The sequence below is a fragment of the Nonomuraea sp. NPDC050556 genome (assembly GCF_044457355.1).
In the GTDB taxonomy this organism is placed as follows: Bacteria; Actinomycetota; Actinomycetes; order Streptosporangiales; family Streptosporangiaceae; genus Nonomuraea.
The window spans coordinates 1,305,307-1,359,529 of sequence record NZ_JBITGU010000001.1 but is presented as its reverse complement, the minus strand read 5'-3'; the positions used below and the strand labels follow the sequence as shown (position 1 = coordinate 1,359,529).

General features: G+C 71.0%; 58 protein-coding genes and 2 pseudogenes (2 of these 60 running past the window's edge). 25 read left to right on the top strand and 35 right to left on the bottom strand.

Features of this window, described 5'->3' with window-relative positions; genetic code table 11:
- The 5 genes from ACIBG8_RS06770 to ACIBG8_RS06750 form a co-directional block, all read right to left on the bottom strand.
- On the bottom strand, positions 1-859 hold the 5' portion of the coding sequence (locus ACIBG8_RS06770; protein WP_397341579.1) for an aminotransferase class V-fold PLP-dependent enzyme. The gene continues 161 nt to the left of window position 1, outside the view; 859 of the gene's 1,020 nt are visible here — the first part of the coding sequence; its start codon is at positions 857-859; its stop codon lies off the left edge, out of view.
- On the bottom strand, positions 859-1,581 hold the full coding sequence (locus tag ACIBG8_RS06765; protein WP_397341578.1) for an arylamine N-acetyltransferase: 723 nt from the start codon (positions 1,579-1,581) through the stop codon (positions 859-861). The genes ACIBG8_RS06770 and ACIBG8_RS06765 overlap by 1 nt, the downstream gene beginning before the upstream one ends.
- Entirely contained in the window at positions 1,578-2,132 is a 555-nt protein-coding gene (locus ACIBG8_RS06760; RefSeq protein WP_397341577.1) for a GNAT family N-acetyltransferase, read from the bottom strand. The genes ACIBG8_RS06765 and ACIBG8_RS06760 overlap by 4 nt, the downstream gene beginning before the upstream one ends.
- A 10-nt stretch (positions 2,133-2,142) precedes the next feature.
- A complete protein-coding gene (locus ACIBG8_RS06755) occupies positions 2,143-2,634 on the bottom strand; it encodes a TetR/AcrR family transcriptional regulator (RefSeq protein WP_397341576.1) in 492 nt (163 codons plus the stop codon).
- 374 nt (positions 2,635-3,008) lie between these two features.
- Positions 3,009-3,335: a DMT family transporter gene (locus ACIBG8_RS06750; protein ID WP_397341575.1), complete on the bottom strand. Its 327-nt coding sequence runs from the start codon at positions 3,333-3,335 to the stop codon at positions 3,009-3,011.
- A gap of 65 nt (positions 3,336-3,400) precedes the next feature.
- On the opposite strand from ACIBG8_RS06750, the gene ACIBG8_RS06745 reads away from it, so the two are divergent.
- Entirely contained in the window at positions 3,401-4,363 is a 963-nt protein-coding gene (locus ACIBG8_RS06745) for a sigma-70 family RNA polymerase sigma factor (RefSeq protein WP_397341574.1), read from the top strand.
- A gap of 26 nt (positions 4,364-4,389) precedes the next feature.
- Positions 4,390-4,797, top strand: coding sequence for a nuclear transport factor 2 family protein (locus ACIBG8_RS06740; RefSeq protein WP_397341573.1), 408 nt, complete (start codon positions 4,390-4,392; stop codon positions 4,795-4,797).
- Between the two features lie 110 nt (positions 4,798-4,907).
- Here the strand turns inward: ACIBG8_RS06740 and ACIBG8_RS06735 are convergent, their stop codons facing one another.
- The gene (locus ACIBG8_RS06735) at positions 4,908-5,630 is read right to left on the bottom strand and encodes a VOC family protein (RefSeq protein ID WP_397341572.1); all 723 of its coding nucleotides are present in this window, start codon (positions 5,628-5,630) and stop codon (positions 4,908-4,910) included.
- Between the two features lie 78 nt (positions 5,631-5,708).
- Positions 5,709-6,203, bottom strand: a complete 495-nt coding sequence (locus ACIBG8_RS06730; RefSeq protein ID WP_397341571.1) for a pyridoxamine 5'-phosphate oxidase family protein — start codon at positions 6,201-6,203, stop codon at positions 5,709-5,711.
- Between the two features lie 91 nt (positions 6,204-6,294).
- Here ACIBG8_RS06730 and ACIBG8_RS06725 point away from each other — a divergent pair, with 91 nt between their 5' ends.
- Complete coding sequence (locus tag ACIBG8_RS06725; protein WP_397341570.1) at positions 6,295-7,245, top strand: radical SAM protein; 951 nt, start codon at positions 6,295-6,297, stop codon at positions 7,243-7,245.
- A 152-nt stretch (positions 7,246-7,397) separates the two neighbouring features.
- Here ACIBG8_RS06725 and ACIBG8_RS06720 read toward each other — a convergent pair whose 3' ends face one another.
- A complete protein-coding gene (locus ACIBG8_RS06720) occupies positions 7,398-8,033 on the bottom strand; it encodes a transcriptional regulator (protein WP_397341569.1) in 636 nt (211 codons plus the stop codon).
- Positions 8,030-8,425 carry a DNA-binding protein gene (locus ACIBG8_RS06715; protein ID WP_397341568.1) on the bottom strand — a complete coding sequence of 132 codons (396 nt, stop codon included), beginning with the start codon at positions 8,423-8,425 and terminating at the stop codon, positions 8,030-8,032. The genes ACIBG8_RS06720 and ACIBG8_RS06715 overlap by 4 nt, the downstream gene beginning before the upstream one ends.
- 59 nt (positions 8,426-8,484) lie before the next feature.
- Between ACIBG8_RS06715 and ACIBG8_RS06710 the strand changes: the two genes are divergently transcribed.
- Positions 8,485-9,741: a PEP/pyruvate-binding domain-containing protein gene (locus tag ACIBG8_RS06710; RefSeq protein WP_397341567.1), complete on the top strand. Its 1,257-nt coding sequence runs from the start codon at positions 8,485-8,487 to the stop codon at positions 9,739-9,741.
- On the top strand, positions 9,738-10,331 hold the full coding sequence (locus ACIBG8_RS06705) for a histidine phosphatase family protein (RefSeq protein ID WP_397341566.1): 594 nt from the start codon (positions 9,738-9,740) through the stop codon (positions 10,329-10,331). The genes ACIBG8_RS06710 and ACIBG8_RS06705 overlap by 4 nt, the downstream gene beginning before the upstream one ends.
- Positions 10,332-10,339: 8 nt before the next feature.
- Here ACIBG8_RS06705 and ACIBG8_RS06700 read toward each other — a convergent pair whose 3' ends face one another.
- A complete protein-coding gene (locus ACIBG8_RS06700; protein ID WP_397341565.1) occupies positions 10,340-11,074 on the bottom strand; it encodes an MBL fold metallo-hydrolase in 735 nt (244 codons plus the stop codon).
- A 23-nt stretch (positions 11,075-11,097) separates the two neighbouring features.
- Between ACIBG8_RS06700 and ACIBG8_RS06695 the strand changes: the two genes are divergently transcribed.
- Positions 11,098-11,601 carry a GNAT family N-acetyltransferase gene (locus ACIBG8_RS06695; protein WP_397341564.1) on the top strand — a complete coding sequence of 168 codons (504 nt, stop codon included), beginning with the start codon at positions 11,098-11,100 and terminating at the stop codon, positions 11,599-11,601.
- Here the strand turns inward: ACIBG8_RS06695 and ACIBG8_RS06690 are convergent.
- Positions 11,546-12,871 carry an amidase family protein gene (locus ACIBG8_RS06690; protein WP_397341563.1) on the bottom strand — a complete coding sequence of 442 codons (1,326 nt, stop codon included), beginning with the start codon at positions 12,869-12,871 and terminating at the stop codon, positions 11,546-11,548. The genes ACIBG8_RS06695 and ACIBG8_RS06690 overlap by 56 nt on opposite strands.
- 120 nt (positions 12,872-12,991) lie before the next feature.
- Between ACIBG8_RS06690 and ACIBG8_RS06685 the strand changes: the two genes are divergently transcribed.
- Positions 12,992-13,939, top strand: a complete 948-nt coding sequence (locus ACIBG8_RS06685; protein ID WP_397341562.1) for an alpha/beta hydrolase family protein — start codon at positions 12,992-12,994, stop codon at positions 13,937-13,939.
- On the opposite strand, the gene ACIBG8_RS06680 is transcribed toward ACIBG8_RS06685, so the two are convergent.
- The 8 genes from ACIBG8_RS06680 to ACIBG8_RS06645 form a co-directional block, all read right to left on the bottom strand.
- Positions 13,920-14,582: a response regulator gene (locus ACIBG8_RS06680; RefSeq protein WP_397341561.1), complete on the bottom strand. Its 663-nt coding sequence runs from the start codon at positions 14,580-14,582 to the stop codon at positions 13,920-13,922. The two genes, ACIBG8_RS06685 and ACIBG8_RS06680, sit on opposite strands and share 20 nt — an antisense overlap.
- Positions 14,579-15,694: a sensor histidine kinase gene (locus tag ACIBG8_RS06675; protein WP_397341560.1), complete on the bottom strand. Its 1,116-nt coding sequence runs from the start codon at positions 15,692-15,694 to the stop codon at positions 14,579-14,581. Before ACIBG8_RS06675 ends, ACIBG8_RS06680 begins: the two co-directional genes overlap by 4 nt.
- Before the next feature lie 58 nt (positions 15,695-15,752).
- Positions 15,753-17,096 carry a serine hydrolase domain-containing protein gene (locus ACIBG8_RS06670; protein ID WP_397341559.1) on the bottom strand — a complete coding sequence of 448 codons (1,344 nt, stop codon included), beginning with the start codon at positions 17,094-17,096 and terminating at the stop codon, positions 15,753-15,755.
- Between the two features lie 21 nt (positions 17,097-17,117).
- Positions 17,118-18,668, bottom strand: a complete 1,551-nt coding sequence (locus tag ACIBG8_RS06665; protein ID WP_397341558.1) for a hypothetical protein — start codon at positions 18,666-18,668, stop codon at positions 17,118-17,120.
- 96 nt (positions 18,669-18,764) lie between these two features.
- On the bottom strand, positions 18,765-19,157 hold the full coding sequence (locus ACIBG8_RS06660; RefSeq protein ID WP_397341557.1) for a MerR family transcriptional regulator: 393 nt from the start codon (positions 19,155-19,157) through the stop codon (positions 18,765-18,767).
- Positions 19,158-19,246: 89 nt separating this feature from the next.
- Positions 19,247-20,095 carry an SMP-30/gluconolactonase/LRE family protein gene (locus ACIBG8_RS06655; protein ID WP_397341556.1) on the bottom strand — a complete coding sequence of 283 codons (849 nt, stop codon included), beginning with the start codon at positions 20,093-20,095 and terminating at the stop codon, positions 19,247-19,249.
- Positions 20,073-23,165 carry a BTAD domain-containing putative transcriptional regulator gene (locus ACIBG8_RS06650; protein ID WP_397341555.1) on the bottom strand — a complete coding sequence of 1,031 codons (3,093 nt, stop codon included), beginning with the start codon at positions 23,163-23,165 and terminating at the stop codon, positions 20,073-20,075. Before ACIBG8_RS06650 ends, ACIBG8_RS06655 begins: the two co-directional genes overlap by 23 nt.
- Before the next feature lie 20 nt (positions 23,166-23,185).
- Entirely contained in the window at positions 23,186-24,370 is a 1,185-nt protein-coding gene (locus ACIBG8_RS06645; protein WP_397341554.1) for an Ig-like domain-containing protein, read from the bottom strand.
- 148 nt (positions 24,371-24,518) lie between these two features.
- On the opposite strand from ACIBG8_RS06645, the gene ACIBG8_RS06640 reads away from it, so the two are divergent.
- Entirely contained in the window at positions 24,519-25,706 is a 1,188-nt protein-coding gene (locus ACIBG8_RS06640; protein WP_397341553.1) for an acyltransferase family protein, read from the top strand.
- On the opposite strand, the gene ACIBG8_RS06635 is transcribed toward ACIBG8_RS06640, so the two are convergent.
- A complete protein-coding gene (locus ACIBG8_RS06635; RefSeq protein WP_397341552.1) occupies positions 25,645-27,888 on the bottom strand; it encodes an ATP-dependent RecD-like DNA helicase in 2,244 nt (747 codons plus the stop codon). The genes ACIBG8_RS06640 and ACIBG8_RS06635 overlap by 62 nt on opposite strands.
- Positions 27,889-28,086: 198 nt before the next feature.
- Positions 28,087-28,284, bottom strand: coding sequence for a hypothetical protein (locus tag ACIBG8_RS06630; RefSeq protein ID WP_397341551.1), 198 nt, complete (start codon positions 28,282-28,284; stop codon positions 28,087-28,089).
- A 51-nt stretch (positions 28,285-28,335) separates the two neighbouring features.
- Between ACIBG8_RS06630 and ACIBG8_RS06625 the strand changes: the two genes are divergently transcribed.
- The gene (locus tag ACIBG8_RS06625; RefSeq protein ID WP_397341550.1) at positions 28,336-28,548 is read left to right on the top strand and encodes a hypothetical protein; all 213 of its coding nucleotides are present in this window, start codon (positions 28,336-28,338) and stop codon (positions 28,546-28,548) included.
- A gap of 147 nt (positions 28,549-28,695) precedes the next feature.
- Here the strand turns inward: ACIBG8_RS06625 and ACIBG8_RS06620 are convergent, their stop codons facing one another.
- The 6 genes from ACIBG8_RS06620 to ACIBG8_RS06595 all read right to left on the bottom strand — a co-directional run bounded on the left by ACIBG8_RS06620 (position 28,696) and on the right by ACIBG8_RS06595 (position 33,370).
- Positions 28,696-29,448 carry a MauE/DoxX family redox-associated membrane protein gene (locus ACIBG8_RS06620; RefSeq protein ID WP_397341549.1) on the bottom strand — a complete coding sequence of 251 codons (753 nt, stop codon included), beginning with the start codon at positions 29,446-29,448 and terminating at the stop codon, positions 28,696-28,698.
- Between the two features lie 9 nt (positions 29,449-29,457).
- Positions 29,458-30,051 carry a cell wall protein gene (locus ACIBG8_RS06615; RefSeq protein WP_397341548.1) on the bottom strand — a complete coding sequence of 198 codons (594 nt, stop codon included), beginning with the start codon at positions 30,049-30,051 and terminating at the stop codon, positions 29,458-29,460.
- 10 nt (positions 30,052-30,061) lie between these two features.
- Positions 30,062-30,514, bottom strand: a complete 453-nt coding sequence (locus ACIBG8_RS06610; RefSeq protein ID WP_397341546.1) for a hypothetical protein — start codon at positions 30,512-30,514, stop codon at positions 30,062-30,064.
- Positions 30,515-30,731: 217 nt separating this feature from the next.
- Complete coding sequence (locus tag ACIBG8_RS06605; RefSeq protein WP_397341545.1) at positions 30,732-31,541, bottom strand: ABC transporter permease; 810 nt, start codon at positions 31,539-31,541, stop codon at positions 30,732-30,734.
- Positions 31,538-32,488, bottom strand: a complete 951-nt coding sequence (locus tag ACIBG8_RS06600; protein WP_397341544.1) for an ATP-binding cassette domain-containing protein — start codon at positions 32,486-32,488, stop codon at positions 31,538-31,540. The genes ACIBG8_RS06605 and ACIBG8_RS06600 overlap by 4 nt, the downstream gene beginning before the upstream one ends.
- 48 nt (positions 32,489-32,536) lie before the next feature.
- Complete coding sequence (locus tag ACIBG8_RS06595) at positions 32,537-33,370, bottom strand: LysR family transcriptional regulator (protein ID WP_397341543.1); 834 nt, start codon at positions 33,368-33,370, stop codon at positions 32,537-32,539.
- Between the two features lie 70 nt (positions 33,371-33,440).
- On the opposite strand from ACIBG8_RS06595, the gene ACIBG8_RS06590 reads away from it, so the two are divergent.
- Positions 33,441-34,427, top strand: coding sequence for a hypothetical protein (locus tag ACIBG8_RS06590; protein WP_397341542.1), 987 nt, complete (start codon positions 33,441-33,443; stop codon positions 34,425-34,427).
- On the opposite strand, the gene ACIBG8_RS06585 is transcribed toward ACIBG8_RS06590, so the two are convergent.
- On the bottom strand, positions 34,384-35,634 hold the full coding sequence (locus tag ACIBG8_RS06585; RefSeq protein ID WP_397341541.1) for a YncE family protein: 1,251 nt from the start codon (positions 35,632-35,634) through the stop codon (positions 34,384-34,386). The two genes, ACIBG8_RS06590 and ACIBG8_RS06585, sit on opposite strands and share 44 nt — an antisense overlap.
- Before the next feature lie 404 nt (positions 35,635-36,038).
- On the opposite strand from ACIBG8_RS06585, the gene ACIBG8_RS06580 reads away from it, so the two are divergent.
- The 3 genes from ACIBG8_RS06580 to ACIBG8_RS06570 all read left to right on the top strand — a co-directional run bounded on the left by ACIBG8_RS06580 (position 36,039) and on the right by ACIBG8_RS06570 (position 38,646).
- Positions 36,039-36,686, top strand: a complete 648-nt coding sequence (locus tag ACIBG8_RS06580) for an HAD family hydrolase (protein ID WP_397343903.1) — start codon at positions 36,039-36,041, stop codon at positions 36,684-36,686.
- A 307-nt stretch (positions 36,687-36,993) separates the two neighbouring features.
- Positions 36,994-38,208: a DUF418 domain-containing protein gene (locus ACIBG8_RS06575; protein ID WP_397341539.1), complete on the top strand. Its 1,215-nt coding sequence runs from the start codon at positions 36,994-36,996 to the stop codon at positions 38,206-38,208.
- 51 nt (positions 38,209-38,259) lie between these two features.
- A complete protein-coding gene (locus ACIBG8_RS06570) occupies positions 38,260-38,646 on the top strand; it encodes a Tn3 family transposase (protein ID WP_397341537.1) in 387 nt (128 codons plus the stop codon).
- 112 nt (positions 38,647-38,758) lie between these two features.
- Here ACIBG8_RS06570 and ACIBG8_RS06565 read toward each other — a convergent pair whose 3' ends face one another.
- The 6 genes and pseudogenes from ACIBG8_RS06565 to ACIBG8_RS06540 form a co-directional block, all read right to left on the bottom strand.
- Complete coding sequence (locus tag ACIBG8_RS06565; protein ID WP_397341536.1) at positions 38,759-39,265, bottom strand: hypothetical protein; 507 nt, start codon at positions 39,263-39,265, stop codon at positions 38,759-38,761.
- A gap of 21 nt (positions 39,266-39,286) precedes the next feature.
- A complete protein-coding gene (locus ACIBG8_RS06560) occupies positions 39,287-40,294 on the bottom strand; it encodes a bifunctional 3-(3-hydroxy-phenyl)propionate/3-hydroxycinnamic acid hydroxylase (RefSeq protein WP_397341535.1) in 1,008 nt (335 codons plus the stop codon).
- A complete protein-coding gene (locus tag ACIBG8_RS06555; RefSeq protein WP_397341534.1) occupies positions 40,291-40,656 on the bottom strand; it encodes a pyridoxamine 5'-phosphate oxidase family protein in 366 nt (121 codons plus the stop codon). Before ACIBG8_RS06555 ends, ACIBG8_RS06560 begins: the two co-directional genes overlap by 4 nt.
- A gap of 158 nt (positions 40,657-40,814) precedes the next feature.
- Positions 40,815-42,488: pseudogene (locus ACIBG8_RS06550) on the bottom strand (AMP-binding protein); the annotation flags it as partial.
- On the bottom strand, positions 42,485-43,423 hold the full coding sequence (locus ACIBG8_RS06545) for a fumarylacetoacetate hydrolase family protein (protein ID WP_397341533.1): 939 nt from the start codon (positions 43,421-43,423) through the stop codon (positions 42,485-42,487). The pseudogene ACIBG8_RS06550 and the gene ACIBG8_RS06545, both read right to left, overlap by 4 nt.
- The gene (locus ACIBG8_RS06540) at positions 43,420-44,553 is read right to left on the bottom strand and encodes a VOC family protein (protein ID WP_397341532.1); all 1,134 of its coding nucleotides are present in this window, start codon (positions 44,551-44,553) and stop codon (positions 43,420-43,422) included. The genes ACIBG8_RS06545 and ACIBG8_RS06540 overlap by 4 nt, the downstream gene beginning before the upstream one ends.
- A 140-nt stretch (positions 44,554-44,693) precedes the next feature.
- Here ACIBG8_RS06540 and ACIBG8_RS06535 point away from each other — a divergent pair, with 140 nt between their 5' ends.
- From ACIBG8_RS06535 to ACIBG8_RS06500, 8 genes are all read left to right on the top strand, one after another.
- A complete protein-coding gene (locus tag ACIBG8_RS06535; RefSeq protein WP_397341531.1) occupies positions 44,694-45,356 on the top strand; it encodes a TetR/AcrR family transcriptional regulator in 663 nt (220 codons plus the stop codon).
- Positions 45,357-45,694: 338 nt separating this feature from the next.
- Positions 45,695-46,165, top strand: coding sequence for a hypothetical protein (locus ACIBG8_RS06530; protein WP_397341530.1), 471 nt, complete (start codon positions 45,695-45,697; stop codon positions 46,163-46,165).
- Positions 46,162-46,299 carry a hypothetical protein gene (locus ACIBG8_RS06525; RefSeq protein ID WP_397341529.1) on the top strand — a complete coding sequence of 46 codons (138 nt, stop codon included), beginning with the start codon at positions 46,162-46,164 and terminating at the stop codon, positions 46,297-46,299. Before ACIBG8_RS06530 ends, ACIBG8_RS06525 begins: the two co-directional genes overlap by 4 nt.
- A 3-nt stretch (positions 46,300-46,302) precedes the next feature.
- Positions 46,303-47,646, top strand: a complete 1,344-nt coding sequence (locus tag ACIBG8_RS06520; RefSeq protein WP_397341528.1) for a Dyp-type peroxidase — start codon at positions 46,303-46,305, stop codon at positions 47,644-47,646.
- Complete coding sequence (locus ACIBG8_RS06515) at positions 47,643-48,080, top strand: hypothetical protein (RefSeq protein ID WP_397341527.1); 438 nt, start codon at positions 47,643-47,645, stop codon at positions 48,078-48,080. The genes ACIBG8_RS06520 and ACIBG8_RS06515 overlap by 4 nt, the downstream gene beginning before the upstream one ends.
- Positions 48,081-48,170: 90 nt before the next feature.
- Complete coding sequence (locus tag ACIBG8_RS06510) at positions 48,171-48,731, top strand: hypothetical protein (RefSeq protein WP_397341526.1); 561 nt, start codon at positions 48,171-48,173, stop codon at positions 48,729-48,731.
- A gap of 252 nt (positions 48,732-48,983) precedes the next feature.
- Positions 48,984-49,949: a tyrosine-type recombinase/integrase gene (locus tag ACIBG8_RS06505; RefSeq protein ID WP_397341525.1), complete on the top strand. Its 966-nt coding sequence runs from the start codon at positions 48,984-48,986 to the stop codon at positions 49,947-49,949.
- Between the two features lie 374 nt (positions 49,950-50,323).
- Positions 50,324-51,517, top strand: a complete 1,194-nt coding sequence (locus tag ACIBG8_RS06500; RefSeq protein WP_397341524.1) for an acyltransferase domain-containing protein — start codon at positions 50,324-50,326, stop codon at positions 51,515-51,517.
- Here the strand turns inward: ACIBG8_RS06500 and ACIBG8_RS06495 are convergent.
- Positions 51,514-51,768, bottom strand: a pseudogene (locus ACIBG8_RS06495) (ABC transporter ATP-binding protein); the annotation flags it as partial. The gene ACIBG8_RS06500 and the pseudogene ACIBG8_RS06495 sit on opposite strands and share 4 nt — an antisense overlap.
- Before the next feature lie 74 nt (positions 51,769-51,842).
- Here ACIBG8_RS06495 and ACIBG8_RS06490 point away from each other — a divergent pair.
- The 4 genes from ACIBG8_RS06490 to ACIBG8_RS06475 form a co-directional block, all read left to right on the top strand.
- On the top strand, positions 51,843-52,130 hold the full coding sequence (locus ACIBG8_RS06490; protein WP_397341523.1) for a hypothetical protein: 288 nt from the start codon (positions 51,843-51,845) through the stop codon (positions 52,128-52,130).
- Between the two features lie 60 nt (positions 52,131-52,190).
- Complete coding sequence (locus ACIBG8_RS06485; protein WP_397341522.1) at positions 52,191-52,394, top strand: NAD(P)H-binding protein; 204 nt, start codon at positions 52,191-52,193, stop codon at positions 52,392-52,394.
- 198 nt (positions 52,395-52,592) lie between these two features.
- Positions 52,593-53,270, top strand: coding sequence for a response regulator (locus ACIBG8_RS06480; protein ID WP_397341521.1), 678 nt, complete (start codon positions 52,593-52,595; stop codon positions 53,268-53,270).
- Positions 53,267-54,223: the 5' portion of a sensor histidine kinase gene (locus ACIBG8_RS06475; RefSeq protein ID WP_397341520.1), read on the top strand. Its footprint extends 165 nt past the window's final position; 957 of the gene's 1,122 nt are visible here — the first part of the coding sequence; the start codon lies at positions 53,267-53,269; its stop codon lies beyond the right edge, outside the window. Before ACIBG8_RS06480 ends, ACIBG8_RS06475 begins: the two co-directional genes overlap by 4 nt.

The following is a 54,223-nucleotide window of genomic DNA, read 5'->3' as shown; positions in this document are numbered from 1 at the left end:
GTAGGCCGAGGCCGGTGCGGAAGCGGTTGGCCAGGGCGAGGTTGTGGTGGTGGATCTGGTCGATGCCGATCTGGTTGAGCAGGTCGAGGGCGGGGGCGGCGCCGACGTAGGAGAACCAGGCGGGTGACAGGTCGAAGGCGCGGGCGTTGTCGGCCAGGCGCAGGGGTGGTCCGTAGAAGCCGGTGGCGCGGTCGGCCGCGCCGTACCAGTTGGCGGCTATGGGGGTCATGCGGGCGCGCAGGCGGGGCGACAGGTAGGCGAAGGCGGCCCCTCGGGGGGCCATGAGCCATTTGTAGGCGGCGCAGGCGATGGCGTCGAGGCCGTGGGTGGTGACGGGGAGCCAGCCGCAGGCTTGGGAGGCGTCGGCGATGAGCAGCGTGTCGTGCTCGCGTGCCGCTTGGCGCAGGTCGTCGAGGGGCGCCAGGGCGCCGGTGGCCGACTGCACGAGGCTGAAGGCGGCGGCGTGGTGGTGGCGGGTGAGGGCGTCGGCCAGCCGGTCGGCGGGTGCGGTGTCGACGCGGGCGGCCACGGCCCAGGGGAACAGGTTGCTGGTGAACTCCTCTTCCGGGACCAGGACGCGGGCGCCCTCAGGCAGGGCGGTGGCGATGACGGACATGATCTGGGAGACGGTGGAGCTGACGGTCACGTCGGCTGTCGGGGCGCCGATGAGGGTGGCGAAGGCCGCGCGGGAGCGGTCGACGTTGGCGTCCCAGGGCTGCCAGTCGCTGGAGCCGTGCCGCCACTGGGTGACGGCCTGGATGAGGGCGTCGTGGGCGGGGGTGGGCGGCAGGCCGTAGGAGGCGGTGTTGAGCCAGCCGGGGTGGGGTTGCCACAGGGGCTGGGCGTCGCGCAGGCGCATCAGCCGACGGTGGGGACGCGGTCGAGGGTGATGCCGAAGTGGGTGCGGTAGGCGGGCAGGATGTCGTCTTTTCCCAGGACCTGTTCGTGGCGTTGGCCGCCGGTGGTGGTGATGAGGCGCTCGCCGGACAGGGTGATGCGGCCGGTTTCTGTCAGGCGTGAGCAGGTCAGGGAGCGGGTGAAGTGGGAGTCTGGTGAGGTTTGCTGCCACCAGCAGGTGGGGGCGAAGTCGGCCAGCGCGTAGGGGCGGGGGTCGAGGCGGTATTCGGGTTTGCCGTCCAGGGCCACCTCGAGGTCGCCGTGCTCGGCCCGGGTGATGGTGAAGGTGCCGGCCGGGTCGGGGTGGGTTCCCGGGCGGGCGGGCAGGGGGTGGTGGCTGAAGGCGCCGAAGCCGACGTCGACGAGCCACTGCTCGTCGACGATGAGGGCCATGTGGTCGAACGGCGGGCCGTACCCGTCAGGGGTGTGCACGCGGGCCTGGTGGCGGGTGACGTGGTGGCCCAGGTCGGTGAGCAGGGCGGCGAAGGCGCCGTTGAGCTCGTAGCAGAACCCGCCGCGCCGCTGCTGGACGATCTTGTCGAGGAGGGCGTCCTCGCGCAGGACGATGGGCTGGCCGAGGTGGATGGAGAGGTTTTCGAACGGCACGCTGCGCAGGTGGGCCAGTTGCAGCTCGGCCAGTGTGGCGCCGGGTGGGGCGCCGATCCTGGACAGGTAGGCGTTCATCGGTTCCATTCCTCGGCGAGCATGGCGTAGATGATCTCGTCGGTCCATTCCCCCTTGACGATCTCATTCTGCACGAGGTGGGCTTCGCGTCGCATGCCGAGCTTTTCCAGGACGCGGGCGGAGGCGGTGTTGCGTCCGTCGAGGCGGCCGACGATGCGGTGCAGGCCGAGCTGGTCGAAGCCGAGTCGGAGCATCTCGCGGGCGGCTTCGGCCGCGTAGCCGTTGCCGTGGGCGGTGGGGTTGAGGATGTAGCCGATCTCGCCTTGGCGGTGCTCTTTGCTGGTCCAGATCAGGACGCAGCTGCCGATGTGCTCGCCGCTCTCGCGCAGGGTGATGGCCAGGTCGAGGGCGTCGCCCTCGTCGGCCAGGGCGATGCGGGTGATCCTTTTTTCCAGGGCGGTGCGGGTGGCCTCCAGGTCGCGGGGTTCCCAGTAGAGGTAGCGGGCGACGTCGGGCAGGGCTTCGTAGGCGTGCAGGGAGTGCAGGTCCTGGGGGGTGAAGGGGCGCAGGGTCAGGCGGTCGGTGGTGATGGGGTACGTAGGCGTGAGCACATTTTGGAGTCTATTGAGGTGTTTCGTCGGGTGACGAGGTGTTTTTGAGCAGGTCGTGGAGGTGGGGGGTGGGGCGTTCTTCGACGACGTGTTCGATCCAGGCGGTGGTGATGAGGGCGTAGGCGAGCCGTACCTGGGGGTGGTCTTGGGGTAGGCGCAGGGTGTCGGCGACGATGGCGACGCAGCCGTCGGTCCAGGTGCGGGCGATGGCCTGCAGGGCGGGGTCGCGGCCGGCGTGCACGTACAGCTCCCACAGGCCGAGCTGGGTGAGGCGGTCGGCGTGGTGGGGCAGGCGGGCCAGGCCGTGTTTGGCGGTCCAGGCGCGCAGGGTGGTCAGGTCGTCGTCGACGAGCTGGGCGAAGGCGGCGGCCAGGAGGTGGTCGCGGGAGGTGAAGTAGTAGGTGGTGGCGGCCAGGGGGAGGGCGGCTTTCTGGGCTACGGCGCGGTGGGTGACGGCGGCGAACCCGCCTTCGCGCAGCAGGTCCACGGCGGCCTGCAGCAACGTGGCCCTGCGCCGCCTGCCCCGCGACTGCGCCGGCCGCCGCCCCGCGGCCCCTTCCTGGGGTGTCTTCTGGGGTGCGGCCGTTGGGTCGGTGGCGCCTTGTCGGGGTGTGGCGGCTTTTGAGGGGGTGGCGTTTTTCTGGGCGGTGTCGGCGCTTTCGTGCGCTGGGCCGCTCCGGGATGTGCGCGGATTGTCGAGGGACGGGGAGACCCCGTCGTCGCCCTGCCTCTCCTCTCCGCGGGGGCTCTTCCCGCCCTGGGAGGTCTCCCCCGCTGGGTGTGGGGCGGCGCTGTGCGGGTTGTCCTCTGGTTCGGCGGTGCCCGGGGAGGCCGCTCCCCCGGCGGGCGGGGGCTGGTCGGCGGGTGGGGTGGGGGTCAATGGGAGCTGCCCGCCAGGTTGAGGACGACCACCCCGCCGATGATGAGCAGGATCCCGGCGATCTTGGTGAGGTTGAGCGACTCCCCCAGGAACGCGGCGCCGATGAGCGCTATCGCGGCGGTCCCCGCGCCCGACCAGATGGCGTAGGCGGTCCCGACCTCCAGGTGCATCTTCAGCGCCTGGCTCATGAGGATGAAGGAGGCGGTGTAGCCGACCGCGACGACGGCGCTCCAGCCGAGGTGGCTGAAGCCGTTGCTGAGTTTCAGCGCCGAGGTCGCCATGACCTCGGTGGCGATGGCGAAGGCAAGCAGAAGCCAGGCCATGGGTGGATACGCCTCCAAAGTGGTACGAATGTGCCAGTTTAGTGTAGGGGGCTAGGGTGGCGCGGGTGGAGGCGGAACTGCTGGCCGCGGCGCGCGGAGGCGACGGGGAGGCGTTCGCCCGGCTGGTCGGGCCGTTGCGTGCGGAGCTGCGCGCGCACTGCTACCGGATGCTGGGCTCGGCGCACGACGCCGAGGACGTGGTGCAGGAGACGCTGGATCGGGCGTGGCGCTCGCTGGGCGGGTTCGAGGATCGCGGTTCCGTGCGCCCCTGGCTGTACAAGATCGCGACGAATCGGGCGTTGAGCCTGCTGGAGCGGCAGGGGCGGCGGGAGTTGCCCGCCGATCTGGGGGCGCCGTCGGCGGAGCAGCGCTGGCTGGAGCCGTACCCCCAGCAGTGGATGAGCCCGGAGGCCGGGGCGCTGGCCAGGGAGAGCGTGGAGCTGGCGTTCGTGGCGGCGCTGCAGCACCTGACCGCCGCGCAGCGGGCGGTGCTGCTGCTGCGTGAGGTGCTGGGGTTCGGGGCAGCCGAGACGGCCGGGCTGCTGGGGACGTCGGTGGCGGCGGTCAACAGCGCGTTGCAGCGGGCCAGGAAGGTGATGGCCGGGCGGATGGGCGGCCCCTCGCAGCGACAGACGTTGCGCGCGCTGGGCGAGGCGGGCCAGCGGGAACTGGTGCGGCGCTACGTGCGGGCGTGGGAGGCCGGGGACGTCGAGGCGATCGTGGCGTTGCTGACCGAGGACGCCAGGTACTCGATGCCGCCGCTGACCGCGTGGTTCTCCGGGCGGGCGGAGATCCGGGGGTTCCTGCTGGGCGGGCCGTTGCTGCGGCGCTGGCGGGTGGTGCCTGCGTGGGCGAACGGCCAGCTGGCCGTGGCCACCTACCTGTGGGATGGGGGGCGTTTCGTGCCCGCCGGGCTGGATGTGCTGATCGTGCGGGGGGCGCTGGTGGCCGAGGTGGTGTCGTTCCTGGAGGCGGATTTCGCCTTTTACGGCTTGGCCGATGAGTTGGGCGCTTGGCCGGGGTTGTAGGGGTGACACGAGAGGGGTTGTTCACCATGGACGACAACAGGCAGATCCGCGACCTCATCGAGGGGTGGGCGCTGGCGGTGGCCCGCGGCGACCTGGCCGGGGTATTGGAGGGGCACGGCGAGGACATCGTGATGTTCGACGTGCCGCCGCCGTACGAGGGGGTGCGCGGTCTCGCGGCCTACCGCGACACGTGGCCGCCGTTCTTCGAGTGGCAGGCGACGGGGGCGGTGTTCGAGATCGAGTCGCTGGAGGTGACGGCCGGGGCGGAGGTCGCCTTCGCGCTGGCGCTGCTGCGGTGCGGCACCGACAAGGAGTTCGCCGACAACCCGGCCAACCGGCTACGGCTGACGCTGGGGCTGTGCCGCAGGGAGGGGCGGTGGGTGGTCACGCACGAGCACCACTCCTTCCCCGAACTCGACCACGCGGGAGGCTGAGTCCCCGCCGGCCCCGGCCGCATTCGCTTCAGCGTTCCCTCACCTCCAGAGCGGCCAGAAAGACCGGGACAGGAGACCCTCCCATCTCTTTCGAGGAGAGCTGGGTGTTCTCAGCGCGGGGTGAAGACGCAGAACTCGTTGCCGTCGGGGTCGGCCATCACGATCTGGCCCGCCTGCCCCAGGGGGACGTCCAGGCGGGTGGCGCCCAGCCCGATGAGGCGTTCGACCTCCGCCTGCTGGTCGCCGCCCGCGGGCGGGGCCAGGTCGAAGTGCAGCCGGTTCTTGCCGAGCTTCTCGGCCACCGGCGGCCCACCCCAGGTGATCTTCGGTCCGCCGTGCGGCGAGCGGATCGCGGTCTCCTCGTCCTGGTCCCACACCAGCGGCCACTCCAGCGCCCTGCTCCAGAAGTAGCCGACCTCCTGGGTGCCGTCACTGGCCAGGGCGCCGATGAAGCCGCACTCGGCGAGGAAGTTGTTGCCCGGCTCGATGACGTCGAACTCGTTGCCCTCCGGGTCGCCCAGCACCACGTGGGCCGCGTCCGGGCCCTGGCCGATGTCCAGGCGCCGGGCGCCGAGCTCCAGCGCCCTGGCCACCGTCTCCTGCTGCTGCTCCAGGGTCTTGCTGGTCAGGTCGAAGTGCATCTGGTTCTGGCCGCGCTTTTTCTCCTGCGAGGGCAGGAACCGCAGGCGGAACCCGGTGTCGTCGTTCGGCAGGAGGGTGAAGCCCCCGTCGGGGTCGTCGGCCATCTCCCAGCCCAGGACCCCGGCCCAGAACCGCGCGAGGGCCTGGGGGTCGTGGGCGTCGAAGCTGAGGGCTACGAGCTGAGCAGCCATCCTCGTATCTCCCGTTCTTGCTGTCTCCACAGGACGGGGCCACGCTAGCCCCGCCGGGGAGCGGCGCGCCAACGGATATCAGGGGGCGTAGACGGCCATCCAGTGCGGGTGCAGCCGGTAGTAGACGACCTCGGTGTCCCAGTCGAAGGCGCTGTCGCCGTAGAAGTCCTTGAAGTAGGCCAGCAGGTCGGGCCAGTCGGGGGCCGCCTGCCCGTTGAGGGGGTTGAGGATCTCCACGGTGCCGTGGGTGAACACGCCCAGGTCCTCCCCGCGCATGTGGGCGGCGCTGGCGGCGGGGCGGGCGGCCAGGTGGCGGGCTTTGGCGGCGGTGCGTGCCGTACCGAAGTGCCATTTGCCGTGCAGGAAGTGGCCGTCGGCGCCGCTGATGCGCGGCTCGCCCTTGGCCGTGACGGTGGACAGGGCCAGGGTGCACATGCCGGTCAGGGTCTCGGTGAGCTGCTCTGCGGTCGCGGTGCGGCCGGTGACGATCGAGCGCAGGTGCGAGGTGGAACGGGACAGGGAGGCATCCAGGAGGGCCTGGAGTTCTTTGAGTTCTTGTGGAGTTTCGTGCATGGCTTCCATCCTGGACGCAAAAGCCGACACCTTGTGTCCTGTTTTTCGTTCTGCTTGAAACCTGAGTCGAATACGTGTTCCACTGGCTTGCGTGGGTTGGGACGCGCTTTCGCTAGTCGAGGTCGCCGACGACCGCCCGGCCATCGAGCGCCGGTCGGTCGTGCGCGGCATGTTCTACGAGACCCAGGCGCGGACCGTGATCGAGAAGGTGCCGGCCGCCTCCGGCATCACCCAGCACTGGGCGATCAGCCCCTACCGGGGGTGCGCGCACGCCTGCCGCGGGTGCGCGGCCAGGGGCGGGCACCGCAGGCTCGGCCTGGACGCCGGGCGCGACTTCGACACCCGCATCGTGGTCAAGGCCAACGCGGTCGAACGGCTGCGCGCCGAGCTGCGCCGCTTCCCCGCGGCGCCGGTCGCGATCGGGCTGGGCGGCGACTGCTACCAGGAGGCCGAGCGCACCTACCTGCTGATGCCGGGCATCATCGCGGCACTGTCGCGGGCCGCTGTGCCGTTCACCGTCTACACCAAGAGCCCGCTGGTGCTGCGCGACGCCGCCTTGCTGGCTGAGGCGGGGGCGCAGGTGGCGGTGTCGATCGCGTTCGTGGACGAGAAGATCCGCCGCTCGGTCGAGCCGGGGGCGGTGGGGGCGCAGGCGCGGCTGGAGCTGGTGTCGGCGCTGGTGGAGGCGGGGGTGTCGTGCCACGTGCTGATGGCGCCTGTGCTGCCGTTGCTGAGCGACGGCGCCGACCAGCTGGCGGCCACGGTGCGGCGGATCGCGTCGGCGGGGGCCTCGGGGGTGCGGGCGGTGGTGTTGCGGCTGCCGCCGGGGACGCGGGAGTGGTACCTGGAGTGGCTGGGGCGCCAGCATCCGGGGCTGGTGGAGCGGTATGCGGAGCTGTACGACCGGGGCGGGGTGCCGTCTGCCGGGTATGAGGAGCGCATCACGGGGCAGATCGCGCAGCTGGCGGCTCGCTACGGGATGGCGCCGGTGCCGCAGCCGTCCCCGCGCGACCCGGCCGCCGACCAGCTCGCCCTGGTCTGACGGCCCCACTGTGGCGGCGAGAGCCCAAGGGCTCCCAACACAGAATGACCCCTCATCTCGAGAGCGCCCAAAACCCCCTGAGGGGTCACTGAGTCGGGCGTCTACGAGCTCAGGATCGCGGTCGTCGCGGTGGGGCGGGCGAGGAGTCCGGGTCAGGGTTGGGCGTGGCGGTTGAGGCCGAGGGTGGCGATGAGGTCTTCGTGGAGCTCGAACCAGACCCGGTGGCAGGAGTCCACGTCGGTGCGGTCCACCCACCCGCCGTCCCCGCCCTGCACCCGCTCCAGCGCCGCGGTGAACCTGGTGTCATAACCGTCGAACCGGGCCAGCACGCCTGCGAGCCGCTTGGCCAGCGGTCCCAGCGCGCGGCCGACCCCGCCCAGCTCGTGCAGCACCCCCGCGTCCCACACCGGGTCGGAATGGTCGTTGACCGCCAGCCGATCCCCGGGAGCGGGCCGTAGCTGCCAGTCGGTGCAGGCCCGCTGCAGCAGGCCGTTCAACGGCAGGAACGTGCGGTGCACCTCGTGCACCTCCTCGGCGCCCCCCACCCGCTGCAGCTCGGCCCCCAGTTGGCGCTCGTTCTCCACCCGGCCCGACTCGGTCAGCGACCACCCGCCGGTGCCGCCGAAGGCGGTGTGTTCCACCCACCCGCGAGCCTGCGCGTCGAGCAGCAGCTCCTCGGTCATCGCGGGGTCGAGGCCGTAGCGGCGGGCGAGCACCGGCGTGTCGGCGAACCCGGTGATCCGTACGGCATGCAGCACCAGCAGGTCGGGCGCTGAGGTGCGGGTCATGCGCCGGAGTCCTGCCGCGCGGACAGGCGGGTGTACCACTGCTGGCACGCCTGAGGCGAGTTGAACCCGAGCGCCTGGGCCATCTGCGCCCACGTCAGGCCGGCGCTCCTGGCCAGGAACAGCAGCCCGGACTCCAGCCCCTCGACCTCGGCGCGCGCGGCGGGCAGCAGGGCCAGGGCGCTCAGGATGTCGTCCGGGCCGAGCTGGGCGCCGCGCCAGACGGCGAACTGCGCCAGGTCGACCGCCGAGGGCGGCACGGGCGGCGGCCGCCAGGGGCGGGCGTCGAGTCCGTCGGCGCCCAGGCTCATGAGGTGCTCGCGCGCGGCGCGTTCGCGGTCGGCTTGGGCGTGGTCGGTGTGCGCGGCGTGGGCGAGGTCCCGCTTGTGAGGCATGCCCCTCATGCTGCACAATCAACAAAACGTTGTCAACAGTATATTGAAAGGATGAGGGGATGATCGTATCCCTCAGGGACGCCGTGCCTGACACGTGCGGGGGGAAGGCGGCCGCGCTCGGGGCGTTGCTGCGGGCGGGCGTGCCGGTTCCCGATGGTTTCGTCGTGCCGTTCGCCGCCTACCGTTCGCTGGGGTTCGGGACGTCGGAGGATCTTGATGCCGTACGGCGGGCGATCGAGGCCCGGCCGGTCGGCGCTGATCTGGTCGACGCGCTGGGGCGCGCGCTGGGTGAGCTGGGTGATCCGTTCGTGGCGGTGCGGTCGTCGGCGGCCGGCGAGGACACCGCGCACGCTTCGGCGGCTGGGCGGCATGACAGCTTTCTCGGGGTGCGAGGGGTGGGCGCCGCGGCCGGGGCCGTACGCGCCTGCTGGGCCTCGCTGTTCTCCCCGCGCGCCGTCGGGGGGTCTTTGGAGGAGCCGGTGATGGCCGTCATCGTGCAGCGCCACCTGGACGCCGACGTTTCCGGGGTCATGTTCACTCCGGGGGCGACGACCGACATCGAGGCGACCTGGGGGCTCGGGCCCAGCGTGGTCGAGGGCAAGGTCACCCCTGACGCCTTTCGCGTGTCCACCGACGGTACGGTCACCAGCGTCGTGGCGTCCAAGCGGACGCGGCTCGACCGGCGTGGCGCGGACCTCGTGGTCAGCGACGTGCTCCCTCGGGAGCGGCACCAACCGGTGATCGACGACGCGACCGCCGCGGAACTGGCCCGGCTGGGCGGGGAGATCGCGGCCGTGCTCGGCGGGCCGCAGGACATCGAGTGGGCGATCGTCGGGGGACGCATCTGGATCCTGCAAGCCCGCCCCATCACCGCCGCACCACCGCCGCCTGTCCACGCCTCGGCAGCCGCCGACCCCGCGAGAGCGACCGGCACGCGGGCCGGGGCGACAGGAGGTCGTGAGACAGCGGTTGGCACGCTCACCGGGACGCCCGGTAGCCGCGGGACGGTGACCGGGGTCGCGCGGGTCGTGCGGGGGCGGGGGGACTTCGGGCGTGTGCAGCCCGGTGACATCCTCATCTGTCCTTTCACCGACCCGGCGTGGACGCCGCTGCTGCGCATCGCCTCGGGTGTGGTCACCGAGACCGGAGGCGTGCTGTGCCATGCCGCGATCGTCGCCCGCGAGCACGCCATCCCCGCCGTCCTCGGCATCCCGGACGCGACCAGCAGGCTGCGGGACGGCGCCGTCATCACCGTCGACGGCAGCACCGGCACCGTCACCGAACACACACCGACCCCACGAGAGCGGGCCTCATGACGACACGACACCTCTACCTGGCCCGCCACGGCGAGGCCGACGCGTTCGGCCGGCTCACCGACACCGGGCGCGCCCAATCCGACCTGCTCGGTGAACGGCTGGCAGCGCTGCCCGTCGACGTCGTCTGGCACTCACCCCTGCCCCGCGCCACCGCCTGCGCACACCACCTGGCCAAGCACCTCCAGAACGCCCCCGTGGAAGAGGCGCCGGAGCTCATCGACCACGTGCCCTACGTCCCCAGCCCGGCGGAGATACCCCGCTCGTGGGCCGGTTTCTTCGACGGCTACGACGAGCGGGAGGCGGCAGAGGGCCACAAGCTGGCCCAAGCGCTGATCGCCCGCTTCACCCAGCCCCCTGAAACCACCACCCACGAGGTGCTGATCACCCACGCCTACCCCATCGCGTGGCTCCTGCGGCACGCCCTCGACGCGCCCCCGGCCCGCTGGCTGGGGCTCAACAGCGCCAACACCGCCCTGACCGTCATCGAGTACCGCACCGGCCTGCCGCCCACCGTCGTGATGTTCAACGACATGAGCCACCTCCCGCCCGCCCTGCGCTGGACCGGCTTCCCGCCCGCCACCAGGCCCTGAGGGCGAACTCAGCCGAAGGAGGCCAGTTCGCCCGCGTCGTGGGCGCTGAAGACGCGCACCGAGGGTGGCAGGTGGCGCAGCCGGTCCAGGTTGGCCAGGCGCAGCGCGTGGTCGGTCGCGACCGCGCGCTGCGCCAGCCGCAGGTGCGCCGGGCAGCGGGTCGGGTCGCCCAGCTCCCCGTGGAAGTAGTACGCGTCGCCCGCGTGCAGCAGCCCTTCCTCCTGTACGGCGACGCCGGAGTGTCCCCGGCTGTGCCCCGCCAGCGGCACCAGCGCCACCCCGTCCACCCCCTGCAGCGGCCGCGCCTCGAGCCCGTGCCACGGCTCCCCCGCCTCGCCGTAGGTCACCCACTTGGGGCCGTGTGCCCACTGCGAGGAGCGGTAGCGGCGCCGTTCTGAGGCGGTGGTCGGCGACAGGGCTGCCCGCAGTTCTGCGGCGTGCAGGTGCACGCGGGCCTGCGGGAAGTGGGCCAGCGCCCCGGCGTGGTCGACGTCCAGGTGCGTCACGACGATGTCGCGCACGTCGGAACGCTGGTAGCCGAGCCGTTCGAGCTGGGAGGGCATGGTTTCGGAAAGGTCGAGGGCGGCGCCGACCATCATGGTGAAGCCGAGGAAGGCGCCGGCGCCGATGCCGGTGTCGACCAGCGTCAGCCCGCCGGGGCTCTCGATGACTAGGCAGTGACACACCATGAGCGGGCCGCCGGGAGGACGCATGGTGCCGCAGTTGAGGTGATGGATCGTCACATGTCCGATCATATGATCGCTTGATGGATATTCGAGTCGGGGATTCCGCGGATGTGACCGCGGTGTTGCAGATGTTCGACAGCGCGGTGGCGTGGCTGGTGACGCAGGGCCGTACCGGGCAGTGGGGCAGCGAGCCGTTCACCGGCAACGCCAAGCGGGAGGAGCAGGCCGCCGGGTGGGCGGCCGGTGGCGGGATGCGGATCGCGGTGGTGGACGGCCAGAGCGCCGGGTGCCTGGTGGTGGGGCCGCCGCACGAGTACGTCAAGCCGGTCGACAGCGAGCTGTACGTGCAGGTGCTGGTGATCGACCAGCGTTTCGCCGGGCACGGGGTGGGGCGGGCGCTGCTGGAGCGCGCCTACGCCGAGGCCGAGCAGCTCGGCGTGGAGTTGTTGCGGGTGGACTGCTACGCGGGTGATGACGGCCGTCTGGTGCGTTATTACGAGAGTTGCGGTTTCACCCGGGCTGAGCCGTTCACGGTTGGGCAGTGGCTGGGGATGATCCTGCAGCGAGAAGTTCGGCGAACGTGATCACGGTGTCGTCCTCGTAAAGGGGGGCGATGATCTGCGCGCCGACCGGCAGCCCGCCGTCGGTCCGTCCGATGGGCGCGGCCAGGGACGGCAGTCCCGCCAGGGAGGCGTGCGCGCCCCAGAAGGGCAGGTGGGGGTGCGGCAGGTCGCCGGGCGGGAAGGCGGCGGTGTAGGAGGAGGGGCAGACGAACACGTCGACGCGGGTGAAGTGGTCCTGCCAGGCCTGGCGGGCGGCGTGGCGGGCCAGTTCCTGGGCGGGGTATCCGGCCAGGTCGGCGCCTTCGGCGAAGGCGAAGAAGGCCTCCAGCTGGGCGCCGAAGGCGGCGTAGGACGCTGCCGGATCCAGCCGGGAAGGCCAGCCCTCCACCAGCGTTGCCCCCTGTGCGGCGAGGTGGTCGAGCAGGGCCCGCAGGCTCGCGCCGACCTCGGCGGTGGGCGGGGCGAAGGGGTCGTCGAGGACGAAGCCGACGCGGAAGTGGCCCAGCCTGGTGTGGCGCGGGGGCGGCAGGTGCCAGCGGTAGGCCAGCGCGGCCGGTCCGTCGGGGCCCGCTGTGGCCTGGAGGGCGACGCGCAGGTCGCCTGCCGTACGGGCCAGGGGGCCTGCCGCGGACAGGTAGCGGTGGTCCGAGGTGGAGGCAGGCGTGCCTGGCGGCTGGAAGCCGTGCAGGGACACCAGGCCGGTGCTGGGTTTGAGGCCGTACACCCCGCACAGGGCGGCCGGTATGCGGATGGAGCCGGCCAGGTCGGAGCCGTAGTCGAGGAAGCTGAGCCCGGCGGCCAGCGCGGCCGCCGCTCCCCCGCTGGAGCCGCCGGGGGTGCGGGTGAGGTCCCAGGGGTTGGCGGTGGCGCCGTGCAGGTCGTTGGCGGACTGCGCGACGTCGGCGAGCATGAACGCGGTGTTGGTCTTGCCGATGACGTTGGCGCCCGCCTGCTTGAGCCGGGCGACCAGGGTGGCGTCCGCGGTGGCGCGGTGGGTGGCGAAGGCGGGGTTGCCCCACGTGGTGTGCAGGCCTTCCGCGTCGAAGCAGTCCTTGATGGTGATGGGGACGCCGTGCAGGGGGCCGAGGGGGCTGCCGTCGGCGATCGCCTGGTCTGCGGCGTGGGCGCGGCGCATGGCGCCGTCGGCGTCCAGTTCGGCGATGGCGTTGACCTTGGTATCGACGGCGGCGATGCGGTCCAGCAGGCGGGCGGTCAGCTCGGCGCAGGACAGGTGGCCGTCCTTGAGCGCCTGCGCGGTGTGGGTCGCCGATCGCGACAGCAACTCGTCCATGCCTGCCGGTCTACCCTCTGACACGGTGTGAGGGTCAAACGCGATATGTCTTGACCTTCCCGTGAAACGCGTCATATCGTGTTGTTCGCGATATGACGCGTCCATCCGGAGGTAGGGGTCATGCTCATGCAGCGCGGGATCAGGGAAGCCGACATGACCGTCACAGCCGACGACGGCACCCAGCTGGCCGGGACGCTGGTCATGCCGTCAGGGCCGGGGCCGCACCCGGCCGTGGTGCTGCTGTGGCCCACCCGCATGGACCGGGAGGGCGACCTGGGCAAGGCCAGGTTCGCCGTCGGCCGCACCCTGGCCGAGGCGCTGGCCGCGCACGGCGTGGCCTCCTACCGCTTCGACCGCCGCGGCGTCGCCGGAACCCCCGGCCAGTGGCGGGCCGCCACGTTCCTGCAGAACCGCTCCGATTCGGCCGCCGCCCTGCGCGCCCTGGCCGCCCGCCCCGAGATCGCCGCCACCGGCGCGATCGGCCACGGCGAGGGGGCGCTGCACGCCGCCTGGCTCGGCGCGCACTCCAGCGCCGCTGCCGTCGTCATGCTCGCCGGGCACGCCATGACCGGCGAGCAGGCCCTGCACTGGTGGGCCGAGCGCGCCGTGGCCGACCTGCCCGCCCTGTCGCGGCTGGCGCTGCGCCCGCTGGGCCGTAGCCCGGGTGAGCAGGTGGCGCGGCTGTGCGCCAGGATCAGGGCCACCACCGCGGACGTGGCGCGCGTGTACGGCAGGCGGGTCAACGCCGGCTGGCTGCGCCAGTACCTGGACTACGACCCCAAGCCCGACCTGGCCGCGGTCGGCGTGCCGCTGCTGGCGCTGACCGGCGACCGGGACCTGCAGGTCAGCCCGGACGACCTCGAGGTGATCGCGGCGCTGGTGCCGGGCGGGGAGGCGCGCCTCCTGCCGGGCCTGACCCACACCCTGCGCCGCGAGCAGGACCCGCAGGCTCTGCGCGCGTACGGCGAGCAGTACCAGCGGCCGGTCGACGCGCTGCTGGTCGAGCAGGTCGCCAGCTGGTCGGCGGCGCACCTGGCCAGAGTGCCGGTCAGCGGGCTCGCGGGATGACCAGTCCCGACTCGTAGGCGTGCACCACCAGCTGCGCCCGGTCGCGGGCGCCCAGCTTGGACATGATGCGGCTGACGTGCGTCTTGGCGGTGGCGTGGCTGATGGTGAGCCGCACGGCGATCTCCTCGTTCGACATCCCGCCGCCCACCAGGGTGAGCACCTCCCGCTCGCGCCCGGTCAGCCGCTCCAGCTCCGGGCCGGGCGACAGCTTGGGCGGGGTGGCCACGTACTCCTCGATCAGGCGCCGCGTCACCGACGGCGACAGCAGCGCCTCCCCGCGCGCCGCGACCCGCACCGACTGCAGCAGCTCGGCCGGCTCGATGTCCTTGACCAGGAACCCGCTGGCCCCGGCGCGCAAGGCGGCGAACACGTACTCGTCCAGCGCGTAGTTGGTGAGGATCACCACCCGCACCGCGTCCAGCGCCGGGTCGGCGCCGATCTGCCTGGTCGCCTGGATCCCGTCCAGCAAAGGCATGCGCACGTCCAGCAGCGCCACGTCCGGCAGCAGCTCCCGGCACAACTGGACCGCCTCGCCGCCGTTGGCCGCCTCCCCGACCACGCTGATGTCGCCGGCCATCTCCAGCAGCGCCGAGAACCCGGCGCGGATCAGCGGCTGGTCGTCGGCCAGCAGGACCCGGATCACCGCGGCAGCTCCGCCCGTACGGCGAAGCCGCCCCCTGGCCGCGGCCCGGCGGTGAGGGTGCCGCCCGCGGCGACCGCGCGCTCGCGCATCCCGATCAGCCCCATGCCGTGCTCTGCCGTACTCGCGTCATTGGTCCCGTCGTCCTCGATCTCGATCACCAGGGTGTGCTGCTGGTAGGTCAGGGTCAGCGTGATGGCCGCGGGTCCCGCGTGGCGCAGCACGTTGGTGAAGGCCTCCTGGGCGATGCGGTAGGCGGCCCGGTCGGCCCGCGGCGGCAGCGGCTCCGCCGTACCGCTCACCACGGTCGTGACCGGCAGGCCGACCGCCTGGGCCCGCTCCACCAGGCGGGGCAGCCGGTTCAGGCCGCTCTCCAGGCCGTCGTCGCTCTGGCGCAGCACGCCGAGCGAGGCGCGCAGCTCGCGCATCGCCTCCTGGCCAGACTCCTTGACCGCCAGCAGCGCGGTGCGGGTGCGGTCGGGGTCGCGCTCCAGCAGCTGCAGGGCGACGGCGGTCTGCACGTTGATCACGGAGATGGCGTGGGTGAGGGTGTCGTGCAGCTCCTGGGCGATCCACAGGCGTTCCTCCCCTGCCCGGCGCAACGCCGCCTCCTCCCTGGTGCGTTCTGCCTCCACGGCGCGCTGTTCGATGAGGGCCAGCTGGGCGCGGCGGCTCCTGACCGTCTCGCCCAGCACCACCATGGCCACCAGCCAGCCGCTGAGCAGGCTCAGCCCGCCCGGCTCCGGGTCGGTGTCCGACAGCGCCACGAACGTGCCGACGCCCAGCGCCAGCGCGACCGCCAGGGCGATGGACAGGGCGCGCCGGCCCAGGGTGGCTGCGGTGTAGATGGCGATCAGCGCGGGCGCGGCGGCGAACACGCCGGGGTAGAGCGCGCCGTAGTAGGCCACCACGCACCCGACCGCGACCGCCCCGACCGTCACCGGGGCGCTGCGCCGCCAGGCCAGCGCCGCCGACGAGAGCGTGATCAGCGTCAGCCCGACCCCGTCCAGGGGTCGTTCGGTCAGGCCGGAGTCGGACAGGCGGCCGTAGGTGCCGACCACGCCGAGCGTCAGGACGGCCGCCGCGATCGAAATGTCGGCCCTGGTGGGATTCACCCTGTCACGCTAGGGCATCGCGGCAGCCGCTCCGACCTGCGCGGGGACGAGGTTCTGCCTACATCCCCGGATGTACGTCCCAGCCGTCCACCCCGCCGGGCACCGGCGCCGACGGGTCGTAGGGGGTGCGGGTGAAGATGAAGGTGTTGAGGTCGAGGTGGTCGGGCGCCACCCGCAGCGTTTCGCCCGCGTAGTAGCCGTCCAGCCCCAGCCAGGTGCCGTCCTGCTGCGGCACGAACCGCGAGGCGCGCCCCACCCCGGACACCGGGGTCAGCGACAGCCCACGCTCCGGCAGCACCCGCAGCACGTACGGCGAGGGCCCCCAGTGCCACAGCCCGGTCAGCGCCAGCAGGTCGGGGTCGGCCGGCGAGGGCTGCCACTCGGCGGGCAGCCGCGGCTCCATCTCGGCCATGATGGCCAGCAGGTCGGGCAGCAGGGTCCGCTTGACGCCCGAGGTGGTGTTGGCCATGAACAGCACCCCGAGGTCGTCGTCGGGGTCGGCCCACACGGTGGCCAGGAACCCCGGCATGGAACCGGTGTGCCCGGCCAGGCGCCGCCCGGCGTTGCGCATCAGCTGCAGGCCCAGCCCGTAGCCGCCGGTCCAGGCGTCGCCGTCGTCGACGGTGGCCGGCTCGCGCATCTCGGCCAGCGTGTCGGCCGGCAGGACGTCGCCGGTGTCGCCGGCCACGAACGCCGCCCACCGGGCCAGGTCGTCGGTGGAGGACCACAGCTGCCCGGCCGGAGCCATGGACACCGCGTCGTGCTCGGGCTCGGCCAGCAGCACGTCGGCGAACGGGTGCACCGCGTAACCGGTGGCGTGCGGTTCGCGCGGCCGCGCGGTGGTGTCGCCCATGCCCAGGGGCTGCAGCACTTCTCGCTGTACGGCCTGCAGCCAGGTGGTGCCGCGGTGGCGGGCCACCAGCTCGCCCAGCATGCCGAAGCCCAGGTTGGAGTAGTGGAAGTAGCGCCCGGCCCGGTGCTTGGAGATGCCCGGGTCCAGGCGCGCGATCAGCTCCTCGGCCGGCAGGCCTGGGGTGCGCTCCCACCAGTCGGTCGGCGGCTCGGCGCTCAGCCCGGCGGTGTGGGAGAGCAGCTGGGCGATGCTGACCTCGCCGAACGGCGTGCCGGGCACGTGCTTGCCGAGCGGGTCGAGCAGGTCCAGGCGGCCCTCGTCACGCAGCCGCATGACCACGACCGCCACCAGCGACTTGGTGATGGAGCCCAGCCGGTACTGGGTCCGGCGGGTGGGAGGGGCCTGGCCCACCAGGCCCCTGGCGCCGAACCAGGCCACCTTCCCGTCGCGCACGACGGCCGCCACCAGCGACGGCACCCTGGACTCCGACTGCTCGACGGCCAGCCTGCGCAGCAACGCCTGCGCGGTGGCCTGTCCCACCTCGTTCATGGCTCCACAGGGTAGAGCACCTCAGTCCGACAGTGGCACCAGGTCCGGTCCGACCAGGTGGCCCTGGTGGGGTTCCGGGGCGAGCTCGTCGTGCATGAAGTGGCCCGCGTACCACACCACGAGGTTGGCGCCGTCGATGTCCTCGTCGTTGAGGAACTTGTTCAGGTGCGCCATGGTGTCGCGCCTGTCGCCCATGGTGCCGCCCTCGTGCAGCTCGCCGGGGTGGTGGCGCAGGAACCACAGGTCGGACACGCCGAAGGAGTCGGCGGTGCCGTCGTGGGGGCCCGGCACGATGCGGTAGCCGTGGCGGGTGGCCTTGTCCAGCACGTCCCACGCCTTGGCCGGGGCCTTGCGCCGGCGGGAGGTCTCCCGCTTGATCGGCACGCTGTCGGGGATGATGCCGCCGCTGTCGTTGACCTGCTCGACCACGTCGTTGGCTGCGCCTTCGATGTCGAAGTCGAAGCGCCAGTAGGCGTGGTGGTTGTGGCGCATGCAGGTCATCGGGTCCTTGGTGCCGGCGAAACCCATGCGCGGCTTGATGGTGCCGTCGTCGGCCAGCCGGTACTCCGACACGTACCGGTACCAGCCGGCCTGGATCTCGCTGACGATGCGCAGCTCCTCGCCGTCGTGGAAGAAGGCCACGCCCTGGAAGTTGCCCGCGTCGTTGTCGGAGCGCTCCAGGATGGTCAGCGGGTCCTTGTCGCACAGCCGCCAGCCCTTGCCGACCGGGTCGGTGCCGCGGGCGCTGAAGCGGGTCTCCTCCCACATCCAGTCGCGGAAGGTGGTGCCCATGGCGTACAGGACGTTGAGGACCGGCATGTGGGCCTGGCGCAGCACCAGGCGGCCGCGGTGGCGGACGTTGAGCAGTTCCAGGCCGGAGGCGTCTCCTGCGGGCTGGGAGTTGCGCGGCCGTACCACGATGAGGTTCCACAGCTCGGTGTCGCCGTCCATGACGCGCACCCGGACCTGGTTGGGGCCGCCCTGGTTGGCCAGGGGGCCGACGCCTTCGGGCAGGTGGTGCTCGCAGTCCTGGTCGGTGGGCTCGGCCACGCCTTCCGGGGCCCAGTCGACGGTGCCTTCGGCGACGTCGACGGCGACGATGTGGTGGCGTGGCCCCCCTGCGGGGTTGTAGATGCCCAGGGTGGGGCGGCGCACGCTGCTGCCGTCTGGCCGTTCCAGGTCGGCGGTGGGCGGCATGGGCTGGTAGATGACGATGTCGTCGGCGGCCGGGAAGCGGGCGTCGGCGCGCAGGATGGCGGCTGCCTGGGCCAGTTCCTCGCCGCGCGGGGTGGGGCGCCGGTTGCTGGGCCGTACCTGCAGGGTGGGGAAGGAGTCCAGGCGGCCCGACAGCTCCACGGCGCGGTTGCTGTCGGGGTCGTAGACGGTGGCGGTGAAGGCGGCGTCCTTGCCGGGGTCGTGGCCCAGGCCTCGGACGTCGGCGGCCATTAAGCGGGCGGCCTGCGGGGCGCCGAGGTGGGCGGCGGCCTCCGGGTGGGCGGCGGCCAGTTCTGCCAGTTCTGCCGCGGTCAGGCCGGGCAGGGTCACGGGCTCGATGAGCACGCGTACGGTCATGTGGTTCTCCCCGTCGACTGTGCGAGGGCGCGTCCCCCGAGCCCCCGCCTGGAGTCGTTCTATCGCGTACGAGCCCCGGCGAAAAGGGCCAATTGGCTACGGGGTGGCTTCCGTCGCGCCGACCATGCGGCGGTATGTCGGGCACTGGGTGAAATCTTCTGCGGTGCACTGCATGACGTGTTCGATCATCGTCTTGGAGGCGGTGATCTCCTGGAGTTTGCGTTCCAGGTCCTCGTGGTGCTGGCGCAGGAGTGCCCGCCGTTCCTGCTGTCCTGGCGTGGTGAAGATCTGGCGGATCTGTTCCAGGCTCATTCCGGCGGCTTTGGCGCGCAGGATCGTCTTGACGCGAACGGCGTGGTCGGGGGTGTAGCGGCGGCGGCCCGCGACCCGGGAGGCGGGGGTGAGCAGCCCCACGGCCTCCCAGTGCCGCAGCACGTGCGCCCCCAGCCCGAACCACGCAGCAAGCTCACCGATGGACATGTCCTCCATCAGGCCATTAAACGGCACATAGGGGGTGGTGGGCGCGCCCTCCGGCGGGCGGGAAACGGTTCCGTTCCCTGTCCGCCGGAGATTCCGGCTCAGCGGGGCAGGTGCGGGACGGGGAGGGCGGGGGTGGCCACGTCCAGGGGGAGGTGGGTCAGGTTGGGGGTGTGGCGGGTGCCGAGCATGCCCATGCTGGTCACCAGGAGCCCGTCGGCGGTGACGGCGATCGCGGTCGGGCCGTCCAGGCCGTCGGCCTCGGTGGCCACGACCGTGGCCTCGCCCTGGGCGGTGATGCGCAGCACGAGGTCGCGGGGGTGGACGGCCAGGTAGAGGGTTCCTGCGGTGTCGAAGGTGAGGTCGTCGGCGGGGATGCCGGTGTGGACCTGGGTCACCTCACGATCGTCGAGGGTGATGCGCAGGACGGTGCCCCGGGCGGTGTTGGTCGCCCACAGGGCGCCGTCCCAGACCTTCAGCCCGTTCACCCCGGTCGAGGCCACCGGGTCGTCCGCCGCCGTCGGGGTCAGGTGCTCGCCGTCGAGCCACAGGCGCAGTGTGTCGTCGCCGGGCAGGCAACGCAGGATCTCGCCGTTGACGGAGTCGGCGGCGAACAGGGTGCCGTCCTCGGCGAAGGTGATGCCGTTGAGGCCCGCCCGGCTCTCCGCTGCCGCGAACCGGGCCCACCGCTGAGGGGCCTCGCGCCGCCAGATGCCCGCCACCCCGTCGGTCGTGCTGCGCACCGCCGCGTACAGCCGCTGGTCGGCGTCCGCAGCGAGCCCGACCACGAGCGCGTCCACCCCGTCCGGGACCACCCGCTCCTGCCCGGCGCCCGACAACCACACCGTCCCCGCCGCCAGCAACGTCACGCAGATCGTGCCGTCGGCGAGAACCACGAGGTTCTCCGGCATCTCCCCAGCGCCATGATCAAAAGCCTGCAGAATCGTCATCCGCCCATTCAACCGGATCATGCAGCAGGACGGCTTCGACGGCCGCCTTACGGCTCAGCGCCCGGCCCGTCCGGTGCGCGGCCAGGTAGGCCTCCTCGCCCAGCGCGGAGCGAAGCTGCGTGCTGAGCCGGACGATGTCGGGGTTGCCCGCGTCCGGGGCGCCGCGCAACTGCTCGGCCGCCCCCATCACCCGCGCCGCCCCCGCCAGGTCCCCTCGCCCGGCCAGCAGACCCGCGGTGGCCACGGCGACCTTGGCCAGCACCGGCATGTCCCCTGCGTCCAGCGCCAGCTCCGCCGCCCGCCCGATCAGCGCGGCCGCCTCGGCGTGCGAACCGCGCAGCACCGCCAGGTGCGCCCGCCCGGTGATGATCAGGGCGCGGAACTGCGGCGCGATCGCGGGCGCGTACTCCAGCCCGGCCGAGGCCAGCGCGTACTCCCGCTCGGCGGTGTCCAGGTCCCCCTCGTATCGGGCCAGGTCGCCCAGCGCGGAACGGGCGAAGGCCACGTTGCGCGGCGACCATTCGCGCGCCGACGGCTCGGTGATCAGCCGCAGCTCCGCGCGCGACTGGTCGAGCTCGCCCCGCCGCGCACGGACCCCGGCCAGCCACACCCGCTGGTGGCCGGTGTCGTCGTCCGGGTTGAGCTCCATCAGCAGCGCCATCGCCTCCTCCAGCGCCGCCACCGCCCCGTCCAGGTCGCCGAACACGGCGTTGGCCTCGGCCAGCCCGGTCAGCGCCATCGACAGCCCCCACCGCTCCCCCGCCGCGCGCAGCTCGGCGGCGGCGGCGATCAGGTCGGCGCGCGAGCCGGACATGTCGCCCTCGTTCTCGCGCAGCGCCGCCCGCACGTTCAGCATCATGCCGCGCGTCCACGGGTCGCGGTGGGCCAGGCCGCACTCGATGGCGGCGAACCCCAGCTCGGCGTTGTCGGTGAACAGCGCCAGCGCCGGACGCAACATCGCGATCACCGGGTGCTCCAGCTGGTCGTCCGGTAGCTCCGACAGGCGGCGCAGCTCCTCCACCGCCGACTCCACGCGCGCGTCCCCACCGGCCAGGGCGCCGTTGACCAGGAAGGTGGCAGAGGCGATGATGCGCGCCTGCTCAGGGGCCGTGCCGGGCACCTCCAGGGCCAGGCGCAGCCACCCGACCGACTCGGCGCGGTTGCCGCGGATGGTCCAGAACACCCCGAGCGCGGCCGCCAGCCGTACCGCGGTGTCGGCGTCGCGGCAGTCGACGGCGTAGTGCAGCGCGGCCAGCAGGTTGTCGTGCTCGGCCAGCAGGCGGCGGATCCAGCTCACCTGCTCGCGGCCGCGCAGGTAGGGTTCGGCGCGTTCGGCCAGGGCCAGGAAGTAGGCGGCGTGCGCGGTCCTGGCCTCGGCGATGCGCCCGGTGTGCGCCAGCCGTTCCAGCCCGTACTCGCGGAGGGTCTCCAGCATCCCGTAGCGGCCCTCGCCGTCGCCGCGCAGCAGCGACTTGTCGACCAGGGCCGCCACCAGGTCCAGGGTGCCGCCCAGGTGCTCGGCCGCCGCCAGGTCGAAGCCGCCGCTGAAGACGGCCAGCCGTTCGACGAGCTGCCGTTCTGGCTCCTCCAGCAGATCCCAGCTCCACGCGACGACCGCGCGCAACGTCTGGTGGCGGGGCAGCGCCGTACGGCTGCCGCCGGTCAGCAGCAGGAACCGGTCGTCGAGGCGTGCGGCCAGCTGCTCCAGGGTCAGCGCACGCAGCCGGGCGGCGGCCAGCTCGATCGCCAGAGGCAGCCCGTCGAGCCTGCGGCACACCTCGCGCACGACGCCGGCGTTTGCCCCGGTCAGGGCGAAGCCGGGCTGGACGGCGGCCACCCGGTCGGTGAACAGCCGCACCGCTGGCTCGGGCGCCAGGGGGCGCACCGGGCACAGCGCCTCGCCGCCGATGGCCAGCGGTTCCCTGCTGGTGGCCAGGACGCGCAGCTGCGGGCAGCGGCCCAGCAGCTCCTCCGCGACCCGCGCCGCCGCCTCGACCAGGTGTTCGCAGTTGTCGAGCACCAGTAGCGCCGGTCCGCCGGACAGGGCTTCGACCAGGCGGCTCAGGGTGTCGCGCGGCCCTGGCGGGGCCGCGCCGCCGAGCTGGCCCAGCGCGGCCAGCACCGCCTGCGGCACGTCGCCCGGGTCGGTGACGGCCGCCAGCTCCACCAGCCACACCGGGCCGGGGACGGTGGCGGCGACGGTGGTGGCCAGGCGGGTCTTGCCCGCCCCTCCCGGCCCGACCAGGGTGATCAGGCGGCCCTCGCGCAGCTGCCCGCCGACCTGTTCCACCTCCCGGTCGCGGCCCACGAAGCTGGTCAGCGGGGCCTTGAGGTTGGTACGGCGGGGCGCGGAACCGTCGCGCAGCAACGCCAGATGCAGCTCCCGCAGCTCCGGCCCCGGGTCGGCGCCCAGCTCCTCGGCCAGCCTGCGCCTGACCCCCTCGTAGGCGGCCAGCGCCTCGGCCCGCCGGCCGGCCGCGTGCAGGGCCCTGATCCTGGCGGCCTGCAGCCGCTCGCGCAGCGGGTGCCGGGTGGCCAGCTCGTCCAGCTCGGCCACCAGCGGCCCCGGCTCGCCGCCCGCCGCCAGCCTGGCCGCCGCGCGCTCCTCCACCGCAGCCAGCCGCGCCTCCTCCAGCCTGGTGGCGAACGCCGAGGCGAACGGGGCGCCGGCCACCTCGCCGAGCGCCGGGCCGCGCCACAACTCCAGAGCGGCATCCAGGGCCTCGGCCGCCGCGGCGGGGTCGGCTCCGGTGGCGGCCTGCCGTACGAGAAGGTCGAAGGCGTCGGCGTCGGTGCCGGCCACCAGCCGGTAACCGCCGGGCACCGAGACCAGCGCGGCCGCGTCCGGCAGCGAGCGGCGCAGCCGCGCGACGAGCGACTGCACGGCGTTGGCCGGATCGGCTGGCGGCTCCTCCGGCCACAACGCCTGGGCCAGCTGCTCCACGCTCACCACCCGGCCGGCGGCCATGGCCAGCCGTACCAGCAGAGCGCGCAGCCGCGCGCCGGTGATCTCGACGGGCGCCTGCCCGTCGAGCACCACCTGGGGCGGACCCAGAATCTCTACCCGCACACCCACACTCTGCCAGGGCGTCAGGACTCCAGGGCGCTGCCCTTCTTCCACTTGGCGAACGACAGCTGCCAGAAGCCCCAGCCGTTGTTCCACTCCAGCTCGCGGTTGGTGCCGACGATGTCGACCACGTCGCCGCGCTGCATCGTGTCGTAGAACCACTTGGCCTGGTCGGGCCGGGAGTTGATGCACCCGTGGCTGACGTTGCGCACGCCCTGGGCCCACACGTTGTTCTTGGCGTGGACGTACTCGCCGGAGTTGGAGAAGCGCACCGCGTGGTTGATCATCACGTCGTAGTAGCCGGGGTCGCCCTTCTTGCGGCCCGGTGAGATCATCCGCTCGGGGTTGGCCTTGCCCATCGTCAGGTGCACGCCGGAGGTGGTGGTGTACTCGCGCGTCGTCGCCATACCGGCGCTGATGCGCATCGTCTTGACCTTCTTGCCGTCGTGGTAGACGTACATCATGTGCTTGCGCGCGTCGACCTTGGCGATCTGCTTGGCGCCGATGTTGATGGTCGTCTTGTAGTCCTTGACGCCGTACATGCCCTTGGCGCCCTTGACGCCGTTGATGCGCGCGGTGAACGTGACCTTCTGGTGCGCCGGCCAGTACTTGGCGGTGCGGTAGATCACCTGGTTGGCGCTGACCCAGCGCCAGGCGCCCTCCACGTCCTTCTCCGCGTCCACCTCAAGGGCACGTTCCACAGAGGCCTTGTCGGTCACCGCGTTGTTGAACGTCACGATGATCGGCGCCCCCACGCCGACCTTCTCGCCCTTGGCGTTGGGCGTGACATCCACCACCGCGAGCTCGCGCTCGGGCTTCAACGTGGTGAACTTGCTGGCCGCCGTCGTCGGCCCCGACTTGGCGGTGACGCTGTAGCTCTGCGACGGCTTCAACGGGCCCTTGGACACCCACTTGGTCTTGTCGGCGTTGAAAGCGCCGTCGACCTGCTGGCCGCCGGACTCCACCACGACCTCGTCCAACGTGCCGCCCGCCGCGGCGACGACCACCTTCTTTTCCGGGCTGACCTTCGCGCTGCCCTCAACCGGCGAAATCTTGATCGTGGGTGCGGCCGGTGTGGCCGAGGTGGTCTGCCCCGGCTGGGCCGCCGTCCCGTTTCCCGTGGCGGCGCTGCCGCCCGAGCACGAGGCCGTCAACGCTGTCGCGACGACGAGAGCGAGTCCCGCCGTCGGCTTCCTCCAACCTTCCATAATGTTCTCCCCCATAGCAGTCAACTGCACCCAAAGACATTAATGCTCTTACCTGTATGACGTCGCATCCTTCCTGATAGTTCGGTCACATTTCGAGCACTGTGTGCAGTCAATCGCCGGTCCACTCGGGGTCAACTACCATGCACGGATGGCCGTAACCCTCCAGCGCAGCCAGGTCCCCGCCACCACGCGGAGGCTGGCCTGGCTCGACGCGTTGCGCGGCATCGCCGCGCTGGTGGTGGTCTACGAGCACGCGCTCAAGCCGCTGCTGCCCGAGGCGCGCCAGGCGGGCGGGCCGTGGTTCGCTCCCGGCTGGTACGGCGTGCTGGTCTTCTTCCTGGTCAGCGGCTACATCGTGCCCGCCTCGCTGGAGCGCAAGGGCAGCGTGCGCGACTTCTGGATCTCGCGCGTCTTCCGGCTGTATCCGCTGTGGGCGGTGTGCGTGGCCGGGGCGTTGCTGCTGGCCGTGGTGGGGCTGGACGAGCTGCACATCTGGAACACCCAGCGGCCGGTCGCGGCGATCGTGGGGCACCTGACGATGCTGCAGGATCTGCTCAACGTGCCCAACGTGGTCAACGTGTTGTGGACCCTGTCGTACGAGATGTCTTTTTACCTACTTTTGACGGCGATGTTCGTTTTGGGGTGGCACCGCCGTAGCCTGCACGCCGCGCTCGGCTTCGCCGTCGTGGGGGTGGCTGGGGCGTCGGTGCTGCCCAGCGTGCTGTGGTCGCACGGCTGGTCGGCCACGCACGTGGTGGTGATTGTGGTGGCCTGTGCGGTGGTCTGCGGGCTTGTGGCCGTATTGAGGGGTGGCGCGACGGTGCGCAAAGCGGGCGCCGTCTTGCTCGCCGTCACCGCTTTGGCGTTGCTGACCTGCAACGGGCGTTTTCCTGCCTGGCAGAGCCTGACGATCCTGGCGACCATGTTCTCCGGCACCGTCCTGTACCGGGCCGAGCAGGGGGAGATCTCCTGGCCGGTGGCGGCGCTGGTGGTGCTGGTGCCGGTCGGGATGGTCGCCGTCGACGGCTCGTTCGCCACCCGCGCCGCGACCGTGGCCGCCTGGGCCTCGTTCGCGATCGGCATGGCGCTGCGCCACCGGGAGATGCCGCGCGTGCTGGCCTGGCTGGGGCTGGTCAGCTACTCGGTCTACCTGCTGCACCCGCTGCTGCTGGAAACCGTCGACGGCCTGCTGCCCCACCCCGAGCAGGTCGCGCTCGGGTGGCGGCTGGTGATGCTGGCCGGGGTGGTGGGGCTGCTGCTGGGGCTCAGCGCGCTCACGTGGTGCTTTGTCGAGGCTCCCGCCCAGCGCTGGGGCCGGAGGCTAGCCGGAAGGTGAGGCTGGTGTGCCGCCGCCCGGCCCCCTTGGTCCGTACGGCCTGCGCCAGCGCCCTGCGTGAGCCGACGATGACCACGAGTTTCTTGGCCCGGGTGATGGCGGTGTAGAGCAGGTTGCGCTGCAACATCATCCACGCGCTGGTGGCCAGCGGGATGACCACCGCCGGGTACTCGCTGCCCTGGGAGCGGTGGATGGACACCGCGTAGGCGTGGGCCAGCTCGTCCAGCTCGTCGAAGGCGTACTCGACGCTCTCGTCCTCGTCGGTGAGCACGACGAGCTTGTGCTCGTCGGGTTTGATGTCGGTGACGATGCCGACAGTGCCGTTGAACACCCCCGCAGCGCCCTTGTCGTAGTTGTTGCGCAGCTGGGTGACCTTGTCGCCGATGCGGAAGACCCGCCCGCCGTACCTTTTGTCCGGCATGCCGTCGCGGGCCGGGGTCAGCGCCTCCTGCAGCGCGATGTTCAGCGCCCCGGCTCCGGCGGCGCCGCGGTGCATGGGGGCCAGCACCTGCACGTCGCGGCGCGGGTTGAGGCCGAACCTGCGGGCGATGCGCCTGGCCACCACGTCCACCGTCAGCGCCGCGATCTCCTCCGGCTCCTCGCACGGGAACAGGAAGAAGTCCTTCATGCCCTCCAGCACCGGGTGCAGCCCGGTGTTGACCCGGTGGGCGTTGACCACCACGCCAGACTCCTGGGCCTGGCGGAAGATCTGCGTCAGCCGTACCCGGGGAATGTCCTCGGCCCCGAGCAGGTCTTTGAGCACCTCGCCCGCGCCCACCGACGGGAGCTGGTCGACGTCGCCCACGAAAAGCAGGTGCGCGCCGGGGGCGATCGCCTTGACGAGCTTGTTGGCCAGCAGCAGGTCGAGCATGGACGCCTCGTCGACCACGACCAGGTCGGCGTCCAGGGGGTTGTCGCGGTCGAAGGTGGCCTCGCCGCCGGGGCGCAGTTGCAGCAGCCGGTGCACCGTGGTCGCCTCGTGCCCGGTCAGCTCCGCCAGCCGCTTGGCGGCGCGGCCGGTCGGGGCGGCCAGGATCACCCTGGCCTTCTTGGCGCGGGCCAGCGTGACGATGGAGCGCACCGTGAAGCTCTTGCCGCAGCCGGGCCCGCCGGTCAGGACCGCCACCTTCTGCGTCAGCGCCAGCCGTACGGCCTGGCGCTGCTCGGCGGCCAGCTCGGCGCCGGTCTGGGCCTGCAGCCACTGCTCGGCCTTGGCCCAGTCGACGTCGGCGAACACCTTGAGCCGGTCGTGGCCGTTGCGCAGCAGCGACAGCAGGCTTCCGGCCAGGGAGATCTCGGCCCGGTGGAAGGGCAGCAGGTAGATCGCGGGCACCACGTTGTCGCCCGCCGGGATCTGCTCGCGCACGACCTCCTCTGCGGCGATCGACTCCTCCAGGCAGGCCGAGACCAGCTCCGGCGGCACGTCGAGGATCTTGACGGCGTCGCCGACCAGGTTGGGGGCGGGCAGGTAGCAGTGGCCCGCGTCGGCCGCCTGCGACAGCGTGTAGCGCAGGCCCGCCTTGACCCGTTCCGGGCTGTCGTGCGGGATGCCGACGGCTTGGGCGATGGTGTCGGCTGTTTTGAACCCGATGCCCCACACGTCGTCTGCCAGCCGGTACGGCTGCGCCCGCACGACCTCCACCGACTGCTCGCCGTACTGCTTGAAGATGCGCACCGCGATCGAGGTGGACACCCCGACCCCCTGCAGGAAGATCATCACTTCCTTGATGACCTTCTGCTCGGCCCAGGCGATGCCGATCATCTTGGTCCGCTTTGGCCCCAGGCCCGGGACCTCGACGAGCCGTTCCGGAGCGGTCTCGATGATCTCCAGGGTGTCGGTGCCGAAGTGGTCGACGATGCGCTCGGCCATCTTGGGGCCGATGCCCTTGATCAGACCTGAGCCGAGGTAGCGGCGGATGCCCTGGATGGTGGCGGGCAGGACGGTGGTGTAGGACCACACTTCGAACTGACGGCCGTAGCGCGGATGCGACGACCAGCGCCCGGTGAGCCGCAGCGACTCCCCTACCTGCGCGCCGAGGAGGGGGCCCACGACGGTGAGCAGCTCGTCACTGGCCCGCGCGGTGGCCAGGCGGGCGATGGTGTAGCCGTTCTCCTCGCTCTGGAAGGTCACACGTTCAAGCACACCCTCAAGGACGCTGGCCGGAGGGTGTTCCTGGGACATGGGAGGTATTGTGCCGCATCCGGTCGCAGAGCTGGCGGGGCGCCGGACCTGTAGATCACAATCTCGGTGTGGAGACAGAGGGAAGCAGGGGATACGCGTTCTCGCCCCTGCCGTGACAGCGATCGTGATGGTCGCCGGTGTGGTCGTGATCTCGCTCCTCGTCTTCGACACCAAGGCGCGGACCTTGCGCGGACAGCTCTACACCGACCTGCTGGAGTTCAAGATCTGGGCCATCATGGCGGGCTTCTGCACGGTGCTGTGGATCGGGGTCGCCTGGCATTTCCTGCCTCTGGCGCGCAGCTGGGACCGCGGCAAGACGGGGGTGTCGGTGTTGGCGCCCGCCGGGCTGTACGTGGTCCTGGCCTGCGTGATCGGGTTCGCGTCCGTGAACCTCACGCGGGCGGATCTCCATCCGGAACGCCCGGCCGATCTAGCGCTGCGCGCATCGTGCTGCTGCTCTACATCCCGCTCTACCTCGCTCACAGCAACAGCGCCGCCCGGTATGTGGACCTGGCCTACCCGTTGCCCGAGGACGGCAGGCCCGGCAAGGAGTGGGCCGCGGGCCGCACCGTGCTCGGGGCGTCCTCGGGCAGAACCAGACCTTCACCCAGCACCTCACGACGGCCTTCGGCGTGCTGGCACCGTTCGCCAGCAGCCTGATCGGCACCTTCTTCAAGTAGGCGGTCTGATGGAAGCAGTACTCTCCTGGGATCGATCGTGGCGTACGTCTTCCAGCGTCGCGCCGAGCCGCAGCGAGAACCCTCGAAACAGGTTCTCGGCCCGTCCGCGGCGACGGCGCTCCGGGAGTTAGGCGGGGACCAGGGCCACGCGGACTGAGGACGGGTCGTCGGTGGTCAGGGGGATGGCGAAGACCGCGGTACGGCCGGCGGCGGCGTAGCTGGCGTAGCGCAGCCCGTCCTCGTCCCAGGCGTCCTGCAGGTCGGAGGTCAGCAGTGCCGAGGCCGAGCAGTAGGCGGGGCTGCGGTACAGGGTGCGCAGCGACACCTCCAGCGGCACCTCCGACGCCGGTGAAGGGGTGAGGGGGCGGCGTAGCCGTACGATCAGCCTGCGCAGTGGGAAGAGCCAGCGGTGGTCCAGTTCTGGGGACAGGGCAATCAGGATGGCTGCTTCCACCAGGCCGAGCCAGGCCCATCCAGAGAAGGGAACGGCCCAGCAGGCGGTCACGCTCATCGCGAGCAACAGGCCGGCGCGGGTGAAGGAGCGCCACTCCACCGGGCGGGCGTGGGTGCCTAGGCAGCCGCACGACGAGGTCGGCGCGGCCACCGCGGCGTAGGTGAGGTAGGACAGGAAGCCCAGGCTCAGCGCGACCGCGGCCACCCCTGACGGCCCGGGCGCGGTGACGAGCCAGACGGCCACCGCCAGTTCGGCCACCGCCGCCAGGCGGAAGGCAGGGATCGCGCGCGCCGGGCCGACCAGGCGGGCCAGGGCGCTCTGCCCCGCCCGCGTGCGCAGCTGCCTGCCCAGCAGCTTCATCAGGGCCGCCCACACCAGGAAGACGGCGATCACGTACGGCTGCAGCGCGGCGATCCCTTGCAACACAGGCCCCCCTTAGTGCGGTGAGAAGACGGTGGCGATGTCGACCTCGTTGGTGTCCGGCCGCCAGGCGCCCAGGATCTGCACGTGCTGGCCCACGCGCAGCATCGACAGGTCCGAGCTGGCCGGCGCGTCGGAGTGGACCGCGACCGACCGGCCGGGGACCACGTGCGCCAGCACCTCGGCGCCGTTGTGGTCGAGGTAGAGCTTGCCGGCGGAGATGTTCTTGATGTGCGCCTTGATGTTGACGATGTTGAGCCACACCGACTCGGCGGCCAGCGTGCCGTCGGGCATGCGGACCCCCCTGGCGTACAGGCCGTCGCCCGGCAGCGCCTGGTCGAAGCCGACCGGGCCCAGCTTCCACAGGCTGGTGCCGTCGACCACCCGGATCTGGTGGAAGACCAGGTTGGAGCCGAGCACGTTCAAGACGTTCTTCTCCACCGAGCGGATGCGGCCCTCGGCGAAGTCGGGGTCGATGCCGCCCGGTTCCGGCTGGGTGGCGCCGAAGGCGGCCTCGGGGCCGAGGGAGCCCAGCGCGCTGGCGGCCACCACCGTGGCGCCGCCGCCGAGCAGGGCCGACCTGAGCATCTGGCGTCTGCTGCTGCTCATCGCCGCCTCCTCAGCCGGTCGCGATCTGCGCCGGTCGCAGGCCCGTGGACAGGCTCGCGATCCTGCTGTAGGCGGCTGGGGTCAGGTCGATGAGGCGGTTGCTGGCGCAGGTGGAGCCGCAGCAGCTTCGCTCGCCGCAGAACAGGTCGGTCTGCGGGCCGCAGTCGGCGATGGTGGTGATGACGCTGGAGCCGCTGCACAGTCCGGTGGTCTGGTGGCGGAAGCCGCAGGTGCGGCGCGACAGGGAGTCGCCGCAGCGGTCGGGGCGGGTGATGCTCCAGCAGGCGTCGGAGGTGTTGGGCCAGGCGTGCTGGAGGCTGCCGGAGTTGCAGGTGCCGCAGGCGCCCTTGCCGGTGCTGCTGCACGGGCCCCAGGCGGCGCCGCAGCAGAACCAGGACACTTCGCCGAGTACGGGGCCGAGTAGGTCGCGGGGAGTCGGGTCTTCGGGCATGGTTCGACCCATGCGGGTCCTCCTGAGAGGTGGGGGGTGAAAGTTTCCGACTAACTCATGGTTATCATGTAAGAAAGTTTCGTCAATACTGATTTGTCGTCACAAGGGGCCCAAAAGCCACAGAGCCGCCGCCCTGCGGGCGACGGCTCATCAAGGGCGCCTGGCCACCTCAACAGTGCCCAGACCCCTGAGAGAGGGACCCTCTTTGTGAGCGGCAGAGGGCGGTGGGTCAGGTGCGGCGGCGATAGGCCCGTACGGCGAGCGGCGCGAACACCACCAGCATCCCCGCCGACCAGCCCAGCGACCACGCCACCGACGAGCCCGCCGGTCCACCGAGCATGAGCGCCCGCGTGGCGTCCATCACGTGGTTGACCGGATTCACGCTCACCCACGCCTGCAACCACCCCGGCAACGTCGCCTTAGGCGTGATCATGCTGGTGCCGAACGTCATCGGGAAGATGAACAGGAACGACATGCCCTGCACGCTCCCCGGCGTCCTGGCCAGCATCCCGATCAGCACGAACAGCCAGCTCATCGCGAAGGCGAACACCACCGTCACCCCGCACGCCGCCAGCGCGCTCCACAACCCGGTCTGCACCCGGAACCCCAGGATGTAGCCAAATCCCAGCATCGAGGCGATCGCCACGAAATATCGGATCACATCACCCAGCACCGAGCCGATCAGCGGCGCGGACCGGCCGATGGGCAGGCTGCGCAACCGGTCGAAGACCCCCTTCTCGATGTCGGTGTTGAGGTTCACCCCCGTCGACATCCCGGCGATCATGATGACCTGCACCAGCTGAGCCGGCAGGATGAACTGCAGGTAGGTCTGCGTGGACCCGCTGACCGCCCCGCCCAGCAGGTAGACGAACACCAGCAGGAACATCACCGGCTGCAGCGTCACGTCGATCAGCTGCTCGGGGGTGCGCAGGGTCTTGACCACGCTGCGCCTGGCCAGCGTGAGGCTGTGCCGTACCAGACCGAAAGGGCGCGGCTTGAGCCGCGCGGGGGCGTGGATGCGGTCGGCGGTCAGCGTCATGCCGCCACCTCCTCTTCCTCGGTACGTCGGCCGGTCAGGGTGAAGAAGACCTCGTCCAGGCTGGGCAGGTGCAGCGACAGCTCGGTCACCGCGACCCCCGCGGCGTCCAGCCGCCGCACCACCTCGGTGAACGCGGCGTCGCCGGTGACCGGGACGGTGACCACACCGCGGCTGGGCGAGTCGGCCGGGCGTCCTGCGACGGTGGCCAGGACGGCAGCCGCCTCCTCCAGGCGGGCCGGGTCGGCGGGCCTGACCAGGACGGTCTGGCCGCCGACGATGCCCTTGAGCTCCCCGGGCGTGCCGTGCGCGATCACCTTGCCGTGGTCGATGACGGAGATCTCGTCGGCCAGCGCGTCGGCCTCCTCCAGGTATTGGGTGGTCAGCAGCACCGTGGCCCCGTCGCCGACGAGGGTACGGACCACGCCCCACATCTCGTCGCGCTTGGCCGGGTCCAGGCCGGTGGTGGGCTCGTCGAGGAAGATCACGTCGGGGCGGCCGACGAGGCTGGCGGCCAGGTCGAGCCGCCTGCGCATGCCGCCGGAGTACGTCTTCGCCTTGCGCGAACCCGCCTCGGTCAGGCCGAACCCGGCCAGCAGCTCGGCGGCCCTGGCCTTGGCCTCGTTCCTGCGCAGGTCCAGGAGCTGGCCGATGAGGACGAGGTTCTCCGCCCCGGTCAGGTCCTCGTCCACCGAGGCGTACTGGCCGGTCAGACCGATCATGCGGCGGACCTTGGCCGCGTGCCGTACGACGTCGAGGCCGCCCACGCGGGCCTGGCCTGCGTCGGGACGCAGCAGCGTGGCCAGGATGCGCACCGCCGTGGTCTTGCCCGCGCCGTTGGGGCCGAGCACGCCCAGCACCATGCCGGGCCGGGCGGCCAGATCGACCCCGGCCAGGGCGGTGGTCTTGCCGAACCGCTTGACCAGCCCTTCTGCTTCGAAAGCTGTCATGGCGCCCAGCGTGCCCGAGGCCGCTGGCATCTCCAGCACAGAACGCTGTCACGCCTCCAGCAGTGCTGACACCCGCGCGACGGCACCCTCGGCCTGCCCCAGGTGGGACAGCAGTTCCACCCGGTGGACCAGGCCGGGCACCTGCGGGCCTTCCGCGACGGAAGCGGGCAGTACGGCCAGCCCGTGCCCGGCCGCGACCAGCGCCAGCAGGGTGCGCACGTCGCACCCGTCCAGGCGCAGCCCCACCCGGAACCCGCTCACCCCCGACAGGGCGCGCAGCCGTTCCAGCGGCCAGCACGCGCTGGGCGCCTCGATCCACAACGCGTCGACCAGCTCGCCCAGCCCCATTCGTGCACGCCCGGCCAGCGGGTGGCCCGGCGGCATGACCACCACCACCGGCTCCTCGCGTACCGAGCTGCGCGCCAGCGGCCCCACCTCGGGCAGCGGCAGCGGGTCTGACGGCGCGGCGACCCCGCCGACCAGCGCGAGGTCGGCCTGCCCCGAGGCCAGCAGGTGCACGGCGGAGAAGGCGTCGGTCACGGTCAGGCTGACCGCGCCGACCGGCAGCGCCTGCGCGGGTACGGCGAGCGCGTTGCAGGCCAGCCGTACCGTCTGCCGGAGCGAGACGGTGCGGCGCACGTCGGCGCGGGCAGCACGCACCCGCAGCAGCAGCGCCTCGGCGTGCTCCAGCAGCCGCTCGCCGGCCGGGGTCGGCGCCACCGGGCGGCGGGTCAGCACGCCCACGCCGAGGTCGGCCTCCAGGGCGGCGATCTGCTGGGAGATGGCCGACTGGGTGTAGCCGAGCTCGTCGGCGGCAGCCGAGAAGGAAGCCAGGCGGGCGACCGTCACGAAGGTACGCAGCAGCAACGTCTCCACCCGCATCAGTATCGCTTATCGAGGCATGCCTTTTCATCGTTGGCGCTTAAGTCCCCATGTGGGCAGCATGGTGGGCATGAGGTTCCCCAGAATCGCCCTGGTGGGCGACCGCTCCCCCGCCGTCCAGGCCCACAACCGCTACGCGCCGCTGCTGGAAGCGCTGCGTGAACGTGAGGGGCTCGCCCTCGACGCTTACTGGATCCCTACCGATGCCGTCGGTGATCTGTCTGGGTTCGACGGCATCTGGATCGTGCCGGGCAGCCCGTACGTCAGCGAGCAGGGCGCCGTCGAGGCCGCCCGGACGGCGCGCGAGCACGGGATCCCGCTGCTGGGCACGTGTGGCGGGTTCCAGCACGTGATGCTGGAGTACGCCAGGAACGTGTGCGGGCTGAGCGTCTCGCACGGCGAGAACGACCCTGACGGCACCGAGTTGCTCATCGAGCCGCTGGCCTGCGAGCTGGCCGGACACGAGGCGATCGTACGGCCGGCGCCTGGCTCGCGGCTGGAGCGGATCCTGGGCGCTGGGCCGTCGCTGGAGCGTTACCAGTGCGCCTTTGCCCTCAACCCTGCCTATCAGGAGACGCTGGCCGCTCATGGGTTGCGCTTCACCGGGCACGATGAGGAGGACGCTGTGCGGGCGGCGGAGCTGCCTGGGCATCCGTTCTTTCTCATCACGTTGTTCCAGCCGGAGCTGGCGGGCGACGGCAGCCGGCCGCACCCGATCGTGTCGGCCTTCGCCGCCGCGGTCGCAGCACGTGCGGGACAGCCATCGGCTGGGGGCACCGCGACGCCTGCGGGACAGCCATCGGGGGCCGCCACGACGCGTGCGCCTTCGGGTGGGGCCGCCACCATGCATGCCCCTTCGGCGGAGGTCGTCACCATGCGTGCGCCTTTGGCGGAGGGCGCCACAAGTCGTGCGCCCTCGGGTAGAGCCGTCGCAACCCGGGTGCCTTCGGCGGAGGCCGTCACAACCCGTGCTTCGGGTGGGGTTGTTACTGCGCGTGCTTCGGGTGGGGTTGTCACTGCGCGTGCAGGACAGCCTGAAGTCCCGGCAGATCGATGACCCCGCGGCGGGCGCCGGTGGCCGGGTCCAGCCGCAGGACCTGCTCGGCCGAGCCGACGAGCAGCTCGCCCGAACGCATGGCCAGCCCGCGCGCCTGGCCGGGCAGCGACCACGAGGCCTCCGAGGTCAGGTTCGCGGTGCCGACCACCTGCACCTGAGTCCCCGAGGCCAGATAGAGCCGGTTTCCATCGACCAGGGCGGCGGCAGGGCCGGGCGAGGGCGTCAGGAACGCGGACCGGTCGAGGGTCAGCTGCTCGGTGCCCGCCGTGACCAGCCGTCCCGAGGTGGCGTCGAAGACGTAAAGGCGTCCGCCCGACAGCGCCAGGGTGTGGCCTTCCGCCGGACCCAGGCCGAACGGCTGGGGCAGGTCCAAGCAGTAGGCCCAGCGCTGCTCCAGATTGAGCACGTGCACGAAGGCATGCACCTCAGGCGCACTGTCGTGCCCGGCGACCAGATCACGCACGTGCAGGTGGTCGGGCTGGTGGTTATACAGCGTATACAACACGCCGTCACCCCGGACCGCCTGACGACCCTGACCGCGCATCTCCTCCTCCTTGCCCTGCGGCACCGGGCGCTTGTCGCGGGTGAGCAGCGGGTTGCTGACCCCCTGAGCCAGGTCGTACATGCGGACCCGGTAGCGGTCGGGCTTGTCGGGCGGGAGGTATTCCAGGACGTACATGACCTGCTCGTCGGTGGAGAACGCCTCGGGCTCCACGTTCCCCGCCAGCCGCAGCTCCCGCACCCCGGCGTCGCTGACGAGACTGATCGGGGTGCTGGTGCGCGGTCCCGGCTCAGGCCCGACGGCGACGAGGTGATCCGAGACCGCCTTGATCTGCAGCCCGTCGACCTGCTGGCCACCGACCTTGATGGTGGTCCGTACGGTTCCGGTGGCGGCGTCCAGGAGACGCAGCTCGCCCTGGGGCGTGAGCTCGTGCAGGGAGGTCCAGCCCTGGTCGGGGATGGCGCCGGTGTAGGTGGCGCGCACCTGGGCCGTTGCGAGATCGACGGCGGCCAGGCCCGCTGCGGTGCGGGCGAACAGCACCCCCGCATCAAGTGGGCGCCCGCCCAGCCCGAGTGGGCGCTCGCCCATGGCAGGTGGGCGCTCGCCCATTGCGGGCGACTTGCCCTTGGAGGGCTCGCTCTCGCCACATGCACTCAGCGCAGCCAGCGCGAGGGCACCGGCGAGAAGTTCACGTCTGGTGGTCACATCACCTCATACACCGCCCACCGCCGAGAGGTTCGGCCCACACACCACGCGATGTTGGGAGGTTCGGCTCACACGCCGCACACCCGGTGGGAGATTCGGCTCACACACCACGCGCCGCTGGGAGATTCGACCCATAAGCCACACCCGCCGGGAGGTTCGGGTCATACACCACGCCTCGGCGTGGGCGTGCTGACCCGCCGCCCGGTGGCGCCGACCCCGGCGGGCGAGCGGCTGCTGGAGCACGCCGAGGCGCTGCTGCTGCGGGTGCCCGCCGGGAGGTTCGGCCCACACACCGCAAACCCGCCGGGAGATTCGGCCCATACACCGCTCTCCGCTCAGGCGTTGGGCCCCTTCACCACGCGCCACCCGGGGGTTGGGCGGGTAGTTTGGCGGGCGTGATTCGCATGGTGGCCGTTGACGTTGACGACACGCTCTGTCTCACCGAGGCGGCCTGCTTCGACCTGGAGAACGAGGTGCTGGCCAGGATCGGGCGCCCGCCCATGCGGCGGGCGGTACATCTGGCCACATGGGGGCAGACGTTGCTGGAGGCGATGCCCCTGCGATCGCCCGGCGTCGACCTGGGGCGCTTCGAGGCTGTCTATCGCGAGGTCCTGCGCGAGTACGTGGGTGAGGGGCTGCTCGATGTTGTGGCGCAGGAGAATCTGGACGCTCTCGATGCGCTGGCCGGGGCGGGCCGTACGGTGGCTTTGCTGACCTCGCGCACCGAGGCCGAGGTGGAGCATCTCGTCGACCCCTCCCACGTGCTGGCTGGGCGGGTCAGTGGGGTCTTCCACGGCGGTAACACCCGCTTCGGCAAGCCCGACCCGCGCGCCTTCGACGAGCTGCTGGCGGCTGGCGGGCTTGAGCCGAGCGAGTGCGTGTACGTCGGCGACTCCCCCGGCGACGCGGCGGCGGCCAACGGGGCGGGGCTGCGGTTCGTGGCGTGCCTGCAGAGCGGGGTACGCGCCCGCGCCGACTTCGCCCCGCACCAGGTGGATGCCTTCATCGACGCCTTCCCCGAGGTGGTCGCGGTGGTGGCGCGACTGTCATGAGCGACGCCTTTCCGCGGAGGCGGTGAGGCGATCACTGCTTTTGATGATCACGTTCACCGAGGCGACGACCATCCGCGGATCACCGCCGCGGCGGCCGCACCTGCGCTGGTCACGGTGCGCGGCGATGAAGCGCGCTTACCCGAAGTCGATGGGGGGTCGTGAGGACCTGCTGGGGGGCGTAGAGCGTTCCGTCCGGGTTCCCGGGCGGCCCCGCTGATCGGCGGGGGTTGCGGTGGTCGGTCGGCGGGGGTGCGGCCGAAGCTTGCCGGATGGTGGGCGGGCACCGGCCCGGCGAGATTGGTGTCCCATGACACAGATCGAGCCCACGCGGGAATCGCCACCCGTGCAGCCCGCCGTACCCCGGCCGTCGACGGGGCGGCTGGTCGGAGTGGACCTGGCCCGCGCGCTGGCCGTGTTCGGCATGTACACCGTGCATGTCGGCCCCCCGCTGGAAGCTGTGGACGGCGTCGACGGCTGGCTGCGGTATCTGGCGGACGGCCGTTCGTCGATCCTGTTCGCCACCCTCGCCGGTTTCTCGCTGATGCTGATCGCGGGTCGCAGGGAACCGAAGCCCGGCCGCCAGGCGAAGGCCCAGATCGCGATCCGCGCCGCTGTCCTGCTGGTGCTCGGCACCGCGATGACGATGCTCTGGGGCGATGTGGTGATCCTCGCCTTCTACGGGCTCTGGTTCCTGCTGGCCCTGCCCCTGGTACGGCTGCGCGCCAGGACTCTCGCCATCATCGCGGCCGTCCTCGCGCTCGCCCTGCCGCAGCTGGCGTTCGGCCTCAAGCTGCTGCTGAACGAGTCGATCACCACGGCGATCAACGCCTACGACCCCCTCGAACGGCTCAGCGAGGTGGGCGTCCTCGACCTCCTGCTCACCGGCCTCTACCCGACTCTCCCCTGGATGACCTTCGTGATCGCCGGAATGGCGCTGGGCAGGCTCGACCTGTCCGCCGTCACGGTGCGGCGACGGCTGGCCGCGCTCGGTCCCGCGCTCATGGTGCTCGGGTACGGCACAGCGTGGCTGCTGGGCAAGCTGTTCGACGGCGTTCAGGCGGCCGCGATGGCGCACATGCCGTCGGCGTCGAGCTCGGGCCCCGAACCGGACGGCATGCTCGAGAAGGCGGGTGAAATGGCCGACCAAGACTCGGCCTGGTCGCTGCTGATGGCCGAGCCACACAGCGGTACGACGTTCGACATCATCGGCAGCGTGGGGTTCGCGATCACCGTGATCGTCTGCGCGACCGTGGCGATGGAACGGCTGCCGCGGCTGCGCAAGCTGATGACGCCGATCATCGCCGTGGGCACGATGTCCCTGACGGCCTACGTCGGCCACTTCGTGGTCATGGAGGTGGCATCCCTGCACCACGACGGCGCCACCTACACTGCCTGGCTGCCACTGCTCGTGCTCATCGCGGGAGCGATCCTCTTCGCCGGGATCTGGTCGCGGTTCTTTCGCCGCGGGCCGCTGGAGTATCTGCTGAGCGCCGTCACCAAGGTGACGAAGTTCGTCCGATAGGCCGGTCGGCGGGGATGCTCCTGACCTCTGCAAGATACTGACCGGCCGGGCATGAACAAGACCGCCTTTCTGCTGGACAGCGCGTACGGCATCGGCGGCACCATCCGCGCCACCGCCACTCTCTCCGGCGCTCTGGCCGCCCGTGGACATCGGGTGGAGGTGGTTGCGGACGGCTCCCAGGTCGAAACGTGGGAGAACAATCTCCTGGCCGAAAGCCACATTCGATACGGAGGCTACGGAGGCCTCGCCCACCGGCACATCTCCAACGCCATCGCCGCCGAAGGACGCCCCGTCGACCCCGATGATCTGGCCACCATCTCGCCCTACATCACGCACGTCATCCGCCGGTTCGGCAACTGGATCCTCAATCTGACCCCACCGGCTGCCGACCCCACCACACATCTCGACCTCGAATCACGGGTCCTGTTCGCACCGTGATCCCCGACGACGGGTTCGAGGGTCATGAGTGAGCCGCTCAGCTCGGCTGCTGAACCAGCGACGGCGCCGAAAATCGCGATGTTCATGATCGATATTCCGGCCTCATCGGAGTTCAGGGGATTCGCCTGGTAGGGGCCGTGAAGCAGGGCAGGTTCGCGCACAGGGACGAGAGATCACGCCCGGCGCGTAGCACTGTGCCGTCTGGGCGGACGATGGCGGCCGTTACGTGTCCGCGACGCAACCAGCGGTGCAGTTCGCTACCGGGTCGGGCCAGGAGCAGGATACCGCCGCGCTGCTCGACCTCGGCCTGTTGCGCCGCCGTGGCCGGGGCCGAGGACAACATGGCGAAACGGCCCGCGGCCACGTCGTCGAATCGCCGCTCTCCGTCGAGGATGGGGTTGGGGCACAGTCGGCCGGCCAGGGTGCGGCGGCGCAGACGCGGCCCCGCTACCAGGCTGGAGCGGGGCAGGGGCGGGGTGGCGCTGCTCAGGATCCGCTGCTTGAACCCGGGCAGCAGATGCAGGCGCGGCGCCAGGGCAGCGCGGATGAGGTTGCCCAGTTCGCCGCCTTGCGTCATCGCCGTCCCGATCAGCTTGGCCATCCGGATCAGGGCCTGCACGTGGGGTTTTCGTTCCGTTTCTTAGGTGCCGAGGACGTCCTCGGGCAGGTCTCCGTTCAGGACGCCCGCCAATTTCCAGGACAGGTTAGCCGCGTCCCGCAGTCCGGCGCCCATGCCCTGGCCGATGAAGGGCGGGGTGAGGTGGGCGGCATCGCCCAGCAGGAAGATCCGCCGATCCCGCCATCGGTCGGCGATCTGGGCGCGGAAGGTGTATTCGGCTACTCGCAGCAGGTTCAGGTCCTCGGCTGGGATGTGGCGGGTCCAGGGGGCGAGCAAGGGATGCAGGCGGTCGATTGCCTGGTAGTCGGCGGCGAGCTCGCCGGGGCGCAGGCGGAACTCCCACCGGTAGCGGGTGGGTCCGATGCGCATGTAGGTGGCGGCGCGATGCGGGTCGCAGACTTGGTGCACGCCCTCCCATGCGTCAAGGTCGGCGTCGGTGGCCACGTCGACCACGAGCCAGCGCTGCGCGAAGCGCAGGTCCCGCATGGTGGAGCCGATCGAGGCTCGGGTCAGGCTGCCTGCGCCGTCGCAGCCCAGTACGTAGGTCGCCAGAACCGTGTGGCGCTGGCCGGTGGATCGGTCGGTGAACTCGACCCTCACCGGTCCCGGCCCGTCCTGGGTAAGCGCAGTGACCTCGGCGTTGCCGCGCAGCGTGATGGCCGGGTGCCGCTTCAGGTTCACGCGCAGGAGCGCTTCCAGCTCTGGCTGGTCGAACATGTTGGCCTCTGGGTAGCCGTTGCGGCCGATGGCAGTGCCGCGGCGGAATTCCGCCAGCACGCGCATGTCGCGGTCGAGCAGGCGGAGCCCGCTGGCCGGCCGGGAGATGCGGGTGAACTTCTCACCGAGCCCGAGACGAGCCAGGATCCGGTGGATCTCGTCGTCGAGGTGAACGGCCCGCGGCTGCGGATAGATCGACTCCCACCGCTCCAGTACCAGGCAGGCGACGCCGTACTGAGCCAGCAGGGTCGCAGCCGTCAGACCGGTGGGACCTGCGCCGATGACGACGACCGGAATGGTGCGCGGGTTCATGCCGTGTTCTCCAGATAGCTGGCGCCGTAGACGCGCTGGACGGTGATCTCCAGGACGACGCGGTTCATCGCTTCCAGGTCCCCATCGCTCAGCGGCTCGACGCTCTGGCCGCCGATCCGCGACCAGACCCGTGCGGTGTCCGCTCCGATGCCTGCGGTGCGGATGCGGGCTGTGCCTTCCAGCGTCACTGACGGGTACGGCGCCGCCGTCCCGACGACGCACAGGGACGCACGGCCGGTGCGCTGCACGTCCTTGGCCTTGGCGCGAGCGGGTTCGGTGGAGATGAGCAGGCGGTCGCCGTCCAGGGCGAAGTAGACGACTGACTGGCGTACCCCGCCGTCGGTCCGGGTGGTGGCCAGCACACCTGCCGGGTGCCGGGTGAGGAAGTCGCGGACAACAGGTTCGATCCTGAGGTCACCAGCCGGTAGCGGATCGGGTAACGGTCGAGTGCGGCTATCAGCTGCTCATCCGGGACGATCAGGACGACAGGTCGCCCGTCCTCCAGCACGACCTCGGCCGAGGCGCTGGGGGCGAGCTCGGTGAGGATGCGGCGAACGGAGTCGGCGACCAGCGCGGGCTTGAACAGCTTGCCGACCGCGGTCATGGGCAGCGCATCGACGATGTGCAGGGCCTTGGGTGCGGCTGCCGACTCAGGAGCGTGTGCCTGGGCCCAGGCCAGCAGGTCATCCTCGCTGACCTGCCCGGTAACGGTCACGTAGGCGACCGGCACCTCGCCGGAGTGCGTGTCGGGACGGCCCACCACGGCCGCGCCGGACACATGGGGATGGGCCAGCAGGGACTCCTCGACGGCCCGCGGGTCGATGTTGTGGCCGCCGCGGATGATGAGATCCTTGGCCCGCCCGGTCAGGTAGACGTAGCCGTCGGCATCCACATGGCCGAGGTCGCCGGTCATCAGCCAGCCGTCGAAGATCTTGCCGGTGGGATCGGGACCGTCGCTGCCGAGGTAGCCGGGGAAGACCGCGGGCCCCTTGATGGCCAGTATCCCGCTCTGGCCGGGCGGGCAGTCGCCGGTGGGACGGCTGTCGGTGTCCACCGTCACGGCCTTGATCTGCTGGTACGGCAGGCGCAGCCCGACCGATCCCGGGCGGGGAGCGAAGGCGGGAGTGGCTGCGCTGGCGCAGGTGGCCTCGGTGAGCCCGTATCCCTCCAGCATCGGCACCTTGACCGCCTGCTCGAAGTCGGCGCGCACCCGGCCGGGTAGTGGGGCGGCGCCGACCACGCCGGCGCGCAGGCTGGAGATGTCCACGCCGTCGGGGACCGGCGGCAGACTCGCGTACACGGTCGGCACAGCCGAGAAGGCGGTGACGCGGTAGCGCTCGATGATGTGCCAGAAGTCGGCCATGAGCGTCTTGTCGCGGTAGCCGAGCGGGCCGAGACTGACCACGCTCGCGCCGTGCATGAACGGCGCAAGGCCGGTGACGTGCAGGGCGTTGACGTGGAACAGCGGCAGTCCGGCCAGCGCCACCCCGCCGCCCAGGTAGGCGCCCGAGCAGCCGAGTGCCCAGGCCATGTAGACCTGCATGGCGTGCGTGTGCGGGGCGATCTTTGGCGTGCCGGTAGTACCGCCGGTGTGGAAGAAGGCGGCCAGGTCGTGCGGCGTGGGCCGGTGGGAGCTGATCAGCCGGTCGCCGGTCTGTTCGGCCGCGAGCCGTTCGAAGTCGTCGCCATTCCGGGCATCGTCGCCCACGATCAGCAGGGCGCGCAGGTGCGGCAGCCCCCGGGCTATGCGTAGCGCCTTCTCTCGTAGGTCAGCTGCCACCACGAGAATCTCGGCCCGGGTCACGGTGAAGATGTCGATGATGTGCTGGTCGGCCAGCATCGGGCTGACCGGATTTGCGACGCCGACGGCCTGGGCGCCCAGCAGCGCGGCGTAGGTGTGGCCGGTGTTGGGCAGCAGCAGCCCCACCGTGCCGCCCGGCGGCAACCCCAGGCTGGTGTACAGGTTGGCCGCCTGGTGGACGCGGGTCAGCAGCTCGCCGTAGCTCCAGCTGTTCTCCTCACCCTCGCCGAGCAGGTGGAGGGCGGGGGCGTCCGGGGTCGCGGTGGCGGTGCGGGCCAGCAGGTCGTAGGTGGAGGCTGGCAGGTCGCGCTCGGCCAGCGGCACCGCCTCCACCACAGGCAGGTCTTCCGGGACCAGCACCAGGGGGCGTTCGCCCTCGGCGTGGTGCGTCATCGTGTATGCCTCACGACCGTGCGCTGGCTGCCCAGATCGAGGGCGCCATCGTCGGTGGCCACGGCGATCTCGATGACATCGCCGTCCTGCAGGTATCGGGGGTTGTTGGCCTGGCGCTCGAAAAAGAGCTTCCACTTGAGCGCGGGCGGCAGCAGCGAGGCGAGGATCTCGACCGCCTTGGGCGGCGCGCTGAGTGCGGTGCCGACGGGCGTGCCGGTCAGCAGCAAGTCACCGGCGTCCATCCGCTGGAAGCGGGTCAACGCCCGCAGCGTTTCGAGAGGCTGGTAGATCATGTCGGTGACCGTCATGTTCTGCCGAATCTCGCCGTTGACCCGCAGGCGCAGCCGCAGCTCGGAGAACCGCTTGAACTCGCCGGGCTCCAGCAGCAGCAGAACGGGGCCGACCGGGGTGAAGGTGGGGTAGGACTTCGATTCATAGAACTGGGTCTTGGGCAACTGCAGGTCCCGGGCGGAGACGTCGTTGGTGACCACCAGGCCCGCGACGTAGTCGGGGAGGTTGTCGGCGGTGACCGGGGTGCCTACGGGCATCTGCCGGCCGAAGACGAGCCCGATCTCTGCTTCGTAGTCCAGCAGCCGTACGTGGGCAGGCCGGATGACCTCGTCGTAGGGTCCGCTGATCGAGCCGGAGGATTTGCGGAAGAAGGTCAGCGGGATGGCGGCGGGGTCCATGCCCGCGTCCTTGACGTGGGAGGCGAAGTTCGTCATCTGGGCGACGACGCGGCAGGGCGCGGTGACCGGCGAGCACAGGGTCAGGCTGTCGAGGGCAACGGTGTCGGTGCTAGTGGCGGCTGCGGCGATCGCCTGCCGGTCGGCCAGCAGTTGACCGGTGGTGGTGGCCTGGGTGTTCACCTTGGCGGCGCCGGCGGGCGTGGCCACCCACCAGGCATCGGCGGTGCGCAGGATGGAGGTGCTCATGAGCTGGCTACTTTCAGCAGGCCGCGAAGGCGGTGCAGGTCGAATTCGTTGTCCTCGCGCACCGCGCGGACGATTCCGGCCAGTTCCCGCAGAGATTCCCGGCCGGGTGCGATGCCGAGGAAGTCCTTGCTGGCCGGAGGGCCCCACTGGGCCAGGCCGGAGGCGGTCATGGGCGCCCAGCCGGGCTCCAGCGTGCAGTCGAACAGGTCGCCGTCGCTGAAGTGCTCGACCAGGAAGCCGTCGGGGTCGCGCCAGTAGTCGAAGATCTGGCTGCCCTGGATGTGCCGGCCGATGCCCCAGGACCGCCGGTAGCCCTCCTCGAGCAGATGCTCGCCGCCTGCGGCCAGCGCGTCGAGGTCGGCCACCTGGTAGGCGGAGTGCACGTAGCGGTCGACCGGGCCGAGGGTCATCGCGAGCGTGTGGTGGTCGGTGGGCGTCGCGCCGCGGTCGCAGCGGATGAAGCTCATCACCGGCCCGCGTTGGCGCTGCCCTGGGTAGTAGAGGAAGTCGCTGACGATCAGCCCCAGATGCTCCAGATACCAGTTCAAGCTCTGGAGGTAGCGGGTGGTCTGCACCACCACGTGGCCGAGCCGCTGCACCAGGGCGGGCTCACGCGGCGGTCGCTGGGTGGCATTGGTGCGCGCCGTGTCGTGCCCGACGTTGAAGGTGAGTGGGACCTGCGCCGGCAGCGCGACCAGCTCGTGCGTTCCGGAGACGACCCGTACTCGGTGGCCTTGCGGGTCGGCCAGGTCGACGGCGAGCCCGCCCAGGCTCTCCGGCAACGGTGCGGCCTTGCCGCCGGTGGCCTGCGCCAGCCGCAGCAGATCGCTCGGGTCGGCCGCTTGGAAGGCCGGGCCGATGAACTTCGATCGAGATCCCTTCCGGATGAGCACGCACGGGGAGCCCGCGTCGGTGCCTCTCAGGTGGAGCGCGTCGGCGGTACGCAGCGCTGTGGTGAATCCGAAGGCGTGGGCGAATCGTTCGGCGCGTTCCAGATCCGGCTTGCTGAACTCCAGCCAGGCAAGGTCGTGCACCTTGACGATCGGATTGGGCGCCCTTCCGGGATGCTCGCCCTTGAGGGCGCCCTGCTCGCTGTGCAGGCCGGCATGCGGGTCATGGTGGTCGATCATGGGCCACCTCCTTTTCAGCACTTCTGACGATATCCTCACTTATGAGTACATCGTCAAGACTCAGAAGTGAGGATATCGTCAAAACTGAAGGAAGGCGCTATGGTGAGTGCGGGACGTGACTTCGGAGGAGCTGAGCAGGCATGGCGAAGGAGGCGGGGGCGGCACTCAACCGCCTGGATCGGCGCAAGGCGCGCACCCGCGCCGCACTGATCCGCGCAGCTCAGGCCTTCATCGCCGACGGCCAGACGAGCGTCCCCATCCTGGAGATCACCCAGGCCGCCGACGTGGGCATGGGCTCGTTCTACAACCACTTCGACAGCAAGGAAGACCTCTTCCACGCTGCTGTGGAAGAGGCCCTCGACCGCCATGGCGCACTGCTCGACGAACTGACCCTGGATCTGGATGATCCCGCCGAGATCTTCGCGCGGAGTTTCCGGCTCACCGGACGCCTGCACCGCCGCCATCCCGAGTTGAGCAAGGTCCTGCTGAACCGCGGGATGGCCCTGACCCGGTCGGAGCGGGGACTGGTTCCCCGGGCGCGTCGCGACATCCAGGCCGCCACCCAGGCCGGTCGTTTCACCGTGGCCGACACTGAGCTGGCTCTGACGGTCGCGGCCGGCGCCGCACTGTCCCTGGGCCAGTTGCTGCATGACCAGCCCGACCGTGACGACGCCCGAGCCGCCGACCAGATCACCGAGGACCTGCTGCGCATGTTCGGTCTTCCCGCCGACGAAGCACGGGAAGTCTGCCGTCGCCCCCTGCCGAACCTGGACGAGCTTGCCCAAGGCGACAGCGCCGCCTAGTTACGGGGCGTCAAGCGGAACGTCGCCTGTCCGCGTCCTTCCGGTACCCGTCGCCTCGCGAATCGGAGAGGGCAGCTCGGCGTCAGGCTCGACAGGACCGGATGTCATTCGGTCCTGTCGTACCTCCTGGGACCTGCTAGGCGGCGGCCCAGAGGTGAGTCCCGCGCGGCAGCCCTCATAAGCCTGCGCAGGCGCGCGGTGATCCAGCGTCCGCCGCCACGATGGCTGGATCCAAGCTTGCATCGGCAGGAGGCAATGAGTGCGCCAGCACCGCCGACAGGGGTTGCGTGTGGGGAATACGGCTGTGAGTGGCGATTTCACCCGTTGAGGAGTATGTGGTGGGCGAAGAGAATCTGCAGGCCAGGTATCAGCAGCTGCCCGACACGATCCGGGCCAAGGTCGAGCAGACCTTGGCGGATGCGAAGGTGGCGCTGAAGGTTCGCATCGGGGAGCTCCTGGCCGACAAGACGGCGGCCGAGCATGTGGTGACCACGGCGGGCCGCGTCGGCGCCAAGAGCGGCGAGGTCTCGGAACTTACGGTGATCATGCCGCTCAAGCCGGACGGCGCAGCACGGCTGAGGAAGTTCTTCGACCTCATCAACGGCAATCTGGCGGGCGCCGGGCAGGTCGGCACCCTGCACAACATGCGTTTCGTCTTCCTCGACAACGACACCAAGCTGCTGTTCGCCACCGCCTATGACGGCGAGTGGGACCCCTACATCGACGACTTCGCCACCAAGATTCCCGACATGATGGACTACCTGTTCGGCAACATCGAGGGCTGGCCGGGGATCGCCTCACCCAGGTGAAGGACTTCATCGTCCAGTACCAGGTGCCGGCCTCGGCCTGGTTCGTGGCGCATCCCACCGTCACAGTCGCGGAGGTTTCCCGCCTCAAGCGGCAGGACGCCACCGTGCAGACCTTCCTGACCGTGCTCAACTGACCCATGGACCTCCTGCGGCGTCTCCTGCACCGGCCGGCCCTCGAGCTCGACGACATCCAGGCGGCGATCCTGCGACCGCGTCCCGAACCGTACTTCGGGACGCACGCGATCCTGGAGATCCTCGACGCCGCCGCGGGCCGGGAGTTGATGCGCCGCCTGGCTCCGAGGGTGACCTGCGCGGCCCGCTGGGATGAGCCGCGCCCATCCTGGCTGGCATTGACCCTCAGCTACCAGGGCCTGGTCGCACTCGGCGTGCCCAAGGAGTCACTGGCCTCCTTTCCCGCCAACTTCCGCGTGGGCATGGCCGCACGCGCCGACCGTCTGCGGGATGTCGGGGTGAACGCTCCGGCGAACTGGGAGGCGCCGTTCGGCAGCCCCCGCGTGCACGTCGCGCTCAGCGTCTACGCCGCCAGCGAGCCCGACTGGCGCAGCGAGGTCGCCGGCTACGAACAGCAACTGCGAGGGCTGGCGGGCATCCGGCTCCTGTCGCATCAGGACTTCGCGGTACCTGCGCCGGCCACCAATGTTTTCGGGTTCCGCGACGGCTTCACCCAGCCGCTGATCGAGGGCAGCGGCACCGGACCGCTGCCGACAAGAGAGCGGCCGATCAAGGCCGGAGAGTTCGTGCTCGGCTACGCCAGCGAGACCCGGCGGCCGCTGCCGATGCCTTCCCCGGACGTTCTGGGCCGCAACGGAACCTTCATGGTGTTCCGCAAATACCACTCGCACGTTGCAGCGTTCAACCGGTACCTGCACGACAACGCCGCTACGGACGCCGAGCGCGAACTGCTGGCCGCCAAGCTGGTGGGCCGCTGGCGCAGCGGCGCCCCGCTGGCGCTCTCGCCCGACCACGACGATGCGGCCCTCACCCGCCCCGAACGGATCAACGACTTCGACTACGCCGACGACCCCCGCGGCCTGCGCACACCACTGGGCTCCCACATCCGGCGGATGAACCCGCGCACGACCAAGCTCGAAGTCCTCAGCGACGTCAACATCCGCAGGCTCATCCGCCGCGGCACCTCCTACGGCACACCGCTGCCCCCGGACGCGCTCCACGACGACAGCCGGCCACGCGGCCTGGACTTCATCGCGCTGGGCGCACGCGCCATCGACACCGTGGAGTTCCTGCAGAGCGAATGGGTCAACTCCGGCAACTTCGTTGGCCTCGGCAAGGAGAAGGATCCCATGATCTCGCTGCAGGACAAACAGGCGTACTTCACCGTGCCCGGCACGCCACCGCGACGCGTGCACGGCATCCAGAGCTTCAACACCCTGCTCGGCGGCGAGTACTTCTTCATGCCCAGCCTGTCGGCCATCGGCTGGCTGGGAGAGGAACACGCGTGACGGCCTACATCCGCTACTCCGACGATCTGGAGCGGCTCCTCCCAGGCGAGGACGACCTCGTCCGCCAGGTCGTGCAGGCGATGCTGGAAGCCAACCGCCAGGTCGCCGCCAAGCACCGGCACGGCCTGCGCGACGCCCACGCCAAGAGCCACGGCGTGCTGGCCGGCGAACTGCAGGTGCTGCCCGACCTCCCCGGCCACCTCGCCCAGGGCCTCTTCGCCGTCCCCCGCACCTACCCAGTGATCGTCCGGCTCTCCACCGCGCCCGGCGACCTGCGCTCCGACCAGGTCAACGCCCAGCGCGGCATGGCCATCAAAGTTCTCGAAGTCCACGGCCCACGCGCCCTCGACGACGGCCTGTCCACCCAGGACTTCCTCCTGGTCAACCACCCCACGCTGCCGTTCGGCGACATCAGGGCGTACGCGAAACTGTAGGATCTGCTCGAACGCCAGCCCCGCCAAAGCGACCTCCAACTCCAGGTCGGCGGTCTCGGCGCCCGTATCACCGCCAAGGCGCTCACCCGGTTGGGCCGCCCGCTTCCGCCCGCCATCGAAACCCTCGCCGCCACCAACCACCACATCCTCGGCGAGACGTTCCACTCCATGGCCGCGATCCGCTACGGCGATCACGTCGCCAAGATCTCCGCAGCGCCCCGTTCGGCCAGCGTCCGCGCCCTCACCGGAGGGCCCATCAGCAGAAAGGCCGGCGAATCTGCACTGCGCGACCTGGTGACCGCCTTCTTCGCCCGGGACGCCGCTGAGTACGACCTGCGCGCCCAACTCTGCGTTGACGTCGATCAGATGCCGATCGAGGACGCCTCGGTGCTGTGGTCGGAGGATCTCTCACCCCACCAGACGGTCGCCGTCCTGCGCCTGCCTGCCCAGGACCCCTACAGCGACGCCCGTCGCCGCTACGCCGACGACGTCCTGTCCTTCAACCCCTGGCACGCCCTCCAAGCCCACCGCCCCCTCGGCTCCATCATGCGCTCTCGCCGCTACGCCTATCCCAGTTCCAGCGCCTATCGCCACACCGTCAACGGCGTCGCCGAACACGAACCCGCCACGATCGACGAACTTCCCGGCTGAAGACCCGTTGGCGTGGCATCGGATCGGGACGTAGAGCGTCGACGTGCGTCAAGCGCCTGACTCTGTGCTGCTCGGCTCGCCGAGGCCGAGTAGGGCAACCACCTCTGCGACGCCGCCACCGAGTTCACCTCTCGTCGAGGCGCCGCGAGAGTTCGCCGACGTCCAACCCGAGCGGGCATCCACCAGATGCCGGTCGTCGCCGGGCAAGCTGTCATGGGGTGAGCGGTGGTGACCGTGGGCGAGCTTTACCGCTTGGAACGCAGCGGATCACCTCCGCTGCCCGCCGCGGCGGCCGCCTACCTGGCCACCCTGTCCGGCCCCGAGCAACGCAACACCCAGCGCGCCTACCGCTCCACCTTGCGCGCCCTGATCTCCGAGTTCGCCCCGCCCCGCACTCCCGTCCTGCTCGCCGAGTTCGACGACGAACAGAGCGTCGACCGGCTCACCGCCTGGTTCGCCCAACGATGGAACGGAAGCGCCGCTGCGACCTTCAACCGGCACCTGGACGCCCTTCGTTCTGCGGTGTCCTTCTGGATGGACCAGGGCTGGCTGAGCACCGACCCGACCCGCCGACTCCGACGGCGAGGCCGCGCCCCGGATCGGACTCGTGCGCTGGCGGTCACCGACATCGAGGCGCTGTTCGATCTGGAGGCTCCGCTCCGGGAGAAGACGCTGTGGACGATGTTGTACGAGACCGCCGCGCGCGCCAGCGAAGTGCTCCGCCTGGACATCGAACACCTGGACCGGCGCAACCGACGCGCCAAGGTCACCCGCAAGGGCAGCGCAGTCGACATCATCGTCTGGCAGACCCGCACCGCACGCCTTCTACCGAAGCTGCTCGCCGGCCGCGGTAAGGGGCCGGTGTTCCTCACCGAGCGGCGCGCCCGCGCCGCTCTCGCCGCCAGCGATCTGGACCTGGTCACCGGCCGGGCCCGGCTGTCCTATCGTCGCGCTGAGGAGATCTTCAACCAGCTGACCAAACCGCTGGCTCACCCAGATCTCACCGACCCGACAGACCTCGCGGCCGCGCCCGGGTGGACCCTGCACGACCTACGGCATTCCGCGCTTACTCACGCCGCCGAGAACGGCGCCAACGCCGGCACACTCCTGGCCTACTCCGGTCACGCCTCGGTCGCCAGCTTGGCCCGCTACACCCGGGTCTCGCCCGACGCCCTTACCCGCTGGCAAGCCCGTCGCGATCCTCACCGCAGAGGCTGACCAGGCCGAGCTCCGCTCTGCGGCCCGTTTCTGCCGTATTCCGGCGGCACCCGCACTGGATCGCGCCGAACTGCCCGAACGCGGCGGGCACCTCCTCCTCGTTCCGCGCCACTAGCGGAGCGCGGACCCGGCGTGCCTTTCCCTGCCGCCACGTGCCCAGATGACCGGAACGACGTATGACGTGGCTGTCTCACGCGAGCAGCTGACCCTGCCCGAGGGGCGGCGCCCGGGCACGCCGCGTCCCCGTCACACCGAGGCTGATCGAGACCGCGGCCTTGTTGTCGCGATCGTCGCCCCCGCGTGACCGCAGCGGCGCTCTGGCTCCCTGGATCCCCTACGCGAACCAGGAAGGGCAACTGGTCATCCGCACGTGGGTGAGGAAATGGCATGCGGAGGTCGTCGCCCTCCATCCGTTCGCCGGTTGCCTGGACTTCACGGCGCGGCTCTACGGGCCCACCGGCCCGCTCACACCCGGCTCCGTGGCTCGCGGAGAAACCGGATCCTCTGTACGGCTGCCGCTGGTCGGTGACGCGCCTGGCATGGCGCGGGCCCGCCTGCCGTACGCCGTGCTGGAGCACGCGGAATCCGTCTGGGAACGCCCGCGTGATCGTAGGATCCTCCGCGTGAATCTGGACGAAACCGCCACCCAGCTCGGGGTGCCCCTCGACGATATCGACCGCGTGCACCGGCTCGCCGGCGATCGGCCGTCGGCTCCGCTGCCCGCCAAGGCCGACGCGCCCGCGCTCCTCGACCGCCTGGCCGTACGGCCGGACGACGCCGCCGAGATCATGGCAGGCTGGCCGGACCCGGGATCACCCCTGTGGACTCCGGAACTGCGGTGGCTGCTCGACCGCTCGGTCGCCCTGGTCCGCGCCGATCTCGGGGGCCACGGCTGGCTGCCGCCCGGCCCGGAGCTGCCGCGCGAGCGGGGCCCCGCCTGGCGGCATCTGTACGTGTACGCGTACCTGGCACTCACCGGTGTGGTCATGGACTACCACCGCGAGCACGGTATTGACGAAGCCGTCTCGTGGGCGGCTCTGGCGGATCTGGGCCGCAACCTCGCGGTCGACCGGCGGATGCGCGGCGAGGGCTGGCCGGTCATGCAGAGCTGGCTGACACTGCACGCCCGCGGTGCCATCTACGAGCTGGGCCGGCTGCAGTACCACCGCGGCGGGACCGCCATCGACCTGCACATCCCCGAGTCCGGGCCGATGACTCCCGAGGCGGTCGAGGCGTCGCTCGGCGAAGCCCGCGCGTTCTTTCCCCGCCACTTTCCCGACGAGCATTACACCGAGTTCGCCTGCGGCTCGTGGCTGCTCGATCCGCAACTCCTGGAGTACCTGCCAGAGGACTCCAACATCGTCCGGTTCCAGCGCAGGTTCGAGCTGGACCCCTACGAGGAGCCGGAAGGGCTGGACGCCGACGTCGAGGTGCTGCGATTCGTGTTCCGAACCCTGACCACGCCGCTCGACCAGTTGCCGCGCCGTACCGCACTCCAGCGTGCGGTCATCGACCACCTCAAGGCGGGACGGCACTGGCGCATCCGCCGCGGCCACTTCCCGATCTAGGCCAGGAGCTGGGTGGCGGCCAGGCGCGCGTACAACCGGTCCCGCGTGAGCAGGTCGGTGTGACTGCCCACCGCTCGGACCCGTCCCGCTTCCATCACGACGATCCGGTCGGCGTCCGTCACCGTCGACAGGCGGTGAGCGCCCACCAGCACCGTCGTCTCGCGGGCGACCTTGGCGATGACCTCCCGGATCGCCCGTTCGTTGACGGCGTCGAGCTGGGAGGTGGCCTCGTCCATGAGCAGCAGCCGGGGCGGCGCCGGTCCGGTCATCCGCGCCTGGCGCGCGGTTCAACGCCAAGTTCGATCCAGCGTGGGAGCCGCGCTTCGTGATGTACCCGGCCGCTCGCGACCTGCCCAGGATCGGGATGTCCGCGCTACGGGCCGAGGCCTTCCTCACGCTCGAACTCCCGCGGCCGTTCAGCCGGACCAGGGCACAGCCCCGCCACGAGCTGACCCGGGCGGGCCACGCATTGCCGGGGGTGGTGCCCGTCCACCCCGCCGACCAGCCGGATCCGCCCCGCCGTACGGCTGGACATCATGCGCACGAGCAAGGGACGCCCGATGTCGATGGCATGCTCGAGGAAGGAAGCCCACGCGTGACCCTGACCGCGTGATCGATCTCGGGAACGTCCGGCCCATGGCCGATGCCGTACCTCCGGAGAGAGGAATATCCCATGAGGCTCACCCTTCTTGGCGCTACCGGGCGCACGGGCCGGCACGTGCTGGACCAGATACTCACAGCCGGGCACGAGGTCAGCGTGCTGGTCCGCGACCCTGCCAGGCTGCCGCAGCGCCATGACCCCCGCGTCACCGTCGCGTCGTGGTGGTGTCTGCGCTCGGTGCGGGCAGGACAGAGCCGTATCTCGCCATGCTCCTGAAGCGCGAGCTCTTGGCCGACCGCATCAGCAGGGCAGACGTCGCCCATTTCGTGCTCGAGGCGGTCGAAGGGCGGATCTGGTCACGTTACGACGCTGAGCCCCCCACCCGGGCGGCGGGACATTGTTCCCGAGTCTTGAGGCATGGCGCAGCGCCCAGGCCCTGGGGCCAATCCTAAGATCGAAAGCAGGCTGGCCACGATGGACGAGAGCGAGGCGGAGCACGTGATCCGGGTAGTGGTGGTGGACGACGAGGCTCTGGTGCGCTCGGGTTTCAGCCTCATTCTGGGTGCGGCCGACGACATCGAGGTCGTCGCGACCGCGAGCGGAGGAGACGCCGTCGAGACCGTCCGCCGGGAGTCGCCCGACGTGGTGCTGCTGGACATCCGGATGCCGGATGTCGACGGACTCACCGTCCTGCGCCAGGTGCGGATGATGCCGGACGCCCCGGTGGTGGCCATGCTGACGACGTTCGACACCGATGAGTACGTGCTGACCGCGCTGCACTCCGGCGCGGCCGGTTTCCTGCTCAAGGACACCGAACCCGACCAGCTCGCCCACCTGGTGCGTACGCTCGCGGCGGGCGGAGTCGTGCTGTCCCCCAAGGCCTCCCGGGCTTTGCTGCACAACAATCCCGGCACCGAGGATGCGGCTCGCGTCCGGCTGCTCACCCCGCGCGAACGTGACGTCCTGGTCCTGGTGGCGGAGGGCCTGTCGAACGCGGACATCGGGGCGCGTATCCACCTGGGCGCTGGCACGGTCAAAGACCACGTCAGCGCGATCCTCACCAAGCTGCGGGTGACCGGCCGGGTGCAGGCCGCGCTGCTGGCGCAGCGGGCCGGACTGCTGGACGAACGCAAGCAGTCGCAGGCCGGATGATGAGCCGCGCAGGCACCCTGTGGCGGCGTGTGCCCGCGCCGGTCGTCGACCTCGCCCTGGTGGCGGTGGCGGCGCTGGACGTATGGCTGAACACCTGGGAGCAGACCCGCCTCGGCACCGCGTTCGCCCTGCTCGGCTGCGGCGCGCTGCTCTTCCGCCGCAGATTCCCGTTCCCCGTCTTCCTGCTCACCCTGCCGGTCATGGTCGTGACCCAGATAGCCGTCGCTCCGCTCGTGGCGCTGTTCACGCTGGCCGAACGGTCCCGCGACCGACGCTTTCTCGCGGTATGCGTCGCGGTGACGGCCATCGCGGGCAGCATCCCGTGGCCACCGTCCGACCTCTCCGAAGTCGGCCAGACCTTCACGCTGCTCTACTTCGTCTACAACCTGGCGATCGCCATCGCCCCGGTCCTGTTCGGTCAGCTCGTCCAGGCACGACGGGACCTGGCCCGGCGGCTGCAGGAGATCGAGGAGGCCCGGGAACACGAACGCGCCCTGCACGCCCAGGCCGTCGTCGCCAAAGAACGCGCCCAGCTGTCCCGTGAGATGCACGACGTGGTCTCCCACCAGGTGAGCCTCATCGCGGTGCAGGCCGGCGCCCTGCAGGTCGCCACCAAGGACCCGCAGGTCCAAGAGGCTGCCCGCACCATCCGCTCGCTGAGCGTGGCCACGCTCGACGAACTGCGCTCCATGGTCACGCTGCTACGCGCCTCTGGCGGTCACGCCACCGAGCTCACCCCTCAGCCGACCCTGACCGACCTGCGGAAACTGGTGGAGTCGAGCGGCATCGAGGTCATGCTGACCAGGGAACTCCCAGCCATCGTCAGCGCACCCGCCCAGCGAGGGCTCTACCGAACGGTCCAGGAAGCCCTGACCAACGTGCGCAAGCACGCCCCTGGCGCGAGAGCCACCGTCGAGCTGTGGCAGGACGGCAACGACGTCGGAGTGACCGTC

Bases quoted from the DNA above. Each gene is read 5' to 3' on its own strand.
- ACIBG8_RS06600 (WP_397341544.1), bottom strand. From the start codon at position 32,488: ATGACAGCTTTCGAAGCAGAAGGGCTGGTCAAGCGGTTCGGCAAGACC.
- ACIBG8_RS06610 (WP_397341546.1), bottom strand. From the start codon at position 30,514: ATGGGTCGAACCATGCCCGAAGACCCGACTCCCCGCGACCTACTCGGC.
- ACIBG8_RS06750 (WP_397341575.1), bottom strand. From the start codon at position 3,335: ATGGCCTGGCTTCTGCTTGCCTTCGCCATCGCCACCGAGGTCATGGCG.
- ACIBG8_RS06695 (WP_397341564.1), top strand. From the start codon at position 11,098: ATGGATATTCGAGTCGGGGATTCCGCGGATGTGACCGCGGTGTTGCAG.
- ACIBG8_RS06605 (WP_397341545.1), bottom strand. From the start codon at position 31,541: ATGACGCTGACCGCCGACCGCATCCACGCCCCCGCGCGGCTCAAGCCG.
- ACIBG8_RS06590 (WP_397341542.1), top strand. From the start codon at position 33,441: ATGAGGTTCCCCAGAATCGCCCTGGTGGGCGACCGCTCCCCCGCCGTC.
- ACIBG8_RS06715 (WP_397341568.1), bottom strand. From the start codon at position 8,425: ATGCCTCACAAGCGGGACCTCGCCCACGCCGCGCACACCGACCACGCC.
- ACIBG8_RS06635 (WP_397341552.1), bottom strand. From the start codon at position 27,888: ATGTCCCAGGAACACCCTCCGGCCAGCGTCCTTGAGGGTGTGCTTGAA.
- ACIBG8_RS06480 (WP_397341521.1), top strand. From the start codon at position 52,593: ATGGACGAGAGCGAGGCGGAGCACGTGATCCGGGTAGTGGTGGTGGAC.
- ACIBG8_RS06540 (WP_397341532.1), bottom strand. From the start codon at position 44,553: ATGATCGACCACCATGACCCGCATGCCGGCCTGCACAGCGAGCAGGGC.
- ACIBG8_RS06765 (WP_397341578.1), bottom strand. From the start codon at position 1,581: ATGAACGCCTACCTGTCCAGGATCGGCGCCCCACCCGGCGCCACACTG.
- ACIBG8_RS06545 (WP_397341533.1), bottom strand. From the start codon at position 43,423: ATGAGCACCTCCATCCTGCGCACCGCCGATGCCTGGTGGGTGGCCACG.
- ACIBG8_RS06640 (WP_397341553.1), top strand. From the start codon at position 24,519: ATGGCCGTAACCCTCCAGCGCAGCCAGGTCCCCGCCACCACGCGGAGG.
- ACIBG8_RS06580 (WP_397343903.1), top strand. From the start codon at position 36,039: ATGGTGGCCGTTGACGTTGACGACACGCTCTGTCTCACCGAGGCGGCC.
- ACIBG8_RS06560 (WP_397341535.1), bottom strand. From the start codon at position 40,294: ATGAACCCGCGCACCATTCCGGTCGTCGTCATCGGCGCAGGTCCCACC.
- ACIBG8_RS06670 (WP_397341559.1), bottom strand. From the start codon at position 17,096: ATGAACGAGGTGGGACAGGCCACCGCGCAGGCGTTGCTGCGCAGGCTG.
- ACIBG8_RS06660 (WP_397341557.1), bottom strand. From the start codon at position 19,157: ATGGAGGACATGTCCATCGGTGAGCTTGCTGCGTGGTTCGGGCTGGGG.
- ACIBG8_RS06520 (WP_397341528.1), top strand. From the start codon at position 46,303: ATGGACCTCCTGCGGCGTCTCCTGCACCGGCCGGCCCTCGAGCTCGAC.
- ACIBG8_RS06645 (WP_397341554.1), bottom strand. From the start codon at position 24,370: ATGGAAGGTTGGAGGAAGCCGACGGCGGGACTCGCTCTCGTCGTCGCG.
- ACIBG8_RS06710 (WP_397341567.1), top strand. From the start codon at position 8,485: ATGATCGTATCCCTCAGGGACGCCGTGCCTGACACGTGCGGGGGGAAG.
- ACIBG8_RS06735 (WP_397341572.1), bottom strand. From the start codon at position 5,630: ATGGCTGCTCAGCTCGTAGCCCTCAGCTTCGACGCCCACGACCCCCAG.
- ACIBG8_RS06535 (WP_397341531.1), top strand. From the start codon at position 44,694: ATGGCGAAGGAGGCGGGGGCGGCACTCAACCGCCTGGATCGGCGCAAG.
- ACIBG8_RS06655 (WP_397341556.1), bottom strand. From the start codon at position 20,095: ATGACGATTCTGCAGGCTTTTGATCATGGCGCTGGGGAGATGCCGGAG.
- ACIBG8_RS06740 (WP_397341573.1), top strand. From the start codon at position 4,390: ATGGACGACAACAGGCAGATCCGCGACCTCATCGAGGGGTGGGCGCTG.
- ACIBG8_RS06685 (WP_397341562.1), top strand. From the start codon at position 12,992: ATGCTCATGCAGCGCGGGATCAGGGAAGCCGACATGACCGTCACAGCC.
- ACIBG8_RS06730 (WP_397341571.1), bottom strand. From the start codon at position 6,203: ATGCACGAAACTCCACAAGAACTCAAAGAACTCCAGGCCCTCCTGGAT.
- ACIBG8_RS06575 (WP_397341539.1), top strand. From the start codon at position 36,994: ATGACACAGATCGAGCCCACGCGGGAATCGCCACCCGTGCAGCCCGCC.
- ACIBG8_RS06570 (WP_397341537.1), top strand. From the start codon at position 38,260: ATGAACAAGACCGCCTTTCTGCTGGACAGCGCGTACGGCATCGGCGGC.
- ACIBG8_RS06665 (WP_397341558.1), bottom strand. From the start codon at position 18,668: ATGACCGTACGCGTGCTCATCGAGCCCGTGACCCTGCCCGGCCTGACC.
- ACIBG8_RS06595 (WP_397341543.1), bottom strand. From the start codon at position 33,370: ATGCGGGTGGAGACGTTGCTGCTGCGTACCTTCGTGACGGTCGCCCGC.
- ACIBG8_RS06720 (WP_397341569.1), bottom strand. From the start codon at position 8,033: ATGACCCGCACCTCAGCGCCCGACCTGCTGGTGCTGCATGCCGTACGG.
- ACIBG8_RS06615 (WP_397341548.1), bottom strand. From the start codon at position 30,051: ATGAGCAGCAGCAGACGCCAGATGCTCAGGTCGGCCCTGCTCGGCGGC.
- ACIBG8_RS06485 (WP_397341522.1), top strand. From the start codon at position 52,191: ATGAGGCTCACCCTTCTTGGCGCTACCGGGCGCACGGGCCGGCACGTG.
- ACIBG8_RS06705 (WP_397341566.1), top strand. From the start codon at position 9,738: ATGACGACACGACACCTCTACCTGGCCCGCCACGGCGAGGCCGACGCG.
- ACIBG8_RS06690 (WP_397341563.1), bottom strand. From the start codon at position 12,871: ATGGACGAGTTGCTGTCGCGATCGGCGACCCACACCGCGCAGGCGCTC.